Raw genomic sequence first — 57168 nt, 5'->3', positions numbered from 1 at the left:
CATGTTCTTGTAGATGCCGGTCAGGGTCGCGGGAAGTGCGATCTTGATGCCGGTTTCTTCGAGGACCTCACGCTGAAGGGCTTCGGGGATGGTTTCCTCGCGTTCGAGGACCCCGCCCGGGGGCTCCCACTTACCGTTGTCGCGGCGCTTGATCAGGAGGGCCCGGCCTTGGTCATCGACGATGACCCCGGCGACGCTCACGGAGTGCGGGCGTTCAGTGCTCACGTTCCTCGGCCCTCTCGGCTGACTAGGCTCTCCACCGTAGCAACAAGACTCGCCCACTCGTCTAGATACCTAAAGGAGTACGCATGGCGTCCCTACCGAGCATTCTCGGCGGCCTCGACCCGACCAGTGATCGTGCGGTCTTCCGGCAGATCGCCGACCAACTGCGCGAAGCCATCGACCGTGGGCGATTCAAGGAGGGGGAGAAGCTGCCCTCCGAGGCTGAGCTGGTCGAGCACTACGGAGTTTCCCGGATGACGGTCCGGAACTCCTTCTCGATCCTCCAGGGCGAGGGCCTGGTACACGCCGAGCACGGCAAGGGCGTCTTCGTCCGTCCCCGCCCTCCCGTGCGTCGGCTCGCCTCCGACCGGTTCGCCCGGCGCCACCGTGAGCAGGGGAAGTCCGCGTTCATCGTGGAGGCCGACGCCGCCGGCGGTCACCCGAAGGTCGACAGCCTGGAGGTCAAGGAGGAAAAGGCCAGCCAGGACATCTCTGCCCGGCTCGGTTCCGTGCGGCGCGTACTCGCCCGGCGTCGCCGGTACCTGCTCGACGGCCGGCCGGTCGAGTTCGCCACCTCCTACCTCCCGCTCGACATCGCCCGCGGTACGCAGATCGCCGAGCCCAATCCTGGCCCCGGCGGCATCTACGCCCGCCTGGAGGAGCTGGGCCACCAGCTCGACCACTTCGAGGAGGAGATCCGGGCCCGGATGCCCTCGCCGTCCGAGGTGAAGACGCTGCAACTGGCTTCCGGTGTGCCGGTGATCCACCTGATCCGTACGGCCTTCGACACCGCGGGGCGGGCCGTGGAGGTCTGCGACACGGTGATGGCGGCGGACGCGTACGTTCTCTCCTACCAGCTTCCGGCGACCTGATCGGCGGTGCGCGAGGCCACTTCTCCGGACTCGTACACCTCGACACGCATACTCGTATAGACGAGTGGGCAAGTCGTGTGGCAAGGTGGTTCCCGTTCCCGGCGAAGTCGGGTTCGAAGGATGCATCTTGTCTAGACGAGTAGATAGGAAGAAGCCTTGCGCACCATCCGTGTGGAGACCTCGGCCGCGACCATCCTGCTGACCGAGGCGCCTGAGCCCAAGGTCCGCGACCGGCAGTCGGGCGAGATCGCGAAGGACGCCATCAGCGGTGAGGCGCTGATGACGATCGGCGTCGTGTACATCGGTGGGACCGGCTCGCCGCTGGGGAGGAGTGGGAGGAACACGGGCTCGTCTTCTCCTCGGCCGTGGGCAGGCCGCTCGACGCCGCCAACGTTCGCCGCGCCTTCCGCCAGGCGCTCAAGGGCATCGACGGGATCAACGCCGACGAGTGGACGCCGCGGGAGCTGCGGCACAGCTTCGTGTCCCTGCTCTCCGACCGGGGGGTCCCGCTGGAGGAGATCTCGCGGCTCGTCGGACACTCGGGGACGGCCGTGACCGAGGAGGTGTACCGGAAGCAGATCCGACCCGTGATCCAGACCGGCGCCGTGGTCATGGACGGCATCTTCGGCACGCGGGAACGGCGACCGTAGGCACGCGGGAAGCGGTAGTCACTCAGATAGACACGCAGGCAGAAACAAGAAGACCACCTAGGAACGTTCCTAGGTGGTCTACCTGCTGTTTCGGCTGTCGGGGTGGCGGGATTTGAACCCACGACCTCTTCGTCCCGAACGAAGCGCGCTGCCAAGCTGCGCTACACCCCGATGTCACCGCTTGCGGCGGCGACATCGTTTACTTTAGCCCACTGGTGGCTGGAGACGAAATCCGGTTTTGGCGGGGCGGCGGACCGGGTTCGGGCGGGTGTGGTCCAGGGCCACCAGGAGGACGGCCAGGGCGTAGACGGCGAGGCCCAGGAGGAGGGCGTTGGCCAGGACGCTGCGGTAGCCGTGCTCGTCCACGTCGAGGAAGGGATAGAGGTAGCGGCCCGAGGCTCCGGGGACGATCAGTTCCCCTCGGACCAGGCAGAAGGCCAGGTAGGCGAGGGGGTAGAGGAGCCAGCCGGCGATCTGGCGCAGGTGCAGGCGGCCCGGGGCGGTGAGGAGGAGCCAGTCCAGGAGTGCCGCCGCCGGCACCAGCACATGGAGTACCTGGAGCGCCGCCCACTGGGCGTGGAACCGCTGCGGTGCCGTCTCCGCGCCGGTCATGGAGAAGGGGGGCGAGGCGTGGGCGAGGAGCAGGTGGTAGACCAGCGCGGTGATCAGGACGTAGAGCAGCGCCGCGCCGGTCACGGCGGAGGGGATCGGGCGGCGGGCCCGCCAGGCGCGGTGGGCCGACGCGAGCATGACCAGGGCCAGCAGGATGTTGCTCTGGATGCTGAAGTGGCTCAGGGTGCGGCCCGGGGTGCCCACCAGGAACTGGAGGGCCACGCCCCCGGCCGCGGCCAGCGCGGTCAGGGCACGGAACGCGGCGGTCAGCGGGCGCCGGTAGGGGGTCACCACCGCCGTGGCGGGAACCGCCGAGGGCAGCAGCGCGGGGGAACGGGGCACCGCGGGCAGATCCGGGATGTCCCTGGGTATCGGGGCGGTCATGCCCTCACGCTAGGGAGGGGAGCGGTATGGGGCGATTCGGGGGCGTCCGAGTGGGTTACGTCGCCTCGTCTCGCCTCGTCTCGCCTCGTCCTGCCCGCCCCGCCTTGCTCCCGTGCTCCTGGTGCTCCCGTGAACCCCTGCCCCTGTGCTCCCTGCGGTTACTCCCGTCCCACCAGCGTCAGCAGTGTCGCCTCCGGCGGGCACGCGAACCGTACCGGCGTGTAGCGGTTCGTGCCGCAGCCCGCCGAGACGTGCAGATAGGACGTACGGCCCTCCGCCGTGTGCGTCGACAGGCCCTTCACCCGGTCGGTGTCGATGTCGCAGTTGGTGACCAGGGCGCCGTAGAAGGGGATGCACAGCTGCCCGCCGTGGGTGTGGCCGGCGAGGATCAGGGGGTAGCCGTCCGCCGCGTACGCGTCCAGGACGCGCAGGTACGGCGCGTGGACCACGCCCATCGAGAAGTCGGCGGTGGCGGACGGGCCGCCGGCCACCTGGGGGTAGCGGTCGCGCTTGATGTGCGGGTCGTCCAGGCCCGTCAGCTCCACGGACGCGCCCTCCACCTTCAGCACACCCCGGGTGTTCGTCAGGTTCAGCCAGCCGGCCGCATCGAAGCCGTCCCTGAGGTCCTCCCAGGGGTTGTGGATCGCGCCGACGGCGGGCGGGTTGCCGTTCAGGCCGTGGCGGCCGCTGGTCTTCTCCAGCAAGTACCGGGCCGGGTTGCGGAGTTTGGGGCCGTAGTAGTCGTTGGAGCCGAAGACGTACGCGCCCGGGAACTCCATCAGGGGGCCGAGCGCGTCCAAGACCTCCGGGACGCCCTCGGGGTCGGACAGGTTGTCACCGGTGTTGATCACGAAGTCGGGCCGCAGTCCCGCCAGTGAGCGCAGCCAGCGCTGCTTCTTCCGCTGGCCGCCGACCATGTGGATGTCGGAGACTTGGAGGACGCGCAGGGGCCGCATCCCCGGGGGCAGTACCGGGACCGTGACCCGGCGGAGGCGGAAGGAGCGGGCCTCGAAGCCCGCCGCGTACACCAGACCGGCGGCACCAGCCGCCGCGATTCCCAGAGGTACTCCGTATCGCGCGCGCATACGGCCATCGTGTCAGACGCGGGGGCGGATGGCGGAGGCCCGGTCCGGCGGCCCTAAATCCTGGGCGTTCCGGTCGGCGCACCTGCGACAATCGGTGCCATGACCACCACGCTCAAGTCGAAGCTGCAGGACGACCTCAACGCCGCGATCAAGGAGCGCGACGAGCTGCGCTCCTCGACGCTCCGGCTGACCCTCACCGCGATCACCAAGGAGGAGGTCGCGGGCAAGCAGAAGCGCGAGCTGTCCGACGACGAGGTCCAGAAGGTGATCACCAAGGAGGCCAAGAAGCGCCGCGAGGCGGCCGAGGCCTTCGCACAGGGTGGTCGTGCCGAGCAGGCCGAGCGGGAGAAGGCGGAGGGCGAGGTGCTGGCCGCGTACCTGCCCAAGCAGCTCAGCGACGAGGAACTGCGCGCGATCGTCACGCAGGCCGTCGAGGAGGCGAAGGCGGCCGGTGCCGAGGGGCCGCGCGCCATGGGTGCCGTCATGAAGATCGTGAACCCGAAGGTGGCCGGCCTGGCCGAGGGCGGCCGCGTCGCCGCGGTGGTGAAGCAGCTCCTCCAGGGCTGAGCAGCCGGCGGGGCCGCTCCCGGTCACTTGACCGGGAGCGGCCCCGCTGCCGTACGCCGTCGAACCCGGCGGTCAGCCCCAGCCGCCGCCGTTGCCGTTGTGGCCGCCGTCCGTCTGGCCCTCGATGAAGTTCTCCGGGATGGAGATCGTCGGGGAGGGGAAGGTGCCGCCGTTCGTGCCGCCGTCGGTCGTCCCGCCGGTCGCGCCGTCGGTCGTCAGGCCGCCGATGAACCCGTCGTTGGCGCCTCCGTTGCCGCCCCCGTTGCCGTTGCCGTGGCCGTCACCGTTGTCGCCGTCGATACGGCCGTTGCCGCCGCCGTTGCCGTCGCCGCCGTTGTCCGTGTCGGGGTCCGGGATGTCGACGAGGTGGAAGTCCGGGGCGGGCTTGCCCTCCAGGGCGCCGGACATCATGTCGCGCCAGATGGGGCCGGGGACCTCACCGCCGTAGACCTTGGCGTGCGGGATGCCGCCGATGCTGATGTTGACCATCCGCCGGTCGTGGGCCGGGTCGCCGACCCAGACCGCGCCCGCCATGTTGGGCGTGTAGCCGACGAACCAGGCCGCGAAGCGGAAGTCCGTCGTACCGGTCTTGCCCGCGCTCGGGCGGCTGCCGAGGCCGGCCTGCTGACCGGTGCCGTCCTCGACCACGCCCTTCAGCAGCGTGCTGACGGTGTCCGCGGTGGTCTCCGACATCGCGCGCGAGCAGGTCGACTTCGGCACCGGCAGCGACTTCTTCTCGGTGCCGACGGTCTGCGTGATCGACTCGATGGCGACCGGCGTGCAGTACATGCCGCGCGAGGCGAAGGTGGCGTACGCGTTCGCCATCGTCAGCGGGGACATCTCCTGCGTACCCAGCGCGATGGACGGGTTCTGCTGGATCGTGCGGCCGTCCGCGCGGTCCACGCCCATCTTCTTCGCCATGTCGACGACCGGGCAGATGCCGATGTCGCTGATCAGCTGCACGTAGTAGGTGTTGACCGACTTGGCGGTCGCTTCCTTCATGCCGTACGGCCCGTGCTCGGACTCGTTCTCGTTCGTCAGCTTGGCGGGCTTGTTGGGGTCGTTGCGCCAGGTCTTGCCGTCGCAGGCGGGGACCGAGTTCGGGTACGGCATCTGGTACGGGGACGCGTACTGCTGCGTCGCCGGTTTGCCGCCCTCCAGGGCCGCGGCGGCCACGATCGGCTTGAACGTGGAGCCGGGCTGGTAACCGGCGCCGCCGCCCATGCCCTGGTCCACGGACAGGTTGATCTGCGTCTCGTTCTTGCCGAAGCCGTACGGCCGGGACTGGCCCATCGCCAGGATCTTGCCGGTGCCGGGCTCCACGACGGTGGCCGCGGTCGCCACGGGGTCGCTCTTGTAGACGTGCTCCTTGATCGACGCCTGCACCGAGTCCTGGGCCTGCGGATCGAGTGTCGTACGGATCGTCAGGCCGCCCTGGTTCCAGACCTTGGCCCGCGCCTCCCGGGTCTTGCCGAAGACCGGGTCGGTCAGGAAGACCTGGCGGACGTAGTCGCAGAAGAAGCCGGCGCCCTTGGTGGCGGTGATGCAGCCGTTCTTCGGCTGGCTCGTGTGCAGCCCGAGCGGCTTCTCCTTGGCCGCGTCGGCCTCCGCCTGGGAGATGTCGCCGGTCTCCGCCATGCGCTCCAGGACGACGTTGCGCCGCTTGGTGGCCTCGGCCTCGTCGTTCACCGGGTCGTAGCGGCTCGGGGACTGGACGATGCCGGCGAGCAGCGCCGACTGCTGGAGGTTGAGGTCCTTGGCGTGCTTGGAGAAGTAGCGCTGGGCGGCGGCCTCCACGCCGTAGGCCTGCTCGCCGAAGAAGGTGATGTTCAGGTAGTTCTCGAGGATCTTCTTCTTGCCCAGCTTCTCCTCGATCTGGATCGCGTACTTCAGCTCGCGGACCTTGCGGCCGAGCGTCTGCTGGGTGGCCTCGGCGACCTTGGTCGGGTCGTCACCGGCCTCCTCGATGAAGTAGTTCTTCACCAGCTGCTGGGTGAGGGTGGAGGCGCCCTCGGCGACCCCGCCGCTCTGCGCGTTCTTGTTCAGGGCGCGCAGGACGCCCTTGAGGTCGATCGCGCCGTGCTGGTAGAAGCGCGAGTCCTCGATCGCGACGATCGCCTTCTGCATGTAGGGCGAGATGCTCTTGAGGTCGACGACCGTGCGGTCGCGCGAGTAGACCATGGCGATCTGGTTGCCCTGGTTGTCCAGGATGGTGGTGCGCTGACTGAGCCGTGGACTCTTCAGGTTGGCCGGGATGTCGTCGAAGCCCTGGACCGAGCCCTTGGCCGCGAGGCCCAGCGCGCCGGCCGCGGGCAGCGCGATGCCCGCCATCACGGCTCCCGCGAGCACACTGACACCGAGGAACTTCGCGGCCTGCTGCGTTGGTGACAGACCACCGCCCGAGCGCTTCTTTGCCATGGGGGCAGCCTAATCCGTACCGCTGAGGGTTCCGATGGAGCGCCCGATTCTCGGGATGTTCGGGTGCCGGATCGTGACATCCCGGGCGGGAGGCACCCCGGGCGGGAGGCCTGGCGCGCTACAGGGGGCGCCTCAGAACCGGCCACAGCACGGCGATCCGCAGCGCAGGCGTCGCGCATCAGGGCAGGGCTGGGCGCGGTGACCCGCGGGGCAGGGCGCGGCGCGGCCACCTGACCTGCCTACGTTTCCATTCGCCGGACACGCCCGCAGGCCTTGGCCTAAGCTGCTCTCAACTGTCACAGCCCCGCGGTCACGTATCAATACGTCCGACGACCCCGAATCGTTCCGGAAGTACCCCGAATTCTCTGATGGCGGCGTGTCCGAATCCGCCTCGTGTGTCACCCGGCGTCCGTTGTGACACACCGCGGCTGTACCGGTTTGCCGGAATGATCACGCATGTCACCAGCTCACTCCCGCGGGTGATCTGCCGCTTACCCATAGTCCGTTCGGGCCATTCAAGATTGGGCCCGAAGGGGGTGTTGCGCTGTGCCCACCTTCCGTAACGTCCTCAACTGGCGGCGGTGAATATGCCGCTGCCGCCGTGGGGGAGCCTCGATTCGGGAGAGGACGGCGCCGGTATGGGCTGGGTAACCGACTGGAGTGCGCAGGCTGCCTGCCGCACTACCGATCCGGATGAACTGTTCGTTCAGGGAGCAGCGCAGAACAGGGCCAAGGCGGTGTGCACCGGGTGCCCGGTGCGGACCGAGTGCCTGGCCGACGCGCTGGACAACCGCGTCGAGTTCGGCGTGTGGGGAGGCATGACGGAGCGGGAGCGCCGCGCGTTGTTGCGCAGGCGGCCCACGGTGACCTCCTGGCGCCGGCTCCTGGAGACCGCGCGTTCGGAGTACGAGCGCGGGTCCGGGATCGTACCCCTCGACAACGACGAGGTGTACGAGAACTACGCGGCCGTCAGCTGAGCGCGCCGCACACGGCACGCGTCCGACGCGCATCCGGCGCGGCAACGCATCCGGCGCGGCAACGCATCCGGTACGGCACGCATCCGGCGCGGGTGCGGCGAGTGCGGGTGCGGGTGCGCTGCGCCCGGCGTGGGCGCGTCGCGCCCAGGGATCGCCCTGACGCGGGCGGTGGCCCCGGGCCCGCGTGGCGTGGGCACGCCTGCCGCGGATACCTCTAGCTCGGCTCCTGGCCGGGCTCCTGGTCCAGCTCTTGGCTCTGCTCCTGTTCCAGGTCCTGCTCCTGGCCCAGTTCCGGTCGGCCGGCCGCGAGCCGGTCACCGATCTTCCGCAGCCCCGCGAGGTCGTGCACATCGCCGGGCAGCGCGGCCACTTCCACCACGGCGACCTCGGGGTGGCGCGCGGTGAAGCGGTCACGCGTGTGCTGCTCACGGGAGAGCAGCCGCATCCGCTCGGCGTGCAGCCTCAGCAGGCCCGCGGCGAGTTGCTCGACGGACTGCTCCGTCTCCGGAGCCGAACGAGCCGAACGCGCCGAACCCTCGGGCGGGGCGGACGGCGCAGCCGTGGGGAAGCCAGAGTGGGGGGACTCTGAACTGCCTTGTGTGTCGGGAGAGTTACGAAGTCTTGCTTTCCCGCCCCCCTGATCCACAATGCGGGCTTCCGCAAGATTTTCCGCGGCGGCGAGCGCACGCTCGGCCGACAGCCGGCCGGCCCCGCTGCCGTGGACCCGGTTGAGCACCAGACCCACCAGCGGCATGTCCTCCGCGGCCAGCCGCTGCACGAAGTACGCCGCCTCGCGCAGCGCGTCCCGTTCCGGCGCCGCCACCACCACGAACGCCGTGCCGGGCGCCTGGAGCAGTTTGTACGTGGCGTCCGCGCGCGTGCGGAACCCGCCGAAGGTGGTGTCCATCGCCGCCACGAACGTCTGGACGTCCTTCAGCAGCTGACCGCCCAGCAGCTTGCCGAGCGTGCCGGTCATCATCGACATGCCGACGTTGAGGAACTTCATCCCGGCCCGCCCGCCCAGCTTCGCCGGCGCGGTCAGCAGCCGGATCAGCCGCCCGTCCAGGAACGAGCCGAGCCGCTTGGGCGCGTCCAGGAAGTCCAGCGCCGAACGCGAGGGCGGGGTGTCGACGACGATCAGGTCCCACTCGTCCCGGGCCCGCAGCTGCCCGAGCTTCTCCATCGCCATGTACTCCTGCGTGCCCGCGAAGCCCGCCGAGAGCGACTGGTAGAACGGGTTCGACAGGATCGCCGCCGCCCGCTCGGAGTCCGCGTGCGCCTCGACGACCTCGTCGAAGGTGCGCTTCATGTCGAGCATCATGGCGTGCAGCTCGCCGTCGCCCTCGGTGCCCTTCACCCGGCGCGGGACGTTGTCGAGGGAGTCGATGCCCATCGACTGGGCCAGCCGGCGGGCCGGGTCGATCGTGAGGACGACCACCTTGCGGCCCCGCTCGGCCGCCCGCAGACCCAGCGCCGCCGCGGTCGTCGTCTTGCCGACCCCGCCCGAGCCGCAGCACACCACGATCCGGGTCCCCGGGTCGTCCAGCAGCGGGTCCACGTCGAGCACGCGCGCGGGGGAGAGACGGGGGCGGGCGGTGCCCTCCGCCTCCGCCTCCGCCGGTTCCGGTTCCGGACTCATGACAACCCCTGCTTCCCCAGCTCGGTGGCGAGTTCGTACAGGCCCGCCAGGTCCATGCCCTCGGCGAACAGCGGCAGTTCGTGCATCGGCAGGGCCAGCTCGCCCAGCACCGCCCGCTGCTCCTGCTCCAGCGCGTACCGCTCGGCGTACTCCGCGGCCTGGTCCAGCAGTGGGTCCACCAGCCGCTCGGCGTTGCCGCCCCGGCGCGCCCCGCCCAGACCGGCCGCCGACAGGGCCCGGGCCACGGAGGCGCGCGGCACCGTCCGTACGAGTTCCAGATCGGCCGCGTCCAACACCTCCGGACGGACCATGTTCACGATGACCCGGCCCACCGGGAGACGGGCGGCACGCAGTTCCGCGATGCCGTCGGCGGTCTCCTGGACGGGCATCTCCTCCAGCAGCGTCACCAGGTGCACCGCCGTCTCGGGGGATTTCAGCACCCGCATCACGGCCTGCGCCTGGTTGTGTATGGGCCCGATCTTCGCCAGCCCCGCCACCTCGTCGTTGACGTTGAGGAAGCGGGCGACGCGGCCGGTCGGCGGGGCGTCCATGACGACGTAGTCGTACGCGAACCGCCCCTGCTTGTCCTTGCGGCGCACCGCCTCGCACGCCTTGCCGGTCAGCAGGACGTCCCTGAGGCCCGGCGCGACGGTGGTGGCGAAGTCGATGGCGCCGAGCTTCTTCAACGCCCGGCCCGCACCGCCCAGCTTGTAGAACATCTGGAGGTAGTCCAGAAGGGCCAGTTCGGGGTCTATGGCGAGGGCGTACACCTCGCCTCCGCCGGGAGCGACCGCGATCTTCCGCTCCTCATAGGGCAACGCCTCCGTTTCGAAGAGCTGTGCGATGCCCTGCCGGCCTTCCACCTCCACGAGGAGTGTCCGCTTCCCCTCGGTGGCGAGGGCGAGCGCGAGTGCGGCGGCGACCGTCGTCTTTCCGGTCCCGCCCTTGCCGCTGACGACCTGGAGCCTGCTCACGTCTTCGAGACTAACCAGTCCCGCCGACACGCACGCGGGAGGCTGTGGATAACGGCATCCCTGGTCGGCCACCTGCCCCATGCGCCACAACGGCTACAGTCGGCCACATGACCAAGTGGGAATACGCAACCGTGCCGCTGCTCGTCCATGCCACGAAGCAGATTCTGGACACCTGGGGCGAGGACGGCTGGGAGCTCGTCCAGGTCGTGCCCGGGCCGAACAACCCCGAGCAGCTCGTGGCCTACCTGAAGCGGGAGAAGCGGTGATGGGCGCCGTCGAGGACAAGCTGGCCGAACTCGGTCTGACCCTGCCGGAGGTCGTCCCGCCACTGGCCTCCTACCAGCCGGCCGTGCGCTCCGGCGTCTACGTCTACACCGCCGGCCAGCTGCCGATGGTGCAGGGCAAGCTCCCGGTCACCGGCAAGGTCGGCGCGGAGGTCACCGCGGAGGAGGCCAAGGAGCTGGCCCGCACCTGCGCGCTGAACGCCCTGGCCGCCGTCAAGTCCGTCACCGGTGACCTGGACCGCATCGCGCGCGTGGTGAAGGTCGTCGGCTTCGTCGCCTCGGCCGCCGACTTCACCGGCCAGCCCGGTGTCGTCAACGGTGCCAGCGAACTGCTCGGCCAGGTCCTCGGCGAGAAGGGCGTGCACGCCCGCAGCGCGGTGGGCGTCGCCGTACTGCCGCTGGACGCGCCGGTGGAGATCGAGATCCAGGTCGAGCTGGAGCAGTAGCCGGGCGGGGCGGGCGGGCGGGCCGGCCGCAACGGGCGGCTTTCGGATCGTCGGCCGCCGGATCGCGGGCTCGGCGGATCGCCGGATCGCCGGATCGCCGGATCACCGGATCACTCGACTGCCCGACTGTCGGATCATCCGACCGCCGGGCTGTCGGATTGCCGGGCTGTCGGACCGCCGAACGGGTGCCTCCGCCAGGCGTCCCCACCTGCACCGGGCACCTCTCGAACATTCGCCCGGCACGGGATAGCCTCCCGCCATGGCGAATGGGCAGGCGAATGGGCAGTGGTACCCCCCGGAGTGGCCGGAACGCATCCGTGCCCTCGCCGACGGCACCCTCACCCCGGTGCCCGCGAAGCGTGCGGCGACCGTGATGCTGCTCAGGGACACGCCCGCCGGCCCTGCCGTCCACATGCTGCGCAGACGCGCCTCCATGGCCTTCGCCGGGGGCGCGTACGCGTATCCCGGCGGCGGTGTCGACCCGCGCGACGACGACCAGCAGGTCCGTTGGGCGGGGCCCACGCGCGCGTGGTGGGCCGACCGGCTCGGTGTCGACGAGAGCGGCGCCCAGGCCATCGTGTGCGCGGCCGTACGGGAGACGTACGAGGAGGCCGGCGTGCTGCTCGCCGGGCCCTCCCCGGACTCGGTCGTCGGCGACACCACGGGCGAGGACTGGGAGGCGGACCGTGCCGCCCTGGTCGCCCGTGAGCTGTCGTTCGCCGAGTTCCTGGACCGCCGGGGCCTGGTCCTGCGCTCCGACCTGCTGGGCGCCTGGACCCGCTGGATCACCCCCGAGTTCGAGTCCCGCCGCTACGACACCTGGTTCTTCGTGGCCGCGCTCCCGCAGGGCCAGCGCACCCGCAACGCCTCCACGGAGGCCGACCGCACGGTGTGGATCAGCCCGCGGGAGGCCGCCGCCGGGTACGACGAGGGCGAGCTGCTGATGATGCCGCCCACCATCTCCACGCTGCGCCAGCTCGCCCCGTACGGCTCCGCCGCCGAGGCCCTCGCGGCGGCGCCCGCACGCGACATGACGCCGGTGCTGGCCCGGGCCCGCCTCCAGGACGGCGAGATCGTCCTGTCCTGGCCGGGGCACGACGAGTTCACCAAGCACGTCTCAAAGGTCCCGTCCGCCGGAGGCCCCGCATGACCGACGCAGCGGCCCTGCCCGGACAGCCCCGGGGCACCGTCCTCTCCGGCCCCGCCACGGACCGGGCCGTGAACGTCCTGGCACCCAACGCCTCCGCGATGACCCTGGACGGCACCAACACCTGGCTCCTCGCCGAACCCGGCTCCGACCTGGCCGTCGTCGTCGACCCGGGCCCGCTGGACGACGGCCACCTTCGCGCCGTCATCGACACCGCCGAGCGGGCGGGGCGGCGCGTCGCCCTGACCCTGCTCACCCACGGCCATCCCGACCACGCCGAGGGCGCCGCCCGCTTCGCGGAGCTGACCGGCACCAAGGTGCGCGCGCTCGACCCGGCGCTGCGGCTGGGCGACGAGGGGCTGGCCGCCGGGGACGTGGTCACGGTCGGCGGCCTTGAGCTGAGGGTCGTACCCACCCCCGGGCACACCGCGGACTCGCTGTCCTTCCACCTCCCGGCCGACCGGGCGGTGCTGACCGGGGACACCGTCCTCGGGCGCGGTACGACCGTCGTGGCGCATCCCGACGGCCGTCTGGGCGACTACCTGGACTCGCTGCGGCGCCTGAGGTCGCTGGCGGTGGACGACGGCGTGCACGTCGTGCTGCCGGGGCACGGGCCGGTCCTGGAGGACGCCCAGGGCGTCGTCGAGTACTACCTCGCCCACCGCGCCCACCGTCTCGCCCAGGTGGAGACGGCCGTCGAGGACGGCTACCGCACCCCGGCCGAGGTCGTCGCCCATGTGTACGCGGACGTCGACCGCTCCCTGTGGCCCGCCGCCGAGCTGTCGGTACGGGCCCAGCTGGAGTACCTCGAGGACCACGGGCTCATCCAGGGCCGGTCGGACACGCTCTAGCTCCGCGCCACCGGACCGGCCGAGGACCGGACCGGCCGAGGACGGGCCCGGCCGGGGACGGGGACGGTCAGCGCGAGCGCTTGGCCAGCCGCTCGACGTCCAGCAGGATCACCGCGCGCGCCTCCAGGCGCAGCCAGCCGCGCTGGGCGAAGTCCGCCAGCGCCTTGTTCACCGTCTCGCGGGAGGCGCCGACCAGCTGGGCCAGCTCCTCCTGGGTGAGGTCGTGCACCACGTGGATGCCCTCCTCGGACTGCACGCCGAAGCGGCGGGACAGGTCCAGCAGGGCGCGTGCCACACGGCCGGGAACGTCGGAGAAGACCAGGTCGGACATGGCGTCGTTGGTCTTGCGCAGGCGGCGGGCGACGGCGCGCAGCAGGGCGCCGGCCACCTCGGGGCGCGCGTTCAGCCAGGGCTGGAGGTCACCGTGCCCGAGGCCGAGCAGCTTGACCTCGGTCAGGGCGGTCGCGGTCGCCGTACGCGGGCCCGGGTCGAACAGCGACAGTTCGCCGATCAGCTCGCCGGGGCCGACGACGGCCAGCATGTTCTCGCGGCCGTCCGGGGAGGTGCGGTGCAGCTTGACCTTGCCCTCGGTGACGACGTACAGCCGGTCGCCGGGGTCACCTTCGTGGAACAGGGAGTCCCCGCGTGCGAGGGTCACCTCACTCATGGAGGCGCGCAGCTCCGCGGCCTGCTCGTCGTCGAGTGCCGCGAAGAGCGGGTTGCGCCGCAGGACGTCGTCCACGAGTTCTCTCCTTGTCGACCTGCTCAGGGGATTACCTGCTCAGGGGATCTTGCCCCACGTGCCAGGGGACCGTGTTCCCCGTTTTGCCGGACGGTCCAAACAGTGTGATCTGTCACAAGGATGCCGCACTGGTGTCCCAAGGTAAGCGGCAGGGGTCCAATCGGGGGCCGATCTTCCGGGTCCGGGGCGGATGTCGGTGCAGGGCTTTAGGCTGGCCGGGTGTCCAAAACGCCGGTGAGAGCACAGGCCAAGGGGGCTGCGCAGGTGGTTGTACGTGGTGATTCCGCTGTGGGCGAACAGTCGTCCGGCGGCGGAAGCAAACCGGCCAAGGCGGCAAAAGGGGCGCAGGTGAAGTCGGCCGCCGAGTCACCGGTGAAGAAGGCCGTGAAGAAGGGCGCGAAGAAGGCAGTGGCCGGGAAGACGTCGGCTGCCAAGAAGGCCCCGGCGAAGAAGGCGGTGGCGAAGAAGGTGGCGGCCAAGAAGTCTCCGGCCACGAAGCCTTCAGCCAAGAAGGCGGTGGCCAAGAAGGCCGTCGTCGCGCCCGGGAAGGCCTCCGTGGCCGTACCGGCGGCGCCCGCCAGGACCATCGCCGTGAAGCCGCCGAAGGACGAGTCCCGCACCGCCCTGGTCCGCCGGGCGCGCCGGATCAACCGTGAGTTGGCCGAGGTCTTCCCATACGCCCACCCCGAGCTGGACTTCGACAACCCCTTCCAACTCCTGGTCGCCACCGTGCTGTCCGCGCAGACCACGGACCTGCGGGTGAATCAGACGACTCCCGCCCTCTTCGCCAAGTACCCCACCCCCGAGGACCTGGCCGCCGCCGACCCCGAGCAGGTCGAGGGGATCCTGCGGCCCTGCGGCTTCTTCCGCGCCAAGACCAGGTCGGTCATAGGGCTGTCGAAGGCGCTGACGGAGCGGTTCGGCGGGGAGGTGCCGGGCAGGCTGGAGGAACTGGTCACGCTGCCCGGTGTGGGCCGCAAGACCGCGTTCGTCGTCCTCGGCAACGCCTTCGGGCGGCCCGGCATCACCGTGGACACCCATTTCCAGCGGCTGGTGCGGCGCTGGAAGTGGACCGAGGAGACCGACCCGGACAAGATCGAGGCGGCCGTCGGGGCGCTGTTCCCCAAGAGTGACTGGACCGACCTCTCGCACCACGTCATCTGGCACGGCCGCCGCATCTGCCACGCCCGCAAGCCCGCCTGCGGCGCCTGCCCCATCGCCCCGCTCTGCCCGGCCTACGGCGAGGGCGAGACCGATCCCGAGAAGGCGCGGAAGCTGCTGAAGTACGAGAAGGGCGGCTTCCCGGGCCAGCGCCTGAGGCCCCCGCAGGCCTACCTCGACGCGGGCGGCAGGCCGGCGCCGCCGCTGGGCGCCGCATGACGGGCCGCTCCCGGTGACGGAACGATCTCGGGGCACCCGGGCGTTGGACAGGGCAGAACGGGGGTGGCCATGACGCACACGAGCCACACGCAGGACGGTGGGCGCGCGGCTGGTGCGCGGGCGGCCGGTGCACACGCGGCTGAGGCGCACGCGGCTGAGGCGCACGCGGCTGAGGCGCGCGCCGAGGCGGTGCGCGCCGGTGGTGGGCGCGCGGCCGGGGCGCACGCGGGTGGCGTGCACGCCGGTGGTGCGCGTGCGGGTGGCGCGCGGCCCGGCCCGGTGGTGCTCAGCAGCGAGGGGCTGCCCGGCTGGCTCGACCCCGTGGTGCGTGCCGTGGGGACGATCGAGCCGCTCCAGCTCAGCCGCTTCCTGCCGCCGGAGAACGGCTCGGGACGCCAGTCGGCCGTGCTGATCCTGTTCGGCGAGGGCGCTCGCGGTCCCGAACTGCTGCTGATGGAGCGCGCCGGGTCCCTGCGCTCGCACGCCGGGCAGCCGTCCTTCCCCGGCGGCGCCCTGGACCCCGGGGACGGCGACCCGGCGACCGACGGACCGCTGCGGGCGGCCCTGCGCGAGGCCGAGGAGGAGACCGGGCTGGACCCCGCCGGGGTGCAGCTGTTCGGGGTGCTGCCGAGGCTGTACATCCCGGTCAGCGGTTTCGTCGTCACCCCGGTGCTCGGCTGGTGGCGCGAACCGAGTCCGGTCGGCGTGGTCGACCCGAACGAGACGGCCCGTGTCTTCACCGTTCCCGTGGCGGATCTCACGGACCCGGCCAACCGGGCGACGACCGTCCACCCCAGCGGCCACCGGGGCCCGGCGTTCCTGGTGGAATCGGCCCTGGTGTGGGGCTTCACGGCCGGCGTGATCGACCGTCTGCTGCACTACGCGGGCTGGGAGCGCCCCTGGGACACGGGGAAGCAGGTCCCGCTCGACTGGCGGGCATGACAGGGTGACCTTCGTGCCGCCTGGGTCCGGGACACCGTCCCCGGGACCCGGGCCCACCTGGGCTGACCGGAGATGACGAGGCGAGGCTTGAAGCGGTGAACGTGCTGGACATCCTGTTGCTGGTGGCCGCGGTGTGGTTCGCCGTCGTCGGCTACCGCCAGGGCTTCGTCGTCGGCATCCTGTCGGTGATCGGCTTCCTCGGCGGCGGACTGGTCGCGGTGTACGCCCTGCCCGTCGCCTGGGACGCCATGACGGACAACGCGGAGATCGGTACCACGGCCGCCGTCGTCGCGGTGGTCGTCGTCATCGTCTGCGCCTCTGTCGGCCAGGCCCTGACCACCCACCTCGGCAACAAACTGCGCCGGCACATCACCTGGTCCCCGGCCCGCGCCCTCGACGCCACCGGCGGCGCCCTGGTCAACGTCGTCGCCATGCTCCTGGTCGCCTGGCTGATCGGTTCCGCGCTCGCCGGTACGACCCTGCCCACGCTCGGCAAGGAGGTCCGCGGCTCCAAGGTGCTCCTCGGCGTCTCCAGGGCGCTGCCGGCCCAGGCCGACACCTGGTTCGCGGACTTCTCCTCCGTCCTCGCGCAGAACGGCTTCCCGCAGGTCTTCAGCCCCTTCGCGAACGAGCCGATCACCGACGTACGGCCGCCCGACCCGGCGCTGGCCGGCAGCACCGTCGCCACCCGCGCCCAGCGCTCCGTCGTCAAGGTCGTGGGCACCGCCCCGAGCTGCGGCAAGGTGCTGGAGGGCAGCGGCTTCGTCTTCGCCGACCGCCGTGTGATGACCAACGCGCACGTCGTCGGCGGCGTGGACGAACCCACCGTGCAGATAGGCGGAGTGGGCCGCAAGTACGACGCCGAGGTCGTCCTGTACGACTGGAAGCGCGACATCGCCGTGCTCGACGTACCCGATCTCAAGGCGCACGCCCTGCGGTTCGCCGCCAAGGACGCGACGAGCGGCGACGGTGCGATCGTCGCCGGTTTCCCGGAGAACGGCGCGTACGACGTCCGCGCCGCGCGGGTACGCGGCCGCATCACCGCCAACGGCCCGGACATCTACCACCGCGGCACCGTCCGCCGTGACGTCTACTCGCTGTACGCGACCGTCCGTCAGGGCAACTCCGGCGGCCCGCTGCTCACGCCCCAAGGCAAGGTCTACGGCGTGGTGTTCGCCAAGTCCCTGGACGACGCCGACACCGGCTACGCCCTCACCGCGGACGAGATCCGGGACGACATCGCCAGGGGCCGTACGGCGAACGAGCAGGTCGGCACCGACAGCTGCGCCCTGTAGGAGCACGCCTCGCGGGAGCGGAGCGCGGCGGGTGTCAGCGGCGCGCGGGCCGTGTCACCCGCGGGGGTGACGCAGACGTACCGAGACCCAACGGGCCCGGCGGCGCAGGATGCGCGGGATCCCCACCCTGAGGTCCGCGCCCGCGAGCTGCGGAGTGCCTCGCTGGGTGCTGCTCAGGCCGGTGGCCGAGCGGCGATTGCGGGGTGCGTCACTGTAGTCGTGCGTCAAGCCCATACCCCGACGTGTGCCCCCGCCCGAAGGTCGATAACCACCCCGAAGGCCCTCCAATTGGCCTATGCGCCGGGCATGTGGCCGCTTCTCGGACAGGAGTTCAGGTCGCGGGCTCCGGACCTGCCGCGACGGTCACCGGTCCGGCTCGGGGTCCTTCAGCCAGTTGACCAGTTCGCCGGAGAAGGCGACCGGGTCCTCCTCGTGCGGGAAGTGCCCCAGCCCGTCGAACAGCCGCCAGCGGTACGGCGCTTCGACGTACTCGCCGGACCCGGCCGCGCTGCGGGTACGGGTCACCGGGTCCAGCGAACCGTGCAGATGCAGCGTGGGCACCCGTACGGGCCGCTTCATCCGGCGGTTGAACTGGATGCCGTCCGGGCGCGCCAGCGAGCGCACCATCCAGCGGTACGGCTCGATCGAGCAGTGCGCGGTCGACGGGATGCACATCGCCCGCCGGTACGTCTCCAGCGCCTCGTCCTCCGGCGGCCGCGGCCCGGACCAGTCCCGGATCAGCCGTCCCACCAGCGCGCCGCCGTCGGCGGTCAGCTGCCGCTCGGGGATCCAGGGGCGCTGGAAGCCCCAGATGTGGGAGCTGGCGGCGGTCTGCCGGGCGTCGCGCAGCATCGCCGAGCGCCAGCGCCGGGGGTGCGGCATCGACACGACGGCGAGCCTGCGCACCAGCTTGGGGCGCATCGCGGCCGCCGTCCACGCCAGGTAGCCGCCCAGGTCGTGGCCGACCAGCGCGGCGTCCGGCTCGCCGAGGGAGCGGATCACCCCGGTGACGTCCAGGGCGAGGTTGGCGGGGTCGTAGCCGCGCGGGGTGCGGTCGCTGCCGCCGACGCCGCGCAGGTCCATGGCCACCGCCCGGAAGCCCGCGTCGGCCAGCGCCACCAGCTGGTGCCGCCACGTCCACCAGAACTGCGGGAAGCCGTGCAGCAGCAGCACCAGCGGTCCGTCGCCGAGTTCGGCGATGTGGAAGCGGGCACCGTTCGCGGCGACGTCCCGGTGCGTCACAGCCGCTCCGGGGATGTCGATGCGTACGGCCGACTGTGCGGCGGGCTCGGTCATGACGATGAGCGTGCCACAGCCTCGATGGCCTGCGGCGCCCGGTCCTCCGGCAGCTCGGGGCGCGGATGCGGCTTGGCGTTCTGCAGGACGCCCGCCGACTCCTTCACCGACGCGGCGACCTTCTGCGGGCCCTGGCCGCGCTTCGCCTTCTTCGCGAAGACCGTGCCGAGCAGCGCGAGGCCGCCGGCGAGGAGCACGTTCGCCGCGAAGGACAGCAGGAAGCAGATCGCGAGGTTCCAGTGGCTCCAGGTGCGGATGCCGTACGCCAGGGCGAAGTTGAGCATCGGCAGGGAGAACACCAGCACCGCGCCGGCCACCGAGAACGCGCCGCCGCTCACCGCGCCGCGCTTGACGTCCTGCTTCAGCTGGGCCTTGGCCAGGGCGATCTCGTCGTGCACCAGTGCCGACAATTCGGTCGTCGCCGAGGCGAACAGCTGGCCGATGCTGCGTTCGGCGCCGACCGGGCTGCCGTCGGGTGCGCTCATCGCGGTCTCCCTCTCCGTCTCAGGTGCCGTTGTGGCGCCGTCGCGTTGTGTACCGTCCGTCAGATCATGCCGGACGGTCGTCCTCCTCGCCTGCCCCGCCCGCCACTTCGGCAACCGCGTGGCGCGCCGCGGCCATCTCGGCGGCCAGCCGCCGGTGCTCGGCCGCCTTGCGTTCGTGGATCACCGCCATGCGCAGGTGGTACGCCGGCTCGTGCTGTTCGTAGATGTCCGGGACGCCGTCCTGGTCGTCGTCCCGCTCCTCGTCCTCGCACAGCCGGCGGTAGCGGGTGTTGCGCAATTTGAGCAGGACGGTCGCGCAGGCGGCCGCGATCACCGATCCGCTGAGCACGGCCGCCTTGACCTCGTCGGTCAGCACGGTGTCGCCGGCGAAGGCCAGCTCGCCGATGAGCAGCGAGACCGTGAAGCCGATCCCGGCCAGGGAGGCGACCGCGAAGACGTCGGCCCAGGCCAGGTCGTCGCTGAGCGAGGCCCGGGTGAAGCGGGCGGTCAGCCAGGTGCCGCCGAAGATGCCGAGCGTCTTGCCGACGACCAGGCCCAGGACGACGCCGAGCGTCTCCGGCTCGGTGAACACGTCCCGCACCGCCCCGCCGGAGACCGGCACACCCGCGCTGAACAGTGCGAACAGCGGCACCGCCAGGCCGGCCGACAGGGGCCGCACCAGGTGCTCGACGTGCTCGCCGGGCGACTGCCGCTCCCCCTCGCGGGTGGTGCAGCGCAGCATCAGGCCCATGGCGACGCCCGCGATGGTGGCGTGGATGCCGCTGTTGTACATCAGCGCCCAGATGACCAGGCCCAGCGGCACGTACACGTACCAGCCGCGGACGCCCTTGCGCAGCAGCAGCCAGAAGAGCAGGAGCCCGGCGGCGGCCCCGCCGAGCGCCGCGAAGTCGATCCGGTCCGTGAAGAAGATCGCGATGATGAGGATGGCGAACAGGTCGTCGACGACCGCGAGAGTCAGCAGGAAGGCGCGCAGGGCACTGGGCAGGGATGTGCCGATGACCGCGAGGACGGCCAGCGCGAAGGCGATGTCGGTGGCGGTCGGCACCGCCCAGCCCTGAGCGGAACCGCCGCCGATGAGGGCGGTGAGCACGTAGACCAGCGCCGGTACGGCCATGCCGCACAGCGCGGCGACCACCGGCAGGACAGCGGCCTTGGGGTCCTTGAGGTCTCCGGCGACCAGCTCGCGTTTCAGCTCGATGCCGGCGACGAAGAAGAAGATCGCCAGCAGGCCGTCGGCGGCCCAGTGCTCGACGGAGAGGTTCAGCCCCAGCGCCTCGGGACCGAAGTGGAAGTGGCTGACGGCTTCGTAGCTGTGGTGCGTGGCCGGGATGTTCGCCCAGGCCAGCGCCGCGATCGCGGCGATCAGCAGCAGGACGCCGCCGACGGTCTCGGCGCGCAGCGCGTCCGCGACGAAGGTCCGCTCGGGCAGGGAGAGGAGTCCGAACACCTTGCGGGGCTTGCTGCTGGGTGGCGCGGCCACGGGGGAGACCTCCGGGTCGGTACGGCTACGGCGCCGGCGAAGGGATCGCCGACGGTGCTGCCGACCAGACTTCCCGGCTCACCCTGAGGAAATCAGCTTACCCGCTCATCAGACGCTCCTCATAGACGAAAGGGCCGAAAGGATCATTTCGGGCGAGGGCGAGGCGAGGGTGAGGGTGCGGGTGGGGATGGGGGTGGGGTGGGGATGGAGGCGGGGTGGTGGGCAGGGAGACAGGACAGGGGGCACCCCTCGCGTCGAGGTGCCCCCTGCCGTGCCGCGCTGTTGTCGCCGGCCGGATCTCCCGGTCAGTCCTCGTTGCTCGCGCTGGGCAGGTTGCTCTGGATGAGGTCCATGACGGTGGAGTCGGTCAGGGTGGTGACGTCGCCGAGCTGGCGGTTCTCGGCCACGTCCCGCAGCAGCCTGCGCATGATCTTGCCGGAGCGGGTCTTGGGCAGCTCCGCCACCGGCAGGATCCGCTTGGGCTTGGCGATCGGGCCGAGTGCGGCGCCGACGTGGTTGCGCAGGCCCGCGACGAGCTGGTCGTCGTCGGCGTTCGCCGTGCCGCGCAGGATGACGAAGGCGACGATGGCCTGTCCGGTGGTCTCGTCCGCGGCGCCGACCACGGCCGCCTCCGCGACGGCGGGGTGGGAGACCAGCGCGGACTCGACCTCGGTGGTGGAGATGTTGTGGCCGGAGACGAGCATGACGTCATCGACCCGGCCGAGCAGCCAGATGTCGCCGTCGTCGTCCTTCTTCGCGCCGTCACCGGCGAAGTAGCGGCCCTCGAACCGCGACCAGTAGGTGTCGAGGAAGCGCTGGTCGTCGCCCCAGATGGTGCGCAGCATCGACGGCCACGGCTCGGTGAGGACCAGGTAGCCACCGCCGCCGTCGGGGACCTCGTTCGCCTCGTCGTCGACGACCGTCGCGCTGATGCCGGGCAGCGGGCGCTGTGCCGAGCCGGGCTTGGCGTGCGTCACGCCGGGCAGCGGGGAGATCATCATCGCGCCGGTCTCGGTCTGCCACCAGGTGTCCACGACGGGGGTGCGGTCGGCGCCGATGTGCTTGCGGTACCAGACCCACGCCTCGGGATTGATCGGCTCACCGACCGAACCCAGGACGCGCAGGGACGACAGGTCGAACTTCGCGGGGATGTCGTCACCCCACTTCATGAACGTACGGATCGCCGTGGGCGCCGTGTACAGGATCGTCACCCCGTACTTCTGCACGATCTCCCAGAACCGCCCCTGGTGCGGGGTGTCCGGCGTGCCCTCGTACATGACCTGGGTGGCACCGTTGGCGAGCGGTCCGTACACGATGTAGGAGTGCCCGGTGACCCAGCCGACGTCGGCCGTGCACCAGTACACGTCCGTCTCCGGCTTGAGGTCGAACACCGCCCAGTGCGTGTACGCCGTCTGGGTCAGGTAGCCGCCCGAGGTGTGCAGGATGCCCTTGGGCTTGCCCGTCGTGCCGGAGGTGTACAGGATGAACAGCGGGTGCTCGGCCCCGAACGCCTCCGCGGTGTGCTCGGCCGGCTGCCGCTCGACGATCTCGTGCCACCACACATCCCGCTCACCGTCCCAGGCCACCTCCTGCCCGGTGCGCCGGACCACCAGCACGTGCTCGACACCGCCGGCGCGCTGCACGGCGTCGTCCACGGCCGGCTTCAGCGCGGACGGCTTGCCGCGCCGGTAGCCGCCGTCGGCGGTGATCACGATCTTGGCGTCGGCGTCCTGGATGCGGGTGGCGAGCGCGTCCGCGGAGAAGCCGCCGAAGACCACCGAGTGCGCGGCGCCGATGCGGGCCGAGGCCAGCATGGCGACGGCCGTCTCGGGGATCATCGGCATGTAGATGGCGATCCGGTCGCCCTTGCGGACCCCCAGCTCCAGCAGCGCGTTCGCCGCCCGGCAGACCTCGTCCTTCAGCTGGGCGTAGGTGATCGCGCGGCTGTCACCGGGCTCGCCCTCGAAGTGGATGGCGACCCGGTCGCCGTGCCCGGCCTCGACATGCCGGTCCACGCAGTTGTACGCGACGTTCAGCTCGCCGTCCTCGAACCACTTGGCGAACGGCGGGTTCGACCAGTCCAGCGTCTGCGTCGGTTCCTTGGCCCAGGTCAGCCGGCGGGCCTGCTCGGCCCAGAAGCCGAGCCGGTCAGCCTTGGCCTGTTCGTACGCCTCCGCGGTGACATTGGCATGCGCGGCCAGGTCGGCGGGCGGCGCGAACCTGCGTTCTTCCTTGAGCAGGTTGGCCAGGCTCTCGTTGCTCACGACATCTCCCTTTCCAAGGGTGTCCGTTGTGTCCCAGACCACAGCTCATCAGACCTGAGGGCCCGCTGACAAGGGTGAACGGACAATTGGTTTAGACCTGTGGGTCGGTCGGTGTCAGCCCTGCTCACGCATACTCACGGACGCCGACCAGCCCCAGTTCAGCCCCTGCGCGGTCACCCGGGCGCACCCCTGGGCACCCTCCTCGACACCTCGGCGTGTCGCGCCGGGCGTCAGACCGGGTCGGGCACCTCGGCCGCGGCCCCCGCGACATGCCCGAACACCGGGTCCTCGGCCGCACGGTCCAGCAGGTAGGCCTGCGCCTCACCCACGTGGAAGTACATCCCGTGCAGCTCCAGCGTGCCCGCCCGCAGCGCCCGCGCCACCGACTCGTGCGCCCGCAGGTGCTCCAGCTGCTGGACGACGTTGGTCAGGCACAGCTGCTCCACCGTGTCCGCGGGCGCCCGCCCGGTCAGCCGGGCCCAGGAGCGGTCGTCGTCGGCCATCCGCTCCAGGCTCGGCAGCCCGTGCCGCAGCCACCGGCCCAGCGGGGTCGCCGCCCGACCGGGGTCGGCGGTCAGCAGCGCCTGCATCGCCCCGCACCCCGAGTGCCCGCACACGGTGACGGACCGGACCTTCAGCACGTCCACCGCGTACTCGATCGCGGCTGCCACCGAGTCGTCCCCGTTCTCCTCGCCGGGCAGCGGCACCAGGTTGCCGACATTGCGCACGACGAACAGGTCACCCGGACCACTTGCGGTGATCATCGACGTGACGAGCCGGGAGTCGGCGCAGGTGAGGAAGAGCTGCGAGGGCTGCTGCCCCTCCCGCGCCAGCCGCGCCAGCTCCTCCCGCACCAGCGGGGCGGTGTTCCGCTGGAACGAGCTGATGCCACGGGCCAGTTCCTGCGCCGACGAGGTGAACGACGCCTGCGAGGACGGCGCGCAGGGAGCCGTGGAACCGTCGGTGCCGAGGGCAGCGGGGTGCGAGGTGGGTGAGGCGGGTGAGGTGGCAACCGGGGAGAACGTAGGCGTAGAGGTGGGTGTGGGTGTGGGGGTGGACTGGGGCTTCGGCGTGGGCGGTTGTGCCTCTCTGTCGCGGGCGTCGAGGGTGTCGTCGGCAGGGGTCTGCTCGCTGTCCGAGCCGGTGGCGACGAGGGTTCCGGCGCCGTTGGCGGTCCGGGTTCCGGTGGTCACCTCCGTGTCCTCGGGTTCCCGCGGATCTGTCTCTCCTTCCGGTGTGTGGTCCGCCCGGGTGCCGGACGGCATGTCGCACTGGTGGTTGCGCCACGGTGTCCAGGGACGGCAGCGGCACAGGGCGGAGGCCGGCGGCTCGGCGGCCCGTACTCCGGCGCGCCTGCCGGTCAGTTCGGCCGAACCACCGCGCGCGGCATGGGCGTTCTGCCAGTCCTGCAGCGCCTCGTAGGCCGCGTGGTCCATGAACGAGCCGTCCAGCTCCACGACGGCGCGCGCGCCCTGGGGCACCTGGTGCAGGGCTCTGCTGAGCCGGGGGACCGCGAGGAAGGTCAGCTGCCCCCGGACGTGTACGTGATGGACTCCTCCGCTCTCCTCGTGCGTGATGCGGGTGTGGGACAGACGGTGCAGGGCGACGGCCACGGCCACGGCGACACCGAGAGCCACACCATGGAGGACGCCGAGGAAGACCACGCCGAGGGTGGTGGCGGCGTAGACGAGCACTTCCCGGTGGCGGGTCACCGTGCGGATGTGGTGCAGGGACACCATCTGGATGCCGACGGCCATCACCAGGGCGGCGAGCGAGGCGAGGGGGATCAGCTCGAGGAGCGGGACCATCAGCAGCGCGGCGACTACTACGAGAACGCCGTGCAGCATCGTGGAGTTCCGGCTCAGCGCGCCTGAGTTCACGTTCGCCGAACTCCGCACCGCCACCCCCGCGACCGGCAGCCCGCCGAGGGCGCCCGAGACGACGTTGGCGGCGCCCTGTCCGAGAAGTTCGCGGTCCAGGTCGGAGCGCCCGACGCGGGCCTGGGCCCCGCCGCGGCCGGCCACCAGCTTGTCCACGGCCACCGCGCCGAGCAGCGACTGCACACTGCACACCAACGTGGTGGTGAGCACCGCGGCCGCGATGCCGAGCGCCGGTCCCTCGGGCAGTCCGGCCAGGGCGTGACTGCTCCAGGACGGCAGGTCGACCCGGGGCAGGGTGAGCCCGGTGAGCGAGGCGGTGACGGTGGCACCGGCTACGGCGACCAGGCCGGCCGGGACTCTTCGCAGCGCCCGGCCCGCGCGGCCCGGGATGCGGGGCCAGGTCAGCAGCAGGGTCAGGGTCAGGGCGCTCATCGCCAGGGCGGCCGGATGGACGTGGGCCAACTGGGCCGGCAGCGCGGCCAGATTGGCGAGGACGGAACTGTCCGGGCTGCCGCCGAGCACGATGTGCACCTGGGCGACGGCGATGGTGACGCCGATGCCGGCGAGCATGCCGTGCACCACGGCCGGGCTGACGGCCAGGGCACCGCGGGCCACGCGCAGGCAGCCGAGACCGAGTTGGGCGAGTCCGGCCAGCACGGTGATGCCGCACGTCGTCCGCCAGCCGTACCGGTGGATGAGGTCGGCGGTGACGACCGTGAGTCCGGCGGCGGGGCCGCTGACCTGGAGCGGACAGCCGCCGATCCGTCCGGCGACCAGCCCGCCGACCGCTGCGGCGACCAGACCGGCCTGGAGCGGCGCGCCGGTGGCGAGGGCGATGCCGAGAGACAGGGGCAGGGCGATCAGGAAGACCGCGACGGAGGCGGACAGATCGGCGCTCTCCGGGCGCAAGCGCCGTCGGTGCGCCGGCGGTGAACCGGACGGCCCAGGCGGGTGATTGGCGGGTGCGGTGTCGGTTACGGAGTCGGTGGCGGGGTCGGTGGCGGGGCGGTCCCCGGCTCCGACGCCGGGGGTCTCGGGCTGGGTGGGTACGCAGGCTGACATGTTCCCGTCTCCTCCGGGGCAGCGCGGTCGCGGAAAGGGTGGTGGGTCCCTCGTCGATGGGCGGGAGGCTCGGTCGCGGCCGTGGGTCACGGCATGCAGCGGCGGGATGAATCAACGCTCGGTAAATGAATCGTAATGCAGAGTAAAGGTCAGGCATGGATTTACCGGGCAAATGGTGCATCAGTTCACCCCGAAGGGTGATGTGGGCATTTCATCGGCTTGTCGTACTAATTCCTTCTCGACCCCGTGCGACCTTGGCGGCGCTGTCGGCTGAAAACCGGCACAACACCAGAAAACGCCCTGACCAGCGTTCGCCTGAGAGAAGGAAGAAGGTGGGCGGAACATGGCCGCCACCCAGAGGATCGCCGCCGGCGCCATGGCCGCCGCGGCCTGCGCCACGTCACTCGCCGGTTGTGCCGGAGGCGGCGGTGCCAAGGAAGGGGCGCCCGGCCCGCAGAAGGCGGCACCGGCACCCCAGAGCGTCGTCCGGCTGATCGGCGACGGCTCCACCGCGTACACCGGGGCCCAACCGCACCTGCCCCGACCCGAACGGCTGAAGACCGGGCAGAAACCGCCCCAGTTCGTGGTCTTCTCCTGGGACGGCGCGGGCGAGGACAGCCAGAAGCTGTTCTCCCACTTCCGCAAGGTCGCCAAGGCCAACAACGCGACGATGACCTACTTCCTCAGCGGCCTGTACATGCTGCCGGAGGAGAAGCGCGACCTCTACAAGCCGCCCCAGCACGAGCCGGGCAGCTCCGAGATCGGTTTCAACGACGAGCAGGGCATCGCCGACACCGTCCGGCAGCTACGGCTGGCCTGGCTGGAGGGCAATGAGATCGGCACCCACTTCAACGGCCACTTCTGCGGCGCCGAGGGGGGCGTAGGCCAGTGGTCGGTCGATGAATGGAAGAGCGAGATCGCCCAGGCCAAGCAGTTCGTGAAGACGTGGAAGACCAACACCGGACTGAAGACGGCGGCCCCGCTGCCCTTCGACTACGACAAGGAGCTGATCGGCGCCCGCACCCCCTGTCTGGAAGGGCAGAAGAACTTCATGAAGGCGGCCGCTGACCTGGGCTTCCGCTACGACACCAGCGGCGTCAACGACCAGGTCTGGCCGAGGAAGAAGAACGGGCTGTGGGACCTGTCGATGCAGCTGGTCCCCTTCCCCGGCCACACCTACGAGCAGCTGACCATGGACTACAACTTCATGGTCAACCAGTCCGGCGCCACCACTCAGGGCGACCCCGACAAGTTCGACTACTGGGGCGACCAGATGCGCGACGGCCTGCTCAAGGGCTTCTACCGGGCCTACGACGGCAACCGCGCGCCCCTGATCATCGGCAACCACTTCGAGTCCTGGAACGGCGGCACCTATATGCGGGCCATCGACGAGGTCGTCAAGGAGGTCTGCACCAAGCCCGACGTGCGCTGCGTGTCCTTCCGGCAGCTCTCCGACTGGCTGGACGCGCAGGACCCGGCGGTCCTCAAGCGGCTGCGCGCGCTGGAGGTCGGTGAGGCCCCCAGGCAGGGCTGGGCATCCTTCCTGGCGGGCCGCCCGGCTCCGGCGCCGAAGGGCGTACCCGGGGCGCCGGCGCTCAAGCAGTGAGCCGTCCTGTCCGGCCGGTGACCGTCGCGACGGGGCGGTAGCCCTCGGGCGAGGCCCGCCCAGCCGTCGCGGTCTGCCGGTAGCCGTCAGGCGGGGGCGGCCACGCCCTCGCTGAGGACGAAGCCGGGGTCGACCTGCGCTGCCAGGTCGGCTCCGGTGCGCTCGTTGGCCCATGCCTGTGCGTTCTTCAGGTGGAAGTGCACCATCTGGCGGGTGTAGCGCTCCCAGTCCCGCTGCGCGTACGTCGCGTCGACAGACGCCTGAAGCGTCTGCAGGGCAAGGGCATTGGCGTCCTCCAGGAGGTCGAACCGGGGCGGCCGGCCCTTCTCCGCCGCGCGGACCCAGTCCGAGTTCCCGACGGTCACCAGCAGGTCCTCCCCGACCTCTTCACGCAGGAAGTCGAGGTCGTCCTGGCTCTGCACCTTGTTGCCCACCACCCTCAGCGCGATGCCGAAGTCTCGGGCGTACTCCTTGTACTGGCGATAGACGGAAACCCCCTTCCGGGTCGGCTCCGCGACGAGGAAGGTCATGTCGAAGCGGGTGAACATGCCCGAGGCGAAGGAGTCCGAGCCCGCCGTCATGTCGACCACGACGTACTCGTCGGGGCCGTCGACGAGGTGGTTCAGGAACAGCTCCACCGCTCCGGTTTTTGAGTGGTAGCAGGCGACCCCGAGGTCGGCGTCGGTGAAGGGGCCGGTGACCATCAAACGGACCGCGCCACCGTCGAGTTCCACCGGGCGCGCGCAGGCGTCGTAGACCCCGTTGGGCTCCCCCACCCGGACCAGCCGGGACCCTGTGCCGGGCGGCGTCGTCTTGATCATCGTCGCTGCGGAGGTGATGCGTGGGTTCGTCCCGCGCAGGTAGTCCTTGATCAGGGTCAGCCGGTCCCCCATCGCGGGGAGCGCGGCCGCCTCCGCGTCACCGAGGCCGAGTGCCGCGCCCAGGTGCTGGTTGATGTCGGCGTCGATGGCGACGACCGGTGCGCCGCCGGCTGTGAGATGGCGGATGAAGAGGGAGGAGAGCGTGGTCTTGCCGCTGCCGCCCTTTCCGACGAAAGCAATTTTCATGTTCACGAAGCGTAGTGGAGTGGTAGCGCTGGGTGGCAGAGGTGAGTGAAGAAGACCACTCCTTCGTGGGGTGTGACGCCGAGGTGCGTAGGGTCGTACTCATGAGTACGACAGGTGCGTCCGCCGACCCGCTCGCGACCCTGGGGTCGCTGCCCGGCGTGGACGAGTCGGTGGAGTCCGTGCGCAAGGCCGTGGACCGGGTCTACGGGCACCGGATCATGCGGCGCCGCAGCAACGCGATCACCTCCGAGGCCGCGCTGCGCGGCGCCCGCGGGTCCGCGGCGCTCTCCGGGGCCGACTGGGAGCTGGAGGAGGTGCGGCGGCGCACCGACTTCAGCGGCGACGCCGAGGCCAGGGTCGTGGGCGCGGCGCTGCGGCTGACCGCCGAGGCCGGCCAGCTGCTGTCCATCTGGCGACAGTCGCCCCTGCGGGTGCTCGCCCGGCTGCACCTCGTGGCCGCCGCGTCCGCGGCGGACGAGGTCGGAAGGCCGCGCCGGGCGGGCGAGCCCGTGGACGAGCCGCTGGTCGAGCAGCCGCTGCCGGACGCCCGCGAGGTGTCGGGCCGCCTGGAGGGCCTGTCCCAGCTGATCGTCGCGGGCACCTCGGCGCCGGCGCTGGTGACGGCGGCCGTGGTGCACGGCGAGCTGCTCGCGCTGCGCCCCTTCGTCTCGTACAACGGCCTGGTCGCCCGGGCGGCCGAACGGCTGGTCCTGATCGGCAGCGGCCTCGACCCGAAGTCGGTGTGTCCGGCCGAGGTGGGCCATGCCGAGCTGGGCCGCGCCTCCTATCTGGCCGCCCTCGACGGGTACCTCTCCGGCACCCCGGAGGGCATGGCGGCCTGGATCGCCCACTGCGGCAGGGCGGTCGAACTGGGCGTGCGCGAGTCGACGGCGGTGTGCGAGGCGCTCCAGCGGGGAGCCGCGTAGCGGGCCTACGGGCCTACGGGCCTACGGGCCCGGGCATGCGGCTCTGTGGGTCCGGGGTCGCGGACAAGGGCCCGGGCAAGGGTTGCGGCGGTACGAGTTCTCGTACCGCCGCTGGCATGACCACCGGGTTACCAGGCGTCCTCGAATGTCGCCCATCAGGCCGGGAACTTCGCCCGTGCCTGGTGCGGCTGGCCCGTAATCGACGGGTCGACGTCGCGTGGGTGCCCGGTGTTCATGCTCGGTCCGTGGGGCCAATTTGCGTTCTAAAGGTGATCCTTTCGGATGTCCTTTGGTCTCGCGGGCCGCTAGCTCCTTTGTACTGCAAGCCGGGAGCAAGCGGAACCCCTGCCTGCACTTCTTTACTTTTGGGTTCAAACGGGCCGAAGCGGGCGTGGCTTTCGCTGGGGGATCGCACGCCGCCCGGCGGGGTCCGGGCGGCTGTGGCGTGCGCGCTCAGGCGAGGGAGTTGCGCCGGCGGTTCGCGTACCAGACGAGGCCGGCGGTGGCCGCCGCCGCCCCTATCGCCGCCATCGCCACGAGCGCCGGGCGAGGCGGCACCGAGAGTGTCGGCAGCCGCTTTTTGAGCCGTACCGGGCGGTGGAAGTCGAGGATCGGCCACCCGTGCGCCAGGGCCTCGCGGCGCAGCGCGCGGTCCGGGTTCACGGCGTGCGGGTGCCCGACCGTCCGGAGCATAGGCAGGTCGGTCGCCGAGTCGCTGTAGGCGTAGCAGCGTTCGAGGTCGTACCCCTCCGACGCGGCCAGATCCCTGATCGCGTCGGCCTTCGTGGGGCCATAGGCGTAGTACTCCACCTCCCCGGTGAAGCAGCCGTCCGCGCCGACGACCATGCGGGTGGCCACGACCCGGTCGGCGCCGAGCAGTTCACCGATCGGCTCGACCACCTCCGCGCCGGACGTGGAGACGATCACGACGTCCCGGCCGGCCATGTGGTGCTCCTCGATGAGGGAGGCGGCCTCGTCGTAGATGATCGGGTCGATGAGGTCGTGGAGGGTCTCGGCGACGATCTCCTTCACCTGCTCGACGTTCCAGCCGCGGCAGAGTGCGGACAGGTACTCGCGCATGCGCTCCATCTGGTCGTGATCCAGGCCGCCGGCCAGGAAGACGAACTGGGCGTACGCGGTGCGCAGCGCGGCCCTGCGGTTGATCAGGCCGCCCTGGTAGAAGGACTTGCTGAAGGTGAGCGTGCTCGACTTCGCAATGACCGTCTTGTCCAGGTCGAAGAAGGCCGCCGTGCGGGGCGAGGAGTGGTTTTCCACGACCCCGAGCATAGGCGCCCACCATTCGGCGTAAGGTGGGGCGTGTGGGTTTGCCTGAGAAGGCTCTCGGGTACACCATGGAAGTCACGGATCGTTCGCGACCGTGCTAACCCGGCCCGACTCCTCCCCCCCCCGAGTCGGCCGTGGGGACGACCCCCGCTCTCCCCCCCGGCGGGGGTCGTCGCATGTCCGGATGGGTTTTCGCCCTCCTCTCCCTCGCTCCGAGACCTCGTGCCGACCGCAACGGCCGAGGCTTCGCCATGCCCGGGATCGTGACGGTGCGTAACCGTCGGACTGCTCTGTGGAAGTCGCACAAGGGTCGCACCGGACTCACCTCAATGAGTGACGGAGATATCCACAGGCCCTGAGTCGTCCACAGTTTTCGACCAAGATCCACACGATTTCCCGGATCGCTGCACCGTGATTCCCACGCACTCCGGCCGCGCCGAGTTCATGGCCGGTTCCGATTCCCGGAGCGCGTATGGCCGGTTTCTATCGGCCGCTCATTGGAGAACGGATGCCGTTTCTCCGCATGTACCGGAATCGCGTGGCCGGCGGTGAGCGCGGCGCACGCAGCGAAGGGGGACCCACATGGCCGGAACCGTCACCCACGAGCCATCGCCCGCCGCCGGAGGACGGCCCGGGCGACCGCTGATCATCACCGAGGACCCCGTCCTGCTCGACGACCTGCTCCGGCTGTGCGCGGCCGCCGGCGCCACCCCGGAAGTCCACCACGACCTGCCGGAACGCGGCGGGGGCTGGGACGCCGCACCCCTCGTCCTGGTCGGTGACGACGCCGCCCGCCGGGTGCGCGGGGCCGGCCGCAGAAGGGGAGTGGTCCTCGTCGGCCGCGACCAGGACGACTCCGGGGTGTGGAAACGCGCCGTCCAGATCGGCGCCGACCACGTCCTGGTGCTTCCCGACGGGGAGCAGTGGCTGGTCGACCGGATCGCCGACGTCGCCGAGGGAGTCGGCCGCCCGGCCCTCACGGTGGGAGTCATCGGTGGCCGCGGCGGAGCCGGAGCCTCCACACTGGCCTGCGCGCTCGCCGTCACCTCCGCACGCGAAGGACTGCGCACCCTGCTCGTGGACGCCGATCCGCTGGGCGGTGGACTCGACGTACTGCTCGGCGGGGAGACCGCTGAGGGACTGCGCTGGCCCGCCTTCGCCGCCTCGCGCGGCCGCGTCGGCGGCAGCGCCCTGGAGGAGTCGCTGCCCCAGCTGCACTCCCTGCGGGTGCTCAGCTGGGACCGCGGCGACTGCGTCGCCGTCCCGCCGCAGGCGGTCCGCGCGGTGCTGGCCGCGGCCCGGCGACGCGGCGGCACCGTCGTAGTCGACCTGCCCCGCCGCTTCGACGACGGCGTCGCCGAGGCCCTCGCCCAGCTCGACCTCGGAGTCCTCGTCGTCCCCGCCGAACTGCGGGCCGTCGCGGCGGCCGGCCGGGTGGCGGCCGCCGCCGGGATGGTGCTGCGCGATCTGCGAGTGGCGGTACGCGGTCCGTACGCACCCGGACTGGACGACCGCGAGGTGGCCCGGCTGCTCGGCCTGCCCCTGGCCGGCGAAGTGCCCGTCGAACCGGCACTAGTGCGTCCGCACGGCAGCCCGAAACCGGCCGGCGCCACGGGACGCGGACCACTGGCCCGCTTCTGCAAGAGCTTCTGGGAGCGGGCCCTGGTCGAGACGGGTGCCGCGTGAACACGCGGTCCGGGATCGGCCGGACCGACGCCCCCGGGCTGCTCGACGGCGTGCGGCGGTGGCTCGCCGAGAGCGGCGCCGAACCCACCCCCGCGCACGTGGCACAGGCACTGCGGGAACAGGGCAGGGTCCTCGGCGACGCCGAAGTCCTCGGAGCCGCCGAGCGGCTCAGGTCCGAACTCGTCGGCAGCGGGCCGCTGGAGCCGCTGCTCGCCGACCCTGCCGTCACCGACGTCCTGGTCTGCGCACCGGACCGGGTATGGGTCGACCGCGGCGGCGGCCTGGAGCTGACCCCGGTCACCTTCCCCGACGCGGCCGCCGTACGGCGCCTCGCCCAGCGCCTGGCCGCGGTGGCCGGACGCCGGCTCGACGACGCGCGGCCCTGGGCCGACGCCCGGCTGCCCGACGGGACCCGGCTGCACGCGGTACTGCCCCCGGTGGCCGTCGGCTGCACCTGCCTGTCCCTGCGTGTCGTACGGCCCCGGGCGTTCACGCTCGACGAACTGGTCACCGCGGGAACCGTGCCACCGGGCGGGGACGCGATCCTGCGGGCGCTGCTGGAGGCCCGGCTCTCCTTCCTGGTCAGCGGCGGTACGGGCACCGGCAAGACGACCCTGCTGAGCGCCCTGCTGGGGCTGGTCGGACCGGGCGAGCGGATCGTCCTCGCCGAGGACTCGGCGGAGCTGCGGCCCGACCATCCGCACGTCGTACGGCTGGAGACCAGACCCGCCAACCAGGAGGGCGCCGGCCTGGTGACCCTGGAGGACCTCGTGCGGCAGGCGCTGCGCATGCGGCCCGACCGGCTCGTCGTGGGCGAGGTGCGCGGCCCCGAGGTGGTGCATCTGCTGGCCGCCCTCAACACCGGGCACGAAGGCGGGTGCGGCACCGTGCACGCCAACGCGGCCGCGGACGTACCGGCCCGCCTGGAGGCCCTGGGCACGGCCGCCGGGCTCGACCGGGCCGCGCTGCACAGCCAGCTGGCCGCCGCCCTGTCAGTGGTGCTGCATCTCGTCCGGGACCGCACCGGCCGGCGCCGGATCGCCGAGGTGCACGTGCTGGAGCGCGACTCGGCCGGGCTGGTGCGGACGCTTCCGGCCCTGAGGTGGGGGCCGGAAGCCTTCGTGCGGGAGCGCGGCTGGGAGCGGTTGCGGGACCTGCTGGCTCCGCTGACCCGGACGGCAGACGCGTCGCCGCCCGGAGTGCTGGGCGGCAGAACACCGGTGGACCCGGGCGACACGGACGGACTCGGCAGCACGGTGACCGGACGAGGGGAGCGAGGGAGGTGACAGGTGAGATGGCCATGGGAACGGCGGTGATGTGCCTCGGGGCGGCGGCCTGGCTGTGGAGCGGGCGGCAGTGCGGGGCGCGGCGGGCGCGGCTGCTGCTGGCGGACGGCGCCCTGGTGGCCACGGGTCCGCCCGTGCGGGAGCGGACGATCGGTGAACTGCGGCGGCTGCGTTCCCGGATGCGGCCCGAGTGGTGGGCCCTCGGCGCCGGAGTGGTGCTCGCGCTGCTGGGCGCGTCGGTCATTCCGGTCGTCGCGGGGGCGGCCGGTGTGCCGGTGCTGCGCCGGGTGCGGCTGGCTCGGCAGGCCCGGCGGGCGCGGGATCGCCGCGCGGACGCGGTGATCGCCCTGTGCGGGGCGCTCGCCGGGGAGGTGCGGGCGGGGCGGCAGCCGGGCGAGGCACTGCTGCGGGCCGCGCGGGAATCCGGCGGGCTCGGGGAGACACGGGGAGCCGTGGTCGCCGCGGCACGTTTCGGCGGCGACGTGCCGGGCGCACTCGCCGGGGCGGCCAGGCAACCCGGGGCGGAAGGGCTGCTCGGGCTCGCCGCGTGCTGGCGGGTGGCCGTGGACCAGGGCGCCGGACTCGCCGCCGGCCTGGACCGGCTGGACGCGGCCCTGCGCGCCGAGCGGGACCAACGGGCCGACCTGCGGGCCCAGTTGTCCGGGGCCCGCGCCACCGCCGTGATGCTCGCGGCGCTCCCCGCGCTCGGTCTCCTGCTCGGTGCGGCCATGGGCGCCCACCCGCTGCACGTGCTGCTGCACACCGGAGCCGGATGGGGCTGTCTGGCGGTCGGCGCGGTGTTCGAGGGCGCCGGGACGTGGTGGGCGGCGCGAATCGTTCGCGGAGCGGAGGCGGTGTGAACGGGGAAGTCGTCCACAGGCTGGGGATGACCGTCGTCACGGCAGCGGCGCTGGCCTGGCCGGCATGGCGGCTGGAAGCGGCCCGGCACCGGCATCGGATGCGGCGCCGACTGGCCGACCTGGTGGCCGTGGAGCCGGTCGCCCCCGGTCCGCCCCTGCGGGTGCGAGCCGCCCTACGGCGCTGGGCGCCCCTCGCCGGGGTGGTGGGCGCCGGATGGGTGCTGGTCGGCGGGGTCTTCGGAGCACTGGTCGGGCTGGCCGTCGCGGCGGGGCTGTGGCGGTGGCGGCTCCGGCAGAGGCAGGCGACCCCGGCGCAGGAGTACGACGTCGCGCATGCCGCTCGGCAACTCCCGCTCGCCGCGGACCTGCTGGCGGCCTGCATCGAGGCCGGTGCGAGTCCCGTGACCGCGGCTCAGGCCGTCGGGGAAGCCCTCGGGGGACCGGTCGGGGAAGGACTGACGCGGGGCGCCGCGGAGGTCCGGCTGGGTGGTGAACCCGCAGACGCCTGGCGCCGGTTGTCCGGAATGCCGGGAGCGGCTGCGCTGGCCCGGCTGCTGGAGCGGGCCGATGAGTCGGGGATACCGGCGGCCGGTCCCGTCGCCCGGCTCGCCTCGGACGCGCGCGGGGAGTGGGCCCGTGCCGCGACGGCCCGGGCACGCCGGGCGGCCGTCCTGATCTCGGCGCCCGTGGGCTTGTGTTTCCTGCCCGCCTTCATCGCGGTCGGTGTCCTGCCCGTGGTGATCGGGCTGGCCGGCGGGGTGACAGGAGGGGGTGGCGGATGAGACGGCTCGTGAGCGGCCGGCGGACCTCACGGAGGTGATCGGCCAACAGGAATCAAGAAGCACTCAGGGGAGGCCGGAAGACCGGAAGGCCGGAAGACCGGAAGACCGGAGGGCCATGAGGCCAGAAGGCCAGAAGGCCGGAAAACAGGCGAGATCGGTAAGAGAGGGAGTCGAGATGTTCGCGTTGTGCAGCAGGGTCAGGACGGCGGCCTGGGTGTGGGTGCGGTCGTTGCGGAGGCGGGACACGGGGATGGTGACGTCCGAGTACGCCATGGGGATCGTCGCGGCGGTCGGGTTCGCGTTGCTGCTCTACGAGGTTGTGACGAGCGGCCAGGTGAAGGCGGAGCTGCAGGCCATCCTGAAGCGGGCCCTCAGTGCGCGGATGTGAGCGGGGAGCGGACCGCGGGTTCGTGACCGCGGAGGCTGCCGTGGTGCTGCCGGTGCTGGTGGCGTTCACCATGGCACTGGTCTGGGCGCTGCTGGTGGTGGTCGCGCGGATCGAGTGCGTGGACGCCGCCCGCGCCGGCGCCCGGGCCGCCGCCCGCCAGGACCCGGCCCCTGCGGTCCTGGCGGTCACCCGGGAGACGGCACCGCGCGGGGCGAAGGTCACCGTCGGCCGGGAGGGCGACCGGGTCCGGGTGACGGTCGTGGCGAAGCCGCCCGTGCTGGGCGGGCTGCCGTTCGAGGTGCGCGAGGACGCCGTGGCGTCGGCGGAGGAGGCCGTGAGGGCCGGGATGGAGCCTGCGGAACCTGAGGAGGCGGCGCCGTGAGGGGAATCGGTCCGACGACGGCGAATCCGGCTTCGACGGTGGCCGGCGAGACCTGGGAAGGGCGGCTCGGCCGGGCATCGCCCCGCTGCCCGGGAGACGCCGGGAGCCGTCGGCACGGGAGGCGCTGTCGCTGCGGGCAGGGAGGCGGGGACCGTGGGTCCGCCACCGTCTACAGCGTCGGTGCGATCGCCGTGCTGTGCGTGGTGTTCGGTGTCGTCCTCGGGCTGGGCCAGGCCGTCGTCGTCCGGCACCGGGCGGCCGGCGGCGCGGATCTCGCGGCACTGGCGGCGGCGGACCACTGGGCCGAGGGCACCACGGCGGCCTGTGCGCGGGCGGGCCGGGTGGCCCGGGCGCAGGGTGTGCGGCTGGTGCGGTGCGTGATCGTCGGTGACACGTCCGACGTGACAGCGGCGTCGGGAGGGGGGCCGTTCAGAGCGGAGGTCAGGGCCAGAGCGGGGCCTCCGGGAGCGGTACCGCCCACGCCCTCGGCACTGCGGGCGGGAGCGGTGCCGCCCGCGCCCGCGGCATCGAGGGGGGCATCCGGCTAGGAGTCGCCCGGGTCATGTCCCGCCGCGTCGTCCGTCGCGTCAGGCTTCTCCTCCGGTGCTCCGCGCAGCAGCACGGTGAGAAGCCGTACCGCCCCCCTCTTGTGCAGCGGGTCGTTGCCGTTGCCGCACTTGGGGGACTGGATGCAGGACGGGCAGCCCGCCTCGCACTCGCAGGAGGCGATGGCCTGGCGGGTGGCGGTGAGCCAGGCTCGGGCGGTGTGGAAGGCGCGCTCCGCGAAGCCCGCGCCACCCGGATGGCCGTCGTAGACGAAGACGGTCGGCAGCAGGGTGTCGGGGTGCAGCGGGACCGACACACCACCGATGTCCCAGCGGTCGCAGGTGGCGAACAGCGGCAGCATGCCGATCGAGGCGTGTTCGGCGGCGTGCAGGGCGCCGCCGAGGATCTCCGGGTTGATCCGGGCCTCGTCCAGCTGGTCCTCGGTGACCGTCCACCACACCGCCCGGGTGCGCAGGGTACGAGGAGGAAGGTCGAGTTTCGTCTCACCCAGCACCTCGCCGGTGATGAGGCGCCGGCGCAGAAAGGAGACCACCTGGTTGGTGACTTCCACCGAGCCGTAGCACAGGCGGCCCGAGCCCCAGGGGATCTCGACGTCCGTCTCCAGCACGGAGATGGCCGTCGTGTCCCGGGCGACGGTCGAATAGGGCGGGTCGGCCTGTTCGACCAGGGCCACCGAGTCCTCCAGGTCGAGGGAGCGCACCAGGTAGGTGCGGCCCTGGTGCAGGTGCACCGCTCCCTCGTGGACCGCGGAGTGCGCGGCGCCCTCGTCGACCGTGCCGAGCAGCCGCCCCGTGCCCTCCTCCACGACCTGCACCGGACGGCCGCCCCCGCCCCGGATGTCGGTCAGGTCGGCGGCCCGCTCGCGGCGCGTCCAGTGCCACGCCCTGGTCCGGCGGCGCAGCAGCTTCGCGGCTTCCAGCTGCGGCAGCAGCTCCGCGCAGGCGGGGCCGAACAGCTCGAGGTCGTCCTCCGTCAGGGGCGTCTCGGCGGCGGCCGCGCACAGGTGGGGAGCGAGGACGTAGGGGTTGTCGGGGTCCAGGACGGTGGATTCGACGGGCTGATCGAACAGGGCCTCGGGGTGGTGGACCAGGAAGGTGTCCAGCGGGTCGTCACGCGCAACCAGGACGGCCAGGGCACCCTGGCCCGAGCGGCCGGCCCGGCCCGCCTGCTGCCACAGGGACGCGCGCGTGCCCGGGTAGCCGGCGATCACCACGGCGTCCAGGCCGGAGATGTCCACGCCCAGCTCCAGGGCCGTCGTGGCGGCCAGGCCGAGGAGTTCACCGGAGTGCAGGGCGCGCTCGAGGGCGCGGCGCTCCTCGGGGAGATAACCGCCTCGGTAGGCCGCGACACGCCGGGCCAGAGATCGGTCCACCTCGGCCAGCCGCTCCTGGGCTATCACCGCGATCAGCTCGGCGCCACGCCGGGAGCGGACGAAGGCGACGGACCGCACTCCCTGCACGGCGAGGTCGGTGAGCAGGTCGGCCGTCTCGGCGGTCGCGGTACGCCGAACGGGTGCGCCCTTCTCACCGTGCAGCTCGGTGAGCGGAGGCTCCCAGAGGGCGAAGACCAGCTCGCCGCGCGGGGAGGCGTCGTCGGCGACCTCGACCACCGGCAGCCCGGTCAGCCGGCCGGCGGCCACGGACGGCTCGGCGGCGGTCGCGGAGGCCAGCAGGAACACGGGGGAGGCGCCGTAGCGGGCGCAGAGGCGGCGCAGGCGGCGCAGCACCTGGGCGACGTGGGAGCCGAAGACACCGCGGTAGGTGTGGCACTCGTCGATGACGACGTACTTGAGCGACTTCAGGAAGGAGGACCAGCGCGGGTGGGAGGGCAATATGCCGCGGTGCAGCATGTCGGGGTTGGTGAGGACGTAGTTCGCGTACTGGCGGATCCACTCGCGTTCCTCGAACGGAGTATCGCCGTCGTAGACCGCGGGGCGCACGGCGGTGCCCAGCGGTTGTGAAAGTTCCTTCACGGCTCGGCACTGGTCGGCGGCGAGGGCCTTGGTCGGGGACAGGTACAGCGCGGTCGCCCCGCGTCCGTTCGGGGCCTCGGAGCCGTCCAGCAGGGCGGACAGGACGGGCACCAGATACGCCAGGGACTTGCCGGAGGCGGTGCCGGTGGCGACGACCACCGAGTCGCCGTCCAGGGCGTGCTCGGCGGCCAGCGCCTGGTGGGCCCAGGGATGCTCGATCCCGCAGGACTGCAGGGCCGCGATCACCTCGGCGCGGATCCGGTCCGGCCAGACGGCATGCCGACCCGCGCGCGGGGGCAAGTGCTCCGTATGAGTGATGCGCGAAGCCCGGCTCGGCCCGGAGGCGAGCCGGTCCAGGACCGTGCCCGGGGAGAACCCTGGAGCCGTGTCCGCCGAGGGTCGTTCGGATCGGTGATTCTTGGCCATCGGCACCGAGTGTGTCACTGGCGTGACGGACAATGGAGCCAAGGCGTCGTGCACGCCTGCCGGTAAGTGATTGAATGCCATCGCGGCTGGCGAACCGTCCTGGGGGCTTCAAGCCGAGGTGCCCATGGGGCGACCGCTCGATAGCAAGGTGCTGGAGGATCCGTGGACCTGTCCCTGTCGACCCGTACCGTCGGCGATCGTACGGTCGTCGAGGTCGGTGGCGAAATCGACGTATATACCGCGCCCAAGTTGCGCGAGCAGCTGGTCGAGCTGGTGAACGACGGGAATTTCCACCTCGTCGTTGACATGGAGGGCGTCGACTTCCTCGACTCCACCGGGCTCGGCGTGCTGGTCGGCGGCCTGAAGCGGGTGCGTGCCCATGAGGGCTCGCTGCGCCTGGTCTGCAACCAGGAGCGCATTCTGAAGATCTTCCGAATCACCGGCCTGACCAAGGTGTTCCCGATTCACACCTCGGTCGAGGAAGCGGTGGCGGCCACCGACTGACACGTCGAGAACCGAGACCGGGCTGCCGACCGGCCCGGCCGTCGGTCGGCTCCGCCCCGGACCGGTGGTCCGGGGCCAGAAGTTCAGCAGGGGATGCGGGCTCTCGGCGGCCCCGTCCCCGACCGCACGCCCGTAGTTCCGAGGGGGACGCATGGCCACCGTTGAACTCCGCTTCAGCGCGCTGCCCGAGCACGTCCGGACCGCCCGGCTGGTGGCGGCGGCGGTGGCACGCAGGGCCGGAGTGGACGAGGCCGTACTCGACGAGGTCCGCCTCGCCGTGGGTGAAGCCTGTTCCCGTGCCGTCGGACTGCACCAGATCGGCGGGATCACGGCGCCGGTGAAGGTCGCGCTGACCGAGGACGAGAAGCAGTTCTCCATCGAGGTCGGCGACGAGGCACCCCACGCGAGCACCGGTGACCGGGCCTCCGGCGACGCAGCCCCCGACGCGGACGTGGAAGCCGAGGAGGACGAGATGGGCCTCGCGGTCATCAGTGGCCTCGTCGACGACGTGGAGGTCAGCGCCGGGCCCCACGGCGGACTGATCCGCATGACCTGGCCCACCACACCGCCGGTCACGACGATCGTCTGAGCCGCCGGCCCCTGCGGACCGCACGCCTGCCCCTGCGGACCGCACGCCGACACGGACCCGCCGACCCGCCGGGCGCCTGCCGTCCACGCCGGACGTACCGTCCACGCCGGGCCTGCCGTCCGCGCCGGACATGCCGTCCCGGTTGACACGGACGGGTGAATCCCCTCGGTCGGCTTCGACCGCCCCGTCGGGCGGGCTCGACCGCCCCGTCGATCGGCTTCGGCACCCTCGTTCGGCCGAGCCGTCACTCCTCCTTCTCCCTCTGCTCCTTCTCCCTCTTCCGAGCCGCCAGCTTCATGTGAGCCGCTCGCCCCCTCCCTCCCCCCGGCGGACCGTCACGGGTGTCCGAGCCCCGCGCCACGGTGTTGACCCGGCACGCTCCTCCCACCGCTCGCGCCGCACCGCGGGGAGAAGGGCAGCTCAGCAGGGCGTTCGTACTCTTTTTCCGACCCAGCCGGAATTAGTGAATGAATTCACGATCAATAGCTTCATCATTTGATCAAGCGCCGATCGGGCGTCAATGCCTTTGAAGCATTACCTCTTTCGGGTTCAATGGAGTGGCGTGGATCTTTTGCTGGAGAGGATGTAAAGGCTGATTCCGTTTACCGCGCTCTGTTTTGATCAGGGCCAGGTACCTAGAATCCGTCCACATCTTGAGCTCAGCCCAAGCGTCAAGGAGGACGAATGGCGGGGCTTTCTACCCCTCATCAGTTGGGTCAACCCACGACCTTCGCAGCCGCGGTCCTGACCGACGACAACCGGATCCTGGTGGCGGTGATCGCGGTGGTAGCACTGGCCGCGCTCGTGGTCGCCGGAATCCTGGTGCGTCAGGTGCTCGCGGCGGGCGAAGGCACCGACAGCATGAAGAAGATCGCGGGGGCGGTCCAGGAAGGCGCCAATGCCTATCTGGCCCGGCAACTGCGCACGCTCGGCGTTTTCGCGGTCGTCGTCTTCTTCCTGCTCATGCTGCTGCCCGCGGACGACTGGAATCAGCGCGCCGGACGTTCGGTGTTCTTCCTGATCGGAGCGGGTTTCTCGGCGGCCACCGGCTATATCGGCATGTGGCTCGCCGTCCGCAGCAATGTCCGGGTCGCCGCGGCGGCCCGGGAAGCGACTCCGGCGGAAGGTGAACCGCAAAAGGATCTCACCACCGTCTCGCACACCGCGATGAAGATCGCATTTCGCACGGGCGGCGTCGTCGGCATGTTCACGGTGGGCCTCGGCCTGCTGGGCGCCTCCTGCGTGGTGCTGGTGTACGCGGCCGACGCGCCGAAGGTGCTCGAAGGGTTCGGTCTCGGAGCCGCCCTCATCGCCATGTTCATGCGTGTAGGCGGTGGCATCTTCACCAAGGCCGCCGACGTCGGCGCCGACCTGGTCGGCAAGGTCGAGCAGGGCATTCCGGAGGACGATCCGCGCAATGCCGCGACCATCGCCGACAACGTGGGCGACAACGTCGGCGACTGTGCCGGCATGGCGGCCGACCTGTTCGAGTCCTACGCGGTGACCCTGGTCGCCGCGCTGATCCTCGGCAAGGCGGCGTTCGGCGACTCCGGGCTCGCCTTCCCGCTGCTGGTGCCGGCCATCGGTGTGCTCACCGCCATGATCGGCATCTTCGCGGTCGCCCCGCGCCACTCGGACCGCAGTGGCATGAGCGCGATCAACCGCGGGTTCTTCATCTCCGCCGTGATCTCCCTCGTGCTGGTGGCCGTCGCCGTCTTCGTCTACCTCCCCTCGTCGTACGCCGACCTGAACGGTGTCACCGACGCGGCGATCAGGACCAAGGACGGCGATCCGCGGATCCTCGCGCTGATCGCGGTCGCGATCGGCATCCTGCTGGCGGCCGTGATCCAGCAGCTGACCGGCTACTTCACGGAGACCAACCGCCGTCCCGTCCGGGACATCGGCAAGACCTCCCTCACCGGGCCGGCCACCGTCATCCTGTCCGGTATCTCGCTGGGCCTGGAATCGGCCGTCTACACGGCGCTGCTGATCGGGCTGGGCGTGTACGGGGCGTTCCTGCTCGGCGGCACGTCGATCATGCTGGCCCTGTTCGCGGTCGCGCTGGCCGGCACCGGCCTGCTCACCACGGTCGGTGTCATCGTCGCCATGGACACCTTCGGCCCGGTCTCCGACAACGCGCAGGGCATCGCCGAGATGTCCGGTGACGTCCAGGGCGCGGGCGCGCAGGTGCTCACCAACCTGGACGCGGTCGGCAACACCACCAAGGCCATCACCAAGGGCATCGCCATCGCCACCGCAGTCCTTGCGGCATCGGCGCTGTTCGGGTCGTACCGGGACGCGATCACCACGAACGTGCACGACGTGGGCGCGAAACTGAGCGGGCCGGGAGCGCCGCTGACCCTGTCGATGGACATCTCGCAGCCCAACAACCTGGTCGGGTTGATCGCGGGCGCGGCGGTCGTCTTCCTCTTCTCGGGGCTGGCGATCAACGCGGTGTCGCGGTCGGCGGGCGCGGTGGTGTTCGAGGTGCGCCGGCAGTTCCGGGAGAAGCCCGGGATCATGGACTACACCGAGACGCCGGAGTACGGCAAGGTCGTCGACATCTGTACCAAGGACGCCCTGCGGGAGCTGGCCACACCGGGTCTGCTCGCCGTGATGGCGCCCATCTTCATCGGCTTCACGCTCGGCGTCGGCGCCCTCGGCTCGTATCTCGCGGGCGCGATCGGGGCGGGCACGCTGATGGCCGTGTTCCTGGCCAACTCCGGAGGCGCCTGGGACAACGCCAAGAAGCTGGTGGAGGACGGTCACCACGGCGGCAAGGGCAGCGAGGCCCACGCGGCCACGGTGATCGGCGACACGGTCGGTGACCCCTTCAAGGACACCGCCGGACCGGCGATCAACCCGCTGCTGAAGGTGATGAACCTGGTGTCGCTGCTCATCGCGCCCGCGGTGATCAAGTTCTCCTACGGCAGCGACAAGAGCCTCGGCGTGCGGATCGTGATCGCGGTCCTGTCGCTGGCGGTGATCGTGGGCGCGGTGTACGTCTCGAAGCGGCGCGGCATCACCGTGGGGGACGACGACGCGGCCGAGCGGGTGAGCAACTCGGCGGACCCCGCGGTGGTTTCGTAGGCCCATCTCGGCAGGGCCGTGTCCGCCTTTCCCGGCGGCCGGCGCAAAGGGCGGGCGGGCGGCGCGTGTTGACGCGCCGCCCGCCCGTTCGTGCGGGCGCGCACCACTACACCGTGAGCCTTCTCTCCCACCGGGCAAACAGTCCTAAAAGCCCACTTAATGGGTGGCCGGGATGAGGGTGCCGGGCCGGTCCCGTGTAGGGTCCGGGGGCCGAGAGCCATGGAAGGGACCGATCCGGTGAACAAGAAGCTCGCGGCCGCACTGTCCGGCGGTGCGGTACTGGTAGTGGCGCTGTCCGGGTGCAGCGGCGGCGACGGTGGTACCGACCCGAAGCTGGACGCCTGGGCCAAGAAGGTGTGCGACGCCGTGCCCGCGCAGGACGCGAAGATCAAGGCGGCCAACGCGGCGATCGCGAAGACCGCCTCGGACACCACCAGCACCCCCGAGGCCATCCAGAAGACCGACTCCCAGGCCTTCCAGGACATGTCCGACGGCTACAAGGCGCTCGCGGCGGCCATCAGCAACGCCGGCGCGCCGCCCAGCATCGACGACGGTGCCAAGCGGCAGAAGGACGCCGTCAGCAACCTCGACGGCCTGGCCACGTCGTACGCCGACCTGAAGAAGAAGGTCGACGCGCTCGACACCAAGGACCAGGGGAAGTTCGCGACCGGTCTGCACGAGGTCGCCTCCCAGATGGCGGAGCTGGAGAAGCAGAACAAGAGCGGCACCGTCGCCCTCCGCAACCTGGAGCAGGGCGACGTCAAGGAAGCCATCGCCAAGCAGGCGAGCTGCAAGAAGGTGGCCGCCCCCGCGTCCGGCGCCGCATCGTCTTCCCCGTCCGCCTCCGACTCCGCGTCCGCCTCGGCGAAGGCGAGCTGAGACCGGCCGAGCGCCCGGCTGAGCCCGGCCGAGCGCTCGGCTGAGCCCGGCCGAGCGTCCGGCTCGGACCGGCCGGCCCTCCCGCTCGGACCGGCCGAGCGGCGCGGCGCGGGCCACAATGGGGGGCGTGACTGACTCAGGCCTCGCCCCCCTGCCCGCCTCCGACCGCACCGACGTCGCGGCCCTGCTGCGCGACGCCCTGCTCGCCGCGTCCTTCACGGCCGACGGACTGCTCGACCTGCTCGGCGCCCCCGCCTACGCGGCGCTGGCCCGCAGTGAGACCGTGCCCGCCCTCAGGGCGACCCGCGGAGACACACCGCTGGAGCTGCTCGTACGGCTGTTCCTGCTCCAGCAGCCCGTGCCGCACGCGCGCGTGGCGGACGTGCTGCCCGTCGGGGAGTGCCTGGAGGGCGGGTGGCTGCGGCGCGCGGGAGCCGACGAGGTCGCCGCGGTCGTGGACGTACGGCCCTACGGGGGGCCCGACGGCGAGGACTGGTTCATCGTGTCGGACCTGGGCTGCGCGGTCGGCGGCGCGGGCGGCATCGGAAGCCGTGAGGAGGGCGTCGTCCTCGGTGTCGGCGGTGCCTCGACGACCCTCGCGGGCATCACCGTCCGTACGCCCGTCGCCGCCGCCCTCGACCTGGGCACCGGCTCCGGCATCCAGGCGCTGCACGCCGCGCAGCACGCCACCCGGGTGACCGCCACCGACGTCAACCCGCGCGCGCTGCACATCACCGCGCTCACCCTCGCCCTCTCCGGCGCCCCGGCGGCCGAGCTGCGCGAGGGCTCGCTGTTCGAGCCGGTCCGGGACGACGAGACGTACGACCTGATCGTCTCCAACCCGCCCTTCGTGATCTCGCCGGGCGCCCGGCTGACGTACCGGGACGGCGGGATGGGCGGGGACGATCTGTGCCGCTCGCTCGTTCAGCAGGCGGGGGAACGGCTCAACGAGGGCGGGTACGCGCAGTTCCTCGCCAACTGGCAGCACGTCGCGGGGGAGGACTGGCAGGACAGGATCAGGTCGTGGGTGCCGCGCGGGTGCGATGCCTGGATCGTGCAGCGCGAGGTGCAGGACGTCACGCAGTACGCCGAGCTGTGGCTGAGGGACGCCGGTGACCACCGGGACGATCCGGCGCAGTACCAGGCGCGGTACGACGCCTGGCTCGATGAGTTCGAGGCACGCAAGGTCAAGGCCGTGGGCTTCGGCTGGATCACCCTGCGCAGGACCGGTGCGGCCGTGCCCTCCGTCACCGTGGAGGAGTGGCCGCACCCGGTGGAACAGCCGCTCGGCGACACGGTGCTCGCGCACTTCGCCCGCCTCGACTACCTCCGCGCCCACGACGACGCGGCCCTGCTCGAAGGCCACTTCAAGCTCGCCGCGGAGGTGGTCCAGGAGCAGGTCGGGCTGCCCGGCGCCGAGGACCCGGAGCACGTGGTGCTGCGCCAGCACCGCGGGATGCGCCGGGCCACCAAGGTGGACACGGTCGGTGCCGGGTTCGCCGGCGTGTGCGACGGCTCGCTGAGCGCCGGCCGCATCCTCGACGCCATCGCCCAGCTGGTCGGCGAGGACCCGGTGCTGCTTCGCGACCGCACCCCGGCGCAGATCCGGCTCCTGGTGGAGCAGGGCTTCCTGGAGCCCGCGGTCTGATACCGAGCCGCGGCGGTGGCCGCGGTGGAGGCCACGGCGAAGGCCACGGAAGACGGTCACGGAGGACGGGCGCGGACCTCAGACGCGCCGGTCGGTGGAAAACGGCCGGAATTCCACTGCCGGGCGGCAGGGTCGGGACGGCCGGGCCCTCGGCCGCCGGACATCGCGTCGACCCCGTGTTCACCGCGATGTCGCCCGCCCGTCGCCCGGGCCTGCCAGTGTCCGGCGCTGGGCGGGCGCGGACGGCGGGGAAGGGGCGCGGGGAGCCATGGAGAGCGGGCCGGCGGTTTTCACAGGGCTGGTGTTCGCCCTGTTCGGAGGCGCACTATTGGTGTGGACCGGCAGCCGGGTCCGCCGCCGTCAGCCGGTCGCCCACCATGTGAACCAGGTCGCATCGGCGGCCGTCGCCGGCGCCGCCGCGATCATGGCGCTCGGCGTCGGTGTCTACTGCTTGACCCGCCTCTGACGTCGGCGGGCGGACCGCCGGAGGGCCGGGTGAAGCGGTCTCCGCCGGACAGGGCCGGGCGGGCCACCGGGCACTCCGGGCGGCAGGAACGGCTGGAGTCGGGTTACCGTTCGAGTGGCCGTTGCGGGCTTTCCCCGTTTGACACGGGGGCGGGATGTACCGTCACACTCCGCAGCGTCAGCACGACCCGACCCCGGGAACCAAGGCCTGGGGAGCCCCCCAGCAGCCGACCGGAGAGAAGAGCGAAGTTGTCCCCGACCAGCGAGACCGCACAGGGCGGCCGCCGACTCGTCATCGTCGAGTCGCCTGCCAAGGCGAAGACGATCAAGGGCTATCTCGGCCCCGGCTACGTAGTCGAAGCGAGCGTCGGGCACATCCGCGACCTCCCCAACGGCGCCGCGGAGGTGCCCGAGAAGTACACCGGTGAGGTCCGCCGCCTCGGTGTGGACGTCGACCATGACTTCCAGCCGATCTATGTGGTCAATGCTGACAAGAAGGCCCAGGTCAAGAAGCTCAAGGACCTGCTGAAGGACTCCGACGAACTCTTCCTCGCCACCGATGAGGACCGCGAGGGCGAGGCCATCGCGTGGCACCTGCTGGAAGTCCTGAAGCCCAAGGTGCCGGTCAAGCGGATGGTCTTCCACGAGATCACCAAGGACGCGATCCGCGCCGCCGTGGCCAACCCGCGCGATCTCAACCAGCGCATGGTCGACGCCCAGGAGACCCGCCGCATCCTCGACCGCCTCTACGGCTACGAGGTCTCGCCGGTCCTGTGGAAGAAGGTCATGCCGCGCCTGTCGGCCGGCCGTGTGCAGTCCGTCGCCACCCGGCTCGTGGTGGAGCGGGAGCGCGAGCGCATCGCCTTCCGCAGCGCTGAGTACTGGGACCTGACGGGCACCTTCGCGACCGGCCGCGCGGGAGACGTGTCGGACCCGTCGTCGCTGGTGGCCCGCCTGCAGACCGTCGACGGCAGGCGAGTCGCGCAGGGCCGTGACTTCGACTCCGTGGGACAGCTCAAGAGCGACAGCACCCTGCACCTCGACGAGGCGAACGCCCGTGCCCTCGCCGCCGCCCTGGAGAACACCCGCTTCTCCGTGCGGTCCGTCGAGTCCAAGCCGTACCGCCGCTCGCCGTACGCGCCGTTCCGTACGACGACGCTCCAGCAGGAGGCCAGCCGCAAGCTGGGCTTCGGCGCCAAGGCGACGATGCAGATCGCGCAGAAGCTGTACGAGAACGGCTACATCACGTACATGCGTACGGACTCCACGACGCTGAGCGACACCGCGATCACCGCGGCCCGCGCCCAGGTCACGCAGCTGTACGGCGCCGACTACCTGCCGCCCCAGCCGCGCACCTACGCCGGCAAGGTGAAGAACGCGCAGGAGGCGCACGAGGCGATCCGGCCCTCGGGCGATCGTTTCCGCACCCCTGCGGAGACCGGCCTGAGCGGCGACCAGTTCCGGCTGTACGAGCTGATCTGGAAGCGGACCGTCGCCTCCCAGATGAAGGACGCGACCGGCAACTCCGTCACCGTCAAGATCGGTGGCACCGCCGCCGACGGACGGGACGTCGAGTTCAGCGCGTCCGGCAAGACGATCACCTTCCACGGCTTCCTCAAGGCCTATGTCGAGGGCGCCGACGACCCGAACGCCGAGCTGGACGACCGCGAGCGCCGGCTGCCGCAGGTCGCCGAGGGCGACGCGCTCTCGGCCGAGCAGATCACGGTCGACGGGCACGCCACCAAGCCCCCGGCCCGCTATACCGAGGCCTCGCTGGTCAAGGAGCTGGAGGAGCGGGAGATCGGCCGCCCGTCGACGTACGCGTCGATCATCGGCACGATCCTCGACCGCGGCTACGTGTTCAAGAAGGGCACGGCCCTGGTGCCGTCCTTCCTGTCCTTCGCCGTGGTCAACCTGCTGGAGAAGCACTTCGGGCGGCTCGTCGACTACGACTTCACCGCCCGGATGGAGGACGACCTCGACCGGATCGCCCGCGGTGAGGCGCAGGCCGTGCCGTGGCTGAAGCGCTTCTACTTCGGCGAGGGCAACGCCGAGGGCGCCGCGGTCGACGCCGGCAACGGCGACGGCGACCACCTCGGCGGCCTCAAGGAACTGGTGACCGACCTGGGCGCGATCGACGCCCGCGAGGTCTCCTCGTTCCCCGTGGGCAACGACATCGTGCTGCGCGTCGGCCGCTTCGGCCCGTACGTCGAGCGCGGCGAGAAGGGCACCGAGGAGTACCAGTCCCACGACGTCCCGGAGGACCTGGCGCCGGACGAGCTGACCGTCGATCTCGCCGAGGAACTGCTCGCCAAGCCGAGCGGCGACTACGAGCTGGGCACCGACCCGGCGACCGGCCACCCGATCGTCGCCAAGGACGGCCGCTACGGCCCGTACGTCACGGAGGTGCTCCCCGAGGGCACCCCGAAGACCGGCAAGAACGCCGTCAAGCCGCGCACCGCGTCGCTGTTCAAGTCGATGTCGCTGGACACGGTGACCCTCGAGGACGCCCTGAAGCTGATGTCGCTGCCGCGGGTCGTCGGCGTCGACGCCGACGGCGTGGAGATCACCGCGCAGAACGGCCGCTACGGGCCCTACCTGAAGAAGGGCACGGACTCGCGGTCCCTGCAGGCCGAGGAGCAGCTCTTCACGATCACGCTGGAAGAGGCGCAGGCGATCTACGCCCAGCCCAAGCAGCGTGGCCGGGCCGCGGCCAAGCCGCCGCTGAAGGAGCTGGGCGACGACCCGGTCAGCGGCAAGCCGGTCGTGGTGAAGGACGGCCGCTTCGGCCCGTACGTCACCGACGGGGAGACCAACGCCACCCTCCGGGCCGACGACAGCGTCGAGGCGATCACCCCGGAGCGCGGCTTCGAGCTGCTCGCCGAGAAGCGCGCCAAGGGGCCCGCCAAGAAGACGGCGAAGAAGGTCACCGCCAAGAAGGCCGCCCCGGCGAAGAAGACCGCGGCCAAGAAAACGGCCGCGAAGAAGACGACGACGGCCGCCAAGAAGACCACCACCAAGAAGACGGCCGCCAAGACCGTCGCCAAGAAGGCGCCCGCCGCCCGGACGGCGTCCTCCGGCGCGGACGACTGAGGCACCGGCGCCCGCCCCTTCCCCGAAGAGGCTTCGCGAAACGAACGCCCCGGCATCACTTTGGTGTCGGGGCGGGCGCACGTTCGGACGGGCCCGCCGGGCTGTCGGCGGCTGCCGATAGGCTGGCCGCATGACGCGAGCCGAGCAGCCAACGGCCCCCACCACAGCACCGGACGACGCCCTGGTCGCGGACTCCCGCGAGCGCGCCGTCCGCGCCCTGCTGCGCCGACCGGAGTTGAGGCGCCTGTGGAGCGCGCAGCTCGTGAGCGGGGTCGCCGACGCCCTCACGTTGCTGGTCCTGGTCGTCCTCGCCCTCCAGGCGGCACTCGCCGAGGGCTCCTTCGGCGGCGGTTACCGCGGCGCGGCGTTCGCAGTGGCGACCGTCTTCGCGGCGCGCATCCTGGCGACGCTGCTCTTCGGCGCCGTCCTCCTCGGACCGCTCACCGCCCTCACCTCCAAGGACGGCCCGCTCGACCGCCGCTGGACCATGGTCGGCGCCGACGGTCTGCGCGCCGCGCTGCTCATCGTCGCGCCCCTGTGGATCGACTGGACGCCGGACAACGCGCTGGTCATCCTGCTGGTCACCGCCTTCGTCGCCGGTGTCGCCGAGCGCCTGTGGACGGTGTGCCGGGAGAGCGCGGCCCCGGCCCTGCTGCCCGAACCGCCGCCCGAGGGCGCCACCGTACGGCCGCTGCCCGACCACATGGACGCCCTGCGCCGGCTGTCGCTGCGCACCACGTTCGCGGCGATCCCCCTCGCCGCCGCCGTCCTCGTCGTCGCGGCCCTGCTCAACAACCTGCTGGGCGCCGGGATCGACTGGTTCGGCCAGCACCAGGCGGCCCTCGGGTCGTACGTCGCGGCCGGCCTGTTCGCCGCGTCCCTGTCCGTGCTGGTCTTCCTGGAGCTGCCCGGCATCCGCACCCCGCGCCCGCGCTCCCCGCTGGAGGGCCTGCGCCGCCCCCGCACGGGCACCGGCGTCGACAAGGGCCGCACGGGTGCCGTGCCGCTGCTCGTGCCGGCCTGTGCCGCCGTGGCCGGGGCGGTCGCCGCGGCCGTCGCGGTGTGCGTGCTGCACGCCAAGGACCTCGGCGGCGGCCCGGTGCTGTACGGCCTGCTGGTCCTCGCCCTCACCGGTGGCGTGGTCGTGGGCATCCGTACGGCGCCCTCGGTGCTGCCGTCCCTCTCGCGCCGCCGGCTGCTGGCCCTGGCCATCGCCTTCACGGGCGTCGCCCTGCTGGCCGCCGGACTCGTCCCGGACGTCACCACGGTGCTGCTGATCCTCGTGCTGGCCGGGATCGGCGCGGGCGTCGCCGCCAACACCGGGCACACCCTGCTCGACCTGGAGACCGAGGACTACCGCCGGGCGCGTACCACCGAGCACCTGCACGCGGTGGTCCGCGTCGTCGTCGCGCTCGGCGCGCTGATCGCCCCCCTCGTGGCGGCGCTGATCGGCCCGCACCGCCTGGAGAACGGCAAGTTCGTGTTCGCGCACGGCGGCGCCGCCTTCACCCTGATGCTGGTCGGCGCGCTGCTGCTGCCGGTGGCCGCGCTGGTGCTGGCCAAGGTCGACGACCGCGCCGGCGTACCGCTGCGGCACGACCTGCGGGACGCGCTGCTCGGCGGCGACGACCCGGCGCAGGCGCTCACCGGCAACGGCTTCTTCATCGCCCTGGAGGGCGGCGACGGCGCCGGCAAGTCCACCCAGGCCGAGGCCCTCGCGGAGTGGATCCGCGCCAAGGGCCACGAGGTCGTGCTCACCCGGGAGCCCGGCGCCACCCCGGTGGGCAAGCGGCTGCGCTCCATCCTGCTGGACGTGTCCTCGGCGGGGCTGTCGCACCGCGCGGAGGCGCTGCTGTACGCGGCCGACCGGGCCGAGCACGTCGACACGGTCGTCCGCCCGGCGCTGGAGCGCGGTGCCGTCGTCATCTCCGACCGGTACATCGACTCGTCGGTGGCCTACCAGGGGGCGGGCCGCGACCTGTCCCCGACCGAGATCGCGCGCATCAACCGCTGGGCGACGAACGGACTCGTACCGCACCTGACCGTCCTGCTCGACGTCTCCCCCGAGGCCGCCCGGGAGCGGTTCACGGAGGCGCCCGACCGGCTGGAGTCGGAGCCCGCCGAGTTCCACGCGCGCGTGCGGGCCGGTTTCCTCACGCTCGCCGCGTCCGACCCCGGCCGCTACCTGGTCGTGGACGCCGCCCAGGAGCCCGAGGCCGTCACCACCGTGATCCGCCACCGGCTCGACACCGTGCTGCCGCTCTCCGAGGCCGAGATCAAGGCGCGGGAAGAGGCACGGAGGAAGGCCGAGGAGGAGGCCCGCCGCCGGGCCGAGGAAGAGGCCGCCCGCAAGGCCGAGGAGGAGCGCCTGGAGCGCGAGCGCCAGGAGCAGCTCGCCAAGCTGCGCGCCGAGGAGGAGGAGCGCAAGCGCCGCGAGCTGGAGGAGGCGCAGCGGCGCGAGGCCGAGCGGCAGGCGGAGGAGGCCCGGCTGCGCGCCGAGGAGGCCCGCAGGCGTGCCGACGAGGAGCGGGCGCGGCTCCTCGCGGAGGAGAAGGCCCGGGCCGAGGAGGAGGCCCGCCGCAGGGCCGAGGAGGGGCGCCGCCGCCTGCAGGCCGAGGAGGAGGCCCGGCTGCACGCCGAGGCCGAGGCGCGGCGCCTGGAGAAGCAGCGCAAGGCCGAGGAGGCGTTGCTGCGCGCGGAGGAGGCCCGCCGGCAGGCGGCCCTGGCGGCCTCCGCGGCGGACTCGGCGGCCCAGCAGCCGACGGCGCCCCGTCGGGTCCCGCGGCGTCCTGCGGGTGGGGGCGCGGATGCGGGTGCGGCTCCGGAGGCGACCACCGCGCCGACGCCGGAGACGACCAGCGTGCCGACGCCGGCGGTGTCGCCGGGCACGGACGACACGACGGTGCTGCGACCGGTGCGCGAGACCTGGGACGGCGACGGCACCGATGCCGGGCACTTCCCCGGGGAAGCCGTGTCCTGGGGCCGCCGCGGGACGGGCCCGGACGCCGGACCGGCTGCCGGGGCGCGCCCCGAGTCCGCGTCCGAGGTCACGGCCAAGCTGCCGCAGCCGCCGCTCACGGCCGGTGCGGCCGACGAGACGGCGGTGCTGCCGCCGGTGACCCCGGGGGCGGCGGAGGAGACGGCCGTCCTGCCGCCCGTCACCGCGGGCGCCGCCGACGAGACGGCCGTCCTGCCTCCCGTGCGGGACGAGGACCCGGCGGGCCGGGTGCCGCCCGGGTTCTTCCGGGACGAGCGCGAGCGCCCCGCCGCGGGCCCCGACGGCTCCGAGGGCGGTACGCGCGAGCTGCCCCAGGTCGACGCCGACGGCACGGCCCGCCGCCGGCCGCGGTCGGACTGGGCGGAGGAGACACCGCTGGACGACCTGCCGACGCTGGCGGACGAACTGCTGGGGTCGTACGACGAGGAGGGCCGCGGCCGACCGGACGACGACCCGAACCCGGGCCGCGGCCGGGGACGCGGGCGCCGGGGCTGAACGGCCGCGGCGGACCCGGCCGCGGCGACCCGGAGCCACCGGTGGCGGGCGCCGCCGGACCGGGCGCCGTCGGCCGTTGTCGGTGGGCACCCGCACAATGGATTCCGTGACGCGCAAGGCGACGGAAGGGCGGCGTGACCCATGACCGTGTGGGACGACCTCGTCGGGCAGGAGAAGGTGAGCGAGCTGCTCACCGGCGCTGCCCGGGACGCCGACGCCCTCGTCACCGCCGACGCGGCGGACGCGCCGGTGCCGGAGGCGTCCCGGATGACGCACGCGTGGCTGTTCACCGGCCCGCCCGGAGCGGGCCGGAACCGGACGGCGCGGTCCTTCGCCGCCGCCCTGCAGTGCGTCAGCCCCGACCGCGCCCTCGGCGGCGTCCCCGGCTGCGGCTTCTGCGACGGCTGCCACACCGCGCTGATCGGCACCCATGCCGACGTCACCACGGTCGCCGCGGTCGGCGCGGAGATCCTGGTGAAGGACATGCGGGACACGGTCCGCAAGTCGTACACCTCGCCGGCGACCGGCCGCTGGCAGATCATCCTGGTCGAGGACGCCGAGCGGCTGAACGAGAAGTCGGCCAACGCCGTCCTCAAGGCCGTCGAGGAGCCCGCCCCGCGCACGGTCTGGCTGCTGTGCGCCCCCTCGATCGAGGACGTGCTGCCCACCATCCGCTCCCGCTGCCGGCACCTGAACCTGCGCACCCCCTCGGTGGACGCCGTCGCCGACATGCTCGTACGCCGTGAGGGCGTCGAACCCGCCGTCGCCGCCGCGGCGGCGCGCGCCACGCAGGGCCACGTCGACCGCGCCCGCCGCCTCGCCACCGACCCGGCGGCCCGCGACCGCCGGGCGGCGGTCCTGAAGCTCCCGCTGCGCCTGGACGAGGTCGGCGCCTGCCTCCGCGCCGCGCAGGAACTCGTCGACGCGGCCGCCGAGGACGCCAAGCAGCTCGCGGAGGAGACGGACGGCAAGGAGACCGAGGAGCTGAAGGCGGCGCTGGGCGCGGCCCAGGGCGGACGGATGCCGCGCGGCACGGCGGGCGTGATGAAGGATCTCGAGGACATGCAGAAGCGCCGCAGAACCCGCACGCAGCGCGACAGCCTGGACGTCGCCCTGGGCGACCTCACCGCCTTCTACCGCGACGTCCTGGCCCTCCAGCTCGGCTCCCGGGTGGCGATCGCCACCACCGATGCGGAGGACGCGTTGCAGCGGATCGCCCGCGGCAGCTCCCCCGAGTCCACCCTGCGGCGTATAGAGGCGATCTCCGCCTGCCGCGAGGCCCTCGACCGCAACGTGGCGCCGCTGCTGGCGGTGGAGGCCATGACGATGGCACTGCGCGCGGGATGACTGCGCCGCATGACCGTGTGGGACGAGCCCCCGCCGTGGCCGCTGTGGCCGTGGCGGTGACTTCGCCTTGACCGGGTCACCCGTACGAGGATGATCCCGGACGCTACGCGCCCGTCCGGTCGCGCAGCGTTACGCTCGTCCGATGCACACCAGGCGCACCCCCCGCACCCACCGGCGCAGGCTCCGGCCGCTGTCCCGCATCCCGGCCACCCTCTTGGCGGCCGCCGCCGTGCTCGTGTCCGCCTGTTCCCCCGGGACGACGGCGACGTCGGCGGCGGGCGCCGGGGACGCGGTGCTGGCCGCGCTGCCCCGCTCGACGCCGTCCGCGCTGGCGCCGTACTACGGGCAGACGCTGCGCTGGCGCGACTGCGGCGTCCCCGGTTTCCAGTGCGCGACGATGCGGGCCCCGCTCGACTACGCCAGGCCCGACGCCGGGGACGTCCGGCTGGCCGTCGCCCGGAAGAGGGCCACCGGCAAGGCCGCGCCCCTCGGCTCCCTCCTGGTCAACCCGGGCGGCCCGGGCGGCTCGGCGGTGGGCTACCTCCAGCAGTACGCCGGTGTGGGCTACCCGGCCGAGGTCCGCGCCCGCTACGACATGGTGGCGGTGGACCCGCGCGGCGTCGCCCGCAGCGAGCCGGTCGAATGCCTCGGCGGCCGGAAGATGGACGCGTTCACGCAGACCGACGTCACGCCCGACGACCCGACTGAGACGGACGGTCTGGTCCGGGCCTACCAGGGCTTCGCGGAGAGCTGCGGAGCGCACGCGCCCCGGCTGCTACGGCACGTGTCCACCGTCGAGGCGGCGCGGGACATGGACATCCTGCGGGCCGCGCTGGGCGACGAGAAGCTGACCTACGTCGGCGCGTCCTACGGCACCTTCCTGGGGGCGACGTACGCCGGACTGTTCCCGGCCCGGGTGGGGCGCCTGGTACTGGACGGCGCGATGGATCCCTCCCTGCCGGCGCGCCGGCTGAACCTGGATCAGACGGCGGGCTTCGATACGGCCTTCCAGGCCTTCGCCAAGGACTGCGCGCGGCGCACCGACTGCCCGCTCGGCGGCAGGGGGACGCCGCCCGCCCGGATCGGCGAACACCTCAGGGCCTTCTTCCGCAAGCTGGACGCGCACCCCCTGCCCGCAGGCGACGCGGACGGCCGCACCCTCGGCGAGTCGCTCGCCACCACGGGGGTGATCGCGGCGATGTACGACGAGGGGGCCTGGGAGCAGCTGCGCGAGGCGCTGGCCGCGGCGATCGACGAGAACGACGGCAGCGGACTGCTCGCCCTCTCCGACAGCTACTACGAACGCGACGCCAAAGGCCGCTACAGCAACCTGATGTCCGCCAACGCCGCCGTGAACTGCCTGGACCTGCCGCCCGCCTTCACCGGCCCGGACCAGGTCGAGACATCCCTCCCGGCGTTCGAGAAGGCCTCCCCGGTCTTCGGCGAGGGCCTGGCGTGGGCCTCCCTGAACTGCACGTACTGGCCGGTGCGGCACACGGGCGCACCGCACCGCATCGAGGCGGAGGGCGCCGCCCCGATCGTCGTCGTCGGCACCACCCGCGACCCGGCGACCCCCTACCGCTGGGCCCAGTCCCTCTCCCGCCAGCTCACCTCGGCACGCCTGCTGACCTACGTCGGCGACGGCCACACCGCCTACGGCCGCGGCAGCACCTGCATCGACTCCGCGATCGACACCTACCTCCTGCGCGGCACCGCCCCTGAACCCGGAAAGCGCTGCTCATAGCCCCTCCCGCGACCCCCGGAGCACCCAGCTCCGGGGCGGGTACGAGCACCCCGCGAAACTGTGTAGACTTACCGACGTTGCTGATCGCACCATGGTGCGACAGCGCGCCGCTTTAGCTCAGATGGCCAGAGCAACGCACTCGTAATGCGTAGGTCTCGGGTTCGAATCCCGAAAGCGGCTCCACTCGAAGCCCAGCCCAGACACTGTCTGAGCTGGGCTTTTGCGTTCAGTGGACGACGAGGCGACGACGGCGGCGATGCCGCGTGCGGTGCGTGGCGGGGGACGGGACAAGGGCCCCGGGCGGTCACCTCCGCCGGCCGGGGCCCCCTTTGCGTCCCCGGATCCGGCCTACGGCGACACTCCCCCGAGTGACGCGTCATCCGCGCGCGCCGTCGGGCCAGATCCGATGAAGTGATCACATCAGACCGCGCCAACGGATCGCTAACATGTGGCCAACGGTTTGTTTCCGAGGCGGCGGGCCGGCTGGCGCGAAGTCGCCGGGCGGCAGCGGAGGCAGGCCGGGAGACCAGCGGTTTCCGGGCCGGGCCGGCAGGCCCGGGTGGCGGGATACCGTCTCGGACAGGGCGGGATTCCGCCACGGAACGGTGGGCAGGGGCCCGCCGCGGGGCACGGTCGGCAGGACCGCGCGGGAAGGCAATGGGCGGCGCGATGCGGCGGTACGGGCTGCGGTTCGGACTGCTGGGGCCCCCGGTGCTGTACGACCCGCTGCCGTACGGCATCTCGTACGACGCCCCCGGCGATCCCCCGGGTCCCGGCAACACGAGTTCCGCCGACGGTCGCCGGTCCGGTCCCGAGCACCCTCTTCCCGTCCTGCACGACACCCCCTCCGACGCCCTCGACACCGGTGACCGCAGTGGCCGCGGGCCCGCCGCCCGGGCGATCGGCAGTCCCAAGGTGCGCGCGCTGCTCGCCGCGCTGCTGCTGGAGCCCGGGCGGGTCGTCTCCGTCGAGGCGCTGAAGGACGCGCTGTGGGGCGGTGCCCCGCCGGTGTCCGCCCAGGCCTCGCTGCACAATCACGTCACCCGGTTGCGCCGCCTCCTCGACGATGCCGACCGGCTCAGGGCCGTACCGCCGGGCTATCTGCTGCG

At 72.1% G+C, this 57168-nt stretch carries 46 protein-coding genes, 2 tRNA genes and 2 pseudogenes (2 of these 50 only partly in view); 33 read left to right on the top strand and 17 right to left on the bottom strand.

Annotated elements, in window-relative coordinates:
* Positions 1-201: the start of an NUDIX hydrolase gene (locus tag ACZ6CZ_RS29690; protein WP_469027305.1), read on the bottom strand. 207 nt of this gene lie to the left of the window's left edge; only the first 201 of its 408 coding nucleotides appear in the window; it begins with the start codon at positions 199-201; the stop codon falls past the left edge of the window.
* A 107-nt stretch (positions 202-308) separates the two neighbouring features.
* Here ACZ6CZ_RS29690 and ACZ6CZ_RS29685 point away from each other — a divergent pair, with 107 nt between their 5' ends.
* The 3 genes and pseudogenes from ACZ6CZ_RS29685 to ACZ6CZ_RS29675 form a co-directional block, all read left to right on the top strand.
* Positions 309-1094, top strand: coding sequence for a GntR family transcriptional regulator (locus tag ACZ6CZ_RS29685; protein WP_469027278.1), 786 nt, complete (start codon positions 309-311; stop codon positions 1092-1094).
* 156 nt (positions 1095-1250) lie between these two features.
* A pseudogene (locus ACZ6CZ_RS29680) lies at positions 1251-1397 on the top strand (SCO3933 family regulatory protein); the annotation flags it as partial.
* Between the two features lie 2 nt (positions 1398-1399).
* Positions 1400-1744 (top strand): annotated as a pseudogene (locus tag ACZ6CZ_RS29675) (tyrosine-type recombinase/integrase); the annotation flags it as partial.
* Positions 1745-1841: 97 nt separating this feature from the next.
* Here the strand turns inward: ACZ6CZ_RS29675 and ACZ6CZ_RS29670 are convergent.
* The 3 genes from ACZ6CZ_RS29670 to ACZ6CZ_RS29660 all read right to left on the bottom strand — a co-directional run bounded on the left by ACZ6CZ_RS29670 (position 1842) and on the right by ACZ6CZ_RS29660 (position 3825).
* Positions 1842-1915 (bottom strand) — tRNA-Pro (locus ACZ6CZ_RS29670).
* 33 nt (positions 1916-1948) lie between these two features.
* The gene (locus tag ACZ6CZ_RS29665; protein ID WP_469027276.1) at positions 1949-2740 is read right to left on the bottom strand and encodes a Pr6Pr family membrane protein; all 792 of its coding nucleotides are present in this window, start codon (positions 2738-2740) and stop codon (positions 1949-1951) included.
* A gap of 158 nt (positions 2741-2898) precedes the next feature.
* Positions 2899-3825: a metallophosphoesterase gene (locus tag ACZ6CZ_RS29660; protein WP_469027274.1), complete on the bottom strand. Its 927-nt coding sequence runs from the start codon at positions 3823-3825 to the stop codon at positions 2899-2901.
* A gap of 99 nt (positions 3826-3924) precedes the next feature.
* On the opposite strand from ACZ6CZ_RS29660, the gene ACZ6CZ_RS29655 reads away from it, so the two are divergent.
* The gene (locus ACZ6CZ_RS29655; RefSeq protein WP_469027272.1) at positions 3925-4392 is read left to right on the top strand and encodes a GatB/YqeY domain-containing protein; all 468 of its coding nucleotides are present in this window, start codon (positions 3925-3927) and stop codon (positions 4390-4392) included.
* 72 nt (positions 4393-4464) lie between these two features.
* Here ACZ6CZ_RS29655 and ACZ6CZ_RS29650 read toward each other — a convergent pair whose 3' ends face one another.
* Positions 4465-6810: a transglycosylase domain-containing protein gene (locus ACZ6CZ_RS29650; protein ID WP_469027270.1), complete on the bottom strand. Its 2346-nt coding sequence runs from the start codon at positions 6808-6810 to the stop codon at positions 4465-4467.
* A gap of 638 nt (positions 6811-7448) precedes the next feature.
* On the opposite strand from ACZ6CZ_RS29650, the gene wblA reads away from it, so the two are divergent.
* On the top strand, positions 7449-7787 hold the full coding sequence (gene wblA / locus ACZ6CZ_RS29645) for a transcriptional regulator WblA (RefSeq protein ID WP_469027302.1): 339 nt from the start codon (positions 7449-7451) through the stop codon (positions 7785-7787).
* A 214-nt stretch (positions 7788-8001) separates the two neighbouring features.
* On the opposite strand, the gene bagB is transcribed toward wblA, so the two are convergent.
* Positions 8002-9426 carry an ATPase BagB gene (bagB, locus tag ACZ6CZ_RS29640; protein WP_469027267.1) on the bottom strand — a complete coding sequence of 475 codons (1425 nt, stop codon included), beginning with the start codon at positions 9424-9426 and terminating at the stop codon, positions 8002-8004.
* A complete protein-coding gene (bagA, locus tag ACZ6CZ_RS29635; RefSeq protein ID WP_469027265.1) occupies positions 9423-10400 on the bottom strand; it encodes an ATPase BagA in 978 nt (325 codons plus the stop codon). Before bagA ends, bagB begins: the two co-directional genes overlap by 4 nt.
* A gap of 107 nt (positions 10401-10507) precedes the next feature.
* Between bagA and ACZ6CZ_RS29630 the strand changes: the two genes are divergently transcribed.
* The 4 genes from ACZ6CZ_RS29630 to ACZ6CZ_RS29615 all read left to right on the top strand — a co-directional run bounded on the left by ACZ6CZ_RS29630 (position 10508) and on the right by ACZ6CZ_RS29615 (position 13128).
* The gene (locus tag ACZ6CZ_RS29630) at positions 10508-10666 is read left to right on the top strand and encodes a DUF4177 domain-containing protein (protein WP_010470378.1); all 159 of its coding nucleotides are present in this window, start codon (positions 10508-10510) and stop codon (positions 10664-10666) included.
* The gene (locus tag ACZ6CZ_RS29625) at positions 10666-11130 is read left to right on the top strand and encodes a RidA family protein (protein ID WP_469027262.1); all 465 of its coding nucleotides are present in this window, start codon (positions 10666-10668) and stop codon (positions 11128-11130) included. The genes ACZ6CZ_RS29630 and ACZ6CZ_RS29625 overlap by 1 nt, the downstream gene beginning before the upstream one ends.
* A gap of 259 nt (positions 11131-11389) precedes the next feature.
* Entirely contained in the window at positions 11390-12280 is an 891-nt protein-coding gene (locus ACZ6CZ_RS29620) for an NUDIX hydrolase (RefSeq protein ID WP_469027260.1), read from the top strand.
* On the top strand, positions 12277-13128 hold the full coding sequence (locus ACZ6CZ_RS29615) for an MBL fold metallo-hydrolase (protein ID WP_469027257.1): 852 nt from the start codon (positions 12277-12279) through the stop codon (positions 13126-13128). Before ACZ6CZ_RS29620 ends, ACZ6CZ_RS29615 begins: the two co-directional genes overlap by 4 nt.
* Before the next feature lie 67 nt (positions 13129-13195).
* On the opposite strand, the gene ACZ6CZ_RS29610 is transcribed toward ACZ6CZ_RS29615, so the two are convergent.
* Positions 13196-13870 (bottom strand): Crp/Fnr family transcriptional regulator, encoded by a 675-nt coding sequence (locus tag ACZ6CZ_RS29610; protein WP_014674022.1) that lies wholly within the window; start codon positions 13868-13870, stop codon positions 13196-13198.
* Between the two features lie 348 nt (positions 13871-14218).
* Between ACZ6CZ_RS29610 and nth the strand changes: the two genes are divergently transcribed.
* The 3 genes from nth to ACZ6CZ_RS29595 all read left to right on the top strand — a co-directional run bounded on the left by nth (position 14219) and on the right by ACZ6CZ_RS29595 (position 17487).
* Positions 14219-15250 (top strand): endonuclease III, encoded by a 1032-nt coding sequence (gene nth / locus ACZ6CZ_RS29605; protein WP_469027254.1) that lies wholly within the window; start codon positions 14219-14221, stop codon positions 15248-15250.
* A 279-nt stretch (positions 15251-15529) separates the two neighbouring features.
* Positions 15530-16192 (top strand): NUDIX hydrolase, encoded by a 663-nt coding sequence (locus tag ACZ6CZ_RS29600; protein ID WP_469027300.1) that lies wholly within the window; start codon positions 15530-15532, stop codon positions 16190-16192.
* 95 nt (positions 16193-16287) lie between these two features.
* Positions 16288-17487, top strand: coding sequence for a MarP family serine protease (locus ACZ6CZ_RS29595; protein WP_469027252.1), 1200 nt, complete (start codon positions 16288-16290; stop codon positions 17485-17487).
* A 54-nt stretch (positions 17488-17541) separates the two neighbouring features.
* Here ACZ6CZ_RS29595 and ACZ6CZ_RS29590 read toward each other — a convergent pair whose 3' ends face one another.
* From ACZ6CZ_RS29590 to ACZ6CZ_RS29565, 6 genes are all read right to left on the bottom strand, one after another.
* Complete coding sequence (locus tag ACZ6CZ_RS29590; protein ID WP_469027249.1) at positions 17542-17721, bottom strand: hypothetical protein; 180 nt, start codon at positions 17719-17721, stop codon at positions 17542-17544.
* A gap of 129 nt (positions 17722-17850) precedes the next feature.
* On the bottom strand, positions 17851-18783 hold the full coding sequence (locus ACZ6CZ_RS29585) for an alpha/beta fold hydrolase (protein WP_469027246.1): 933 nt from the start codon (positions 18781-18783) through the stop codon (positions 17851-17853).
* On the bottom strand, positions 18780-19268 hold the full coding sequence (locus ACZ6CZ_RS29580) for a phage holin family protein (protein WP_469027243.1): 489 nt from the start codon (positions 19266-19268) through the stop codon (positions 18780-18782). The genes ACZ6CZ_RS29585 and ACZ6CZ_RS29580 overlap by 4 nt, the downstream gene beginning before the upstream one ends.
* 64 nt (positions 19269-19332) lie before the next feature.
* The gene (gene nhaA, locus ACZ6CZ_RS29575) at positions 19333-20769 is read right to left on the bottom strand and encodes a Na+/H+ antiporter NhaA (RefSeq protein ID WP_469027241.1); all 1437 of its coding nucleotides are present in this window, start codon (positions 20767-20769) and stop codon (positions 19333-19335) included.
* Between the two features lie 305 nt (positions 20770-21074).
* Positions 21075-23033: an acetate--CoA ligase gene (gene acs / locus ACZ6CZ_RS29570; RefSeq protein ID WP_469027238.1), complete on the bottom strand. Its 1959-nt coding sequence runs from the start codon at positions 23031-23033 to the stop codon at positions 21075-21077.
* Between the two features lie 230 nt (positions 23034-23263).
* The gene (locus ACZ6CZ_RS29565) at positions 23264-25975 is read right to left on the bottom strand and encodes a SulP family inorganic anion transporter (RefSeq protein ID WP_469027235.1); all 2712 of its coding nucleotides are present in this window, start codon (positions 25973-25975) and stop codon (positions 23264-23266) included.
* Positions 25976-26318: 343 nt separating this feature from the next.
* On the opposite strand from ACZ6CZ_RS29565, the gene ACZ6CZ_RS29560 reads away from it, so the two are divergent.
* A complete protein-coding gene (locus ACZ6CZ_RS29560; protein ID WP_469027231.1) occupies positions 26319-27581 on the top strand; it encodes a polysaccharide deacetylase family protein in 1263 nt (420 codons plus the stop codon).
* An 86-nt stretch (positions 27582-27667) separates the two neighbouring features.
* Here ACZ6CZ_RS29560 and ACZ6CZ_RS29555 read toward each other — a convergent pair whose 3' ends face one another.
* Positions 27668-28648: an ATP-binding protein gene (locus tag ACZ6CZ_RS29555; protein ID WP_469027229.1), complete on the bottom strand. Its 981-nt coding sequence runs from the start codon at positions 28646-28648 to the stop codon at positions 27668-27670.
* Positions 28649-28749: 101 nt separating this feature from the next.
* Here ACZ6CZ_RS29555 and ACZ6CZ_RS29550 point away from each other — a divergent pair, with 101 nt between their 5' ends.
* The gene (locus tag ACZ6CZ_RS29550) at positions 28750-29574 is read left to right on the top strand and encodes a Fic family protein (protein WP_469027227.1); all 825 of its coding nucleotides are present in this window, start codon (positions 28750-28752) and stop codon (positions 29572-29574) included.
* A 453-nt stretch (positions 29575-30027) separates the two neighbouring features.
* Here the strand turns inward: ACZ6CZ_RS29550 and ACZ6CZ_RS29545 are convergent, their stop codons facing one another.
* Entirely contained in the window at positions 30028-30861 is an 834-nt protein-coding gene (locus tag ACZ6CZ_RS29545; protein ID WP_469027224.1) for an HAD family hydrolase, read from the bottom strand.
* A gap of 579 nt (positions 30862-31440) precedes the next feature.
* Between ACZ6CZ_RS29545 and ssd the strand changes: the two genes are divergently transcribed.
* The 7 genes from ssd to ACZ6CZ_RS29510 all read left to right on the top strand — a co-directional run bounded on the left by ssd (position 31441) and on the right by ACZ6CZ_RS29510 (position 36790).
* The gene (ssd, locus tag ACZ6CZ_RS29540; protein ID WP_469027222.1) at positions 31441-32544 is read left to right on the top strand and encodes a septum site-determining protein Ssd; all 1104 of its coding nucleotides are present in this window, start codon (positions 31441-31443) and stop codon (positions 32542-32544) included.
* Entirely contained in the window at positions 32541-33830 is a 1290-nt protein-coding gene (locus ACZ6CZ_RS29535; protein ID WP_469027219.1) for a TadA family conjugal transfer-associated ATPase, read from the top strand. Before ssd ends, ACZ6CZ_RS29535 begins: the two co-directional genes overlap by 4 nt.
* 8 nt (positions 33831-33838) lie before the next feature.
* A complete protein-coding gene (locus ACZ6CZ_RS29530) occupies positions 33839-34690 on the top strand; it encodes a type II secretion system F family protein (RefSeq protein WP_469027217.1) in 852 nt (283 codons plus the stop codon).
* A complete protein-coding gene (locus ACZ6CZ_RS29525) occupies positions 34687-35472 on the top strand; it encodes a type II secretion system F family protein (protein ID WP_469027215.1) in 786 nt (261 codons plus the stop codon). Before ACZ6CZ_RS29530 ends, ACZ6CZ_RS29525 begins: the two co-directional genes overlap by 4 nt.
* A gap of 175 nt (positions 35473-35647) precedes the next feature.
* Positions 35648-35860, top strand: a complete 213-nt coding sequence (locus ACZ6CZ_RS29520) for a DUF4244 domain-containing protein (protein WP_469027212.1) — start codon at positions 35648-35650, stop codon at positions 35858-35860.
* Positions 35861-35882: 22 nt separating this feature from the next.
* A complete protein-coding gene (locus tag ACZ6CZ_RS29515; protein ID WP_469027210.1) occupies positions 35883-36242 on the top strand; it encodes a TadE family type IV pilus minor pilin in 360 nt (119 codons plus the stop codon).
* Positions 36243-36427: 185 nt separating this feature from the next.
* A complete protein-coding gene (locus ACZ6CZ_RS29510) occupies positions 36428-36790 on the top strand; it encodes an Rv3654c family TadE-like protein (RefSeq protein WP_469027297.1) in 363 nt (120 codons plus the stop codon).
* Here ACZ6CZ_RS29510 and ACZ6CZ_RS29505 read toward each other — a convergent pair.
* The gene (locus ACZ6CZ_RS29505; RefSeq protein ID WP_469027208.1) at positions 36787-39288 is read right to left on the bottom strand and encodes a DEAD/DEAH box helicase; all 2502 of its coding nucleotides are present in this window, start codon (positions 39286-39288) and stop codon (positions 36787-36789) included. The genes ACZ6CZ_RS29510 and ACZ6CZ_RS29505 overlap by 4 nt on opposite strands.
* An 81-nt stretch (positions 39289-39369) precedes the next feature.
* Between ACZ6CZ_RS29505 and bldG the strand changes: the two genes are divergently transcribed.
* The 12 genes from bldG to ACZ6CZ_RS29445 form a co-directional block, all read left to right on the top strand.
* A complete protein-coding gene (bldG, locus tag ACZ6CZ_RS29500; RefSeq protein WP_010986038.1) occupies positions 39370-39711 on the top strand; it encodes an anti-sigma factor antagonist BldG in 342 nt (113 codons plus the stop codon).
* 151 nt (positions 39712-39862) lie between these two features.
* Complete coding sequence (locus tag ACZ6CZ_RS29495) at positions 39863-40300, top strand: ATP-binding protein (protein ID WP_469027205.1); 438 nt, start codon at positions 39863-39865, stop codon at positions 40298-40300.
* A gap of 684 nt (positions 40301-40984) precedes the next feature.
* Positions 40985-43390, top strand: a complete 2406-nt coding sequence (locus ACZ6CZ_RS29490; protein WP_469027202.1) for a sodium-translocating pyrophosphatase — start codon at positions 40985-40987, stop codon at positions 43388-43390.
* A gap of 219 nt (positions 43391-43609) precedes the next feature.
* A complete protein-coding gene (locus ACZ6CZ_RS29485; protein ID WP_469027200.1) occupies positions 43610-44269 on the top strand; it encodes a small secreted protein in 660 nt (219 codons plus the stop codon).
* A gap of 118 nt (positions 44270-44387) precedes the next feature.
* Positions 44388-45917, top strand: coding sequence for a DUF7059 domain-containing protein (locus ACZ6CZ_RS29480; RefSeq protein WP_469027198.1), 1530 nt, complete (start codon positions 44388-44390; stop codon positions 45915-45917).
* 268 nt (positions 45918-46185) lie between these two features.
* Positions 46186-46383 carry a hypothetical protein gene (locus ACZ6CZ_RS29475; protein ID WP_469027195.1) on the top strand — a complete coding sequence of 66 codons (198 nt, stop codon included), beginning with the start codon at positions 46186-46188 and terminating at the stop codon, positions 46381-46383.
* Positions 46384-46631: 248 nt separating this feature from the next.
* Positions 46632-49475 carry a type I DNA topoisomerase gene (gene topA / locus ACZ6CZ_RS29470; RefSeq protein WP_469027193.1) on the top strand — a complete coding sequence of 948 codons (2844 nt, stop codon included), beginning with the start codon at positions 46632-46634 and terminating at the stop codon, positions 49473-49475.
* 130 nt (positions 49476-49605) lie between these two features.
* Positions 49606-52968, top strand: coding sequence for a dTMP kinase (gene tmk / locus ACZ6CZ_RS29465; RefSeq protein WP_469027191.1), 3363 nt, complete (start codon positions 49606-49608; stop codon positions 52966-52968).
* Positions 52969-53109: 141 nt separating this feature from the next.
* On the top strand, positions 53110-54315 hold the full coding sequence (locus tag ACZ6CZ_RS29460; RefSeq protein ID WP_469027188.1) for a DNA polymerase III subunit delta': 1206 nt from the start codon (positions 53110-53112) through the stop codon (positions 54313-54315).
* 142 nt (positions 54316-54457) lie between these two features.
* Positions 54458-56059 (top strand): alpha/beta hydrolase, encoded by a 1602-nt coding sequence (locus ACZ6CZ_RS29455; RefSeq protein ID WP_469027186.1) that lies wholly within the window; start codon positions 54458-54460, stop codon positions 56057-56059.
* A 106-nt stretch (positions 56060-56165) separates the two neighbouring features.
* Positions 56166-56242: transfer RNA gene (locus ACZ6CZ_RS29450), tRNA-Thr, on the top strand.
* 486 nt (positions 56243-56728) lie between these two features.
* On the top strand, positions 56729-57168 hold the 5' end (the start) of the coding sequence (locus ACZ6CZ_RS29445; RefSeq protein ID WP_469027294.1) for an AfsR/SARP family transcriptional regulator. The gene runs 2932 nt beyond the window's last position; the window shows 440 of its 3372 coding nt (coding positions 1-440); the start codon lies at positions 56729-56731; its stop codon lies off the right edge, out of view.

The organism is Streptomyces sp. NPDC041135 (genome assembly GCF_055592085.1).
The sequence above is the reverse complement of the archived record's forward strand: the minus strand, read 5'-3'. Positions and strand labels throughout refer to the sequence as shown.

Excerpts from the sequence above, each read along its gene's own strand:
- ACZ6CZ_RS29555 (WP_469027229.1), bottom strand. The coding sequence starts at position 28,648 with ATGAAAATTGCTTTCGTCGGAAAGGGCGGCAGCGGCAAGACCACGCTC.
- ACZ6CZ_RS29560 (WP_469027231.1), top strand. The coding sequence starts at position 26,319 with ATGGCCGCCACCCAGAGGATCGCCGCCGGCGCCATGGCCGCCGCGGCC.
- ACZ6CZ_RS29460 (WP_469027188.1), top strand. The coding sequence starts at position 53,110 with ATGACCGTGTGGGACGACCTCGTCGGGCAGGAGAAGGTGAGCGAGCTG.
- ACZ6CZ_RS29660 (WP_469027274.1), bottom strand. The coding sequence starts at position 3,825 with ATGCGCGCGCGATACGGAGTACCTCTGGGAATCGCGGCGGCTGGTGCC.
- ACZ6CZ_RS29665 (WP_469027276.1), bottom strand. The coding sequence starts at position 2,740 with ATGACCGCCCCGATACCCAGGGACATCCCGGATCTGCCCGCGGTGCCC.
- ssd (WP_469027222.1), top strand. The coding sequence starts at position 31,441 with ATGGCCGGAACCGTCACCCACGAGCCATCGCCCGCCGCCGGAGGACGG.
- ACZ6CZ_RS29455 (WP_469027186.1), top strand. The coding sequence starts at position 54,458 with ATGCACACCAGGCGCACCCCCCGCACCCACCGGCGCAGGCTCCGGCCG.
- wblA (WP_469027302.1), top strand. The coding sequence starts at position 7,449 with ATGGGCTGGGTAACCGACTGGAGTGCGCAGGCTGCCTGCCGCACTACC.
- ACZ6CZ_RS29495 (WP_469027205.1), top strand. The coding sequence starts at position 39,863 with ATGGCCACCGTTGAACTCCGCTTCAGCGCGCTGCCCGAGCACGTCCGG.
- ACZ6CZ_RS29685 (WP_469027278.1), top strand. The coding sequence starts at position 309 with ATGGCGTCCCTACCGAGCATTCTCGGCGGCCTCGACCCGACCAGTGAT.
- ACZ6CZ_RS29585 (WP_469027246.1), bottom strand. The coding sequence starts at position 18,783 with ATGACCGAGCCCGCCGCACAGTCGGCCGTACGCATCGACATCCCCGGA.
- ACZ6CZ_RS29545 (WP_469027224.1), bottom strand. The coding sequence starts at position 30,861 with ATGCTCGGGGTCGTGGAAAACCACTCCTCGCCCCGCACGGCGGCCTTC.
- ACZ6CZ_RS29655 (WP_469027272.1), top strand. The coding sequence starts at position 3,925 with ATGACCACCACGCTCAAGTCGAAGCTGCAGGACGACCTCAACGCCGCG.
- ACZ6CZ_RS29650 (WP_469027270.1), bottom strand. The coding sequence starts at position 6,810 with ATGGCAAAGAAGCGCTCGGGCGGTGGTCTGTCACCAACGCAGCAGGCC.
- bagB (WP_469027267.1), bottom strand. The coding sequence starts at position 9,426 with ATGAGTCCGGAACCGGAACCGGCGGAGGCGGAGGCGGAGGGCACCGCC.
- ACZ6CZ_RS29485 (WP_469027200.1), top strand. The coding sequence starts at position 43,610 with ATGGAAGGGACCGATCCGGTGAACAAGAAGCTCGCGGCCGCACTGTCC.
- ACZ6CZ_RS29505 (WP_469027208.1), bottom strand. The coding sequence starts at position 39,288 with ATGGCATTCAATCACTTACCGGCAGGCGTGCACGACGCCTTGGCTCCA.
- ACZ6CZ_RS29565 (WP_469027235.1), bottom strand. The coding sequence starts at position 25,975 with ATGTCAGCCTGCGTACCCACCCAGCCCGAGACCCCCGGCGTCGGAGCC.
- ACZ6CZ_RS29480 (WP_469027198.1), top strand. The coding sequence starts at position 44,388 with ATGGGGGGCGTGACTGACTCAGGCCTCGCCCCCCTGCCCGCCTCCGAC.
- ACZ6CZ_RS29490 (WP_469027202.1), top strand. The coding sequence starts at position 40,985 with ATGGCGGGGCTTTCTACCCCTCATCAGTTGGGTCAACCCACGACCTTC.
- ACZ6CZ_RS29580 (WP_469027243.1), bottom strand. The coding sequence starts at position 19,268 with ATGAGCGCACCCGACGGCAGCCCGGTCGGCGCCGAACGCAGCATCGGC.
- ACZ6CZ_RS29530 (WP_469027217.1), top strand. The coding sequence starts at position 33,839 with ATGGCCATGGGAACGGCGGTGATGTGCCTCGGGGCGGCGGCCTGGCTG.
- ACZ6CZ_RS29475 (WP_469027195.1), top strand. The coding sequence starts at position 46,186 with ATGGAGAGCGGGCCGGCGGTTTTCACAGGGCTGGTGTTCGCCCTGTTC.
- ACZ6CZ_RS29620 (WP_469027260.1), top strand. The coding sequence starts at position 11,390 with ATGGCGAATGGGCAGGCGAATGGGCAGTGGTACCCCCCGGAGTGGCCG.
- tmk (WP_469027191.1), top strand. The coding sequence starts at position 49,606 with ATGACGCGAGCCGAGCAGCCAACGGCCCCCACCACAGCACCGGACGAC.
- ACZ6CZ_RS29520 (WP_469027212.1), top strand. The coding sequence starts at position 35,648 with ATGTTCGCGTTGTGCAGCAGGGTCAGGACGGCGGCCTGGGTGTGGGTG.
- ACZ6CZ_RS29630 (WP_010470378.1), top strand. The coding sequence starts at position 10,508 with ATGACCAAGTGGGAATACGCAACCGTGCCGCTGCTCGTCCATGCCACG.
- ACZ6CZ_RS29550 (WP_469027227.1), top strand. The coding sequence starts at position 28,750 with ATGAGTACGACAGGTGCGTCCGCCGACCCGCTCGCGACCCTGGGGTCG.
- ACZ6CZ_RS29615 (WP_469027257.1), top strand. The coding sequence starts at position 12,277 with ATGACCGACGCAGCGGCCCTGCCCGGACAGCCCCGGGGCACCGTCCTC.
- ACZ6CZ_RS29625 (WP_469027262.1), top strand. The coding sequence starts at position 10,666 with ATGGGCGCCGTCGAGGACAAGCTGGCCGAACTCGGTCTGACCCTGCCG.
- ACZ6CZ_RS29590 (WP_469027249.1), bottom strand. The coding sequence starts at position 17,721 with ATGGGCTTGACGCACGACTACAGTGACGCACCCCGCAATCGCCGCTCG.